General features: G+C 37.2%; 57 protein-coding genes and 1 pseudogene (1 of these 58 running past the window's edge). 5 read left to right on the top strand and 53 right to left on the bottom strand.

Annotated features, from left to right (window positions below):
- The 20 genes from codY to smc form a co-directional block, all read right to left on the bottom strand.
- A protein-coding gene (codY, locus tag ABD814_RS03940) for a GTP-sensing pleiotropic transcriptional regulator CodY (protein ID WP_344910549.1) crosses the window boundary here: on the bottom strand, positions 1–234 show its beginning. Its footprint begins 552 nt before the window's first position; the window shows 234 of its 786 coding nt (coding positions 1–234); it begins with the start codon at positions 232–234; the stop codon falls past the left edge of the window.
- Positions 235–266: 32 nt separating this feature from the next.
- Positions 267–1,664, bottom strand: a complete 1,398-nt coding sequence (gene hslU, locus ABD814_RS03935) for an ATP-dependent protease ATPase subunit HslU (protein WP_344910547.1) — start codon at positions 1,662–1,664, stop codon at positions 267–269.
- Positions 1,665–1,679: 15 nt separating this feature from the next.
- A complete protein-coding gene (gene hslV, locus ABD814_RS03930) occupies positions 1,680–2,231 on the bottom strand; it encodes an ATP-dependent protease subunit HslV (RefSeq protein WP_344910545.1) in 552 nt (183 codons plus the stop codon).
- A 14-nt stretch (positions 2,232–2,245) separates the two neighbouring features.
- The gene (xerC, locus tag ABD814_RS03925; protein ID WP_344910543.1) at positions 2,246–3,151 is read right to left on the bottom strand and encodes a tyrosine recombinase XerC; all 906 of its coding nucleotides are present in this window, start codon (positions 3,149–3,151) and stop codon (positions 2,246–2,248) included.
- Positions 3,152–3,524: 373 nt separating this feature from the next.
- Positions 3,525–5,603 carry a type I DNA topoisomerase gene (gene topA / locus ABD814_RS03920; RefSeq protein ID WP_344910542.1) on the bottom strand — a complete coding sequence of 693 codons (2,079 nt, stop codon included), beginning with the start codon at positions 5,601–5,603 and terminating at the stop codon, positions 3,525–3,527.
- Positions 5,604–5,745: 142 nt separating this feature from the next.
- Entirely contained in the window at positions 5,746–6,642 is an 897-nt protein-coding gene (gene dprA / locus ABD814_RS03915) for a DNA-processing protein DprA (protein WP_425549051.1), read from the bottom strand.
- A 96-nt stretch (positions 6,643–6,738) separates the two neighbouring features.
- Positions 6,739–7,026, bottom strand: coding sequence for an EscU/YscU/HrcU family type III secretion system export apparatus switch protein (locus tag ABD814_RS03910; RefSeq protein ID WP_344910538.1), 288 nt, complete (start codon positions 7,024–7,026; stop codon positions 6,739–6,741).
- Positions 7,023–8,798, bottom strand: a complete 1,776-nt coding sequence (locus ABD814_RS03905) for a hypothetical protein (RefSeq protein WP_344910536.1) — start codon at positions 8,796–8,798, stop codon at positions 7,023–7,025. The genes ABD814_RS03910 and ABD814_RS03905 overlap by 4 nt, the downstream gene beginning before the upstream one ends.
- Entirely contained in the window at positions 8,779–9,579 is an 801-nt protein-coding gene (locus tag ABD814_RS03900) for a ribonuclease HII (protein WP_344910534.1), read from the bottom strand. Before ABD814_RS03900 ends, ABD814_RS03905 begins: the two co-directional genes overlap by 20 nt.
- 104 nt (positions 9,580–9,683) lie before the next feature.
- The gene (gene ylqF / locus ABD814_RS03895) at positions 9,684–10,532 is read right to left on the bottom strand and encodes a ribosome biogenesis GTPase YlqF (RefSeq protein WP_344910532.1); all 849 of its coding nucleotides are present in this window, start codon (positions 10,530–10,532) and stop codon (positions 9,684–9,686) included.
- Between the two features lie 10 nt (positions 10,533–10,542).
- Positions 10,543–11,112 (bottom strand): signal peptidase I, encoded by a 570-nt coding sequence (gene lepB, locus ABD814_RS03890; protein WP_344910530.1) that lies wholly within the window; start codon positions 11,110–11,112, stop codon positions 10,543–10,545.
- A gap of 137 nt (positions 11,113–11,249) precedes the next feature.
- A complete protein-coding gene (gene rplS, locus ABD814_RS03885) occupies positions 11,250–11,597 on the bottom strand; it encodes a 50S ribosomal protein L19 (RefSeq protein WP_344910528.1) in 348 nt (115 codons plus the stop codon).
- Positions 11,598–11,724: 127 nt separating this feature from the next.
- Entirely contained in the window at positions 11,725–12,462 is a 738-nt protein-coding gene (gene trmD, locus ABD814_RS03880) for a tRNA (guanosine(37)-N1)-methyltransferase TrmD (protein WP_344910526.1), read from the bottom strand.
- Positions 12,462–12,974 carry a ribosome maturation factor RimM gene (gene rimM / locus ABD814_RS03875; protein WP_344910523.1) on the bottom strand — a complete coding sequence of 171 codons (513 nt, stop codon included), beginning with the start codon at positions 12,972–12,974 and terminating at the stop codon, positions 12,462–12,464. Before rimM ends, trmD begins: the two co-directional genes overlap by 1 nt.
- Before the next feature lie 337 nt (positions 12,975–13,311).
- Positions 13,312–13,539 (bottom strand): KH domain-containing protein, encoded by a 228-nt coding sequence (locus ABD814_RS03870; protein WP_344910521.1) that lies wholly within the window; start codon positions 13,537–13,539, stop codon positions 13,312–13,314.
- Between the two features lie 14 nt (positions 13,540–13,553).
- Positions 13,554–13,826 (bottom strand): 30S ribosomal protein S16, encoded by a 273-nt coding sequence (rpsP, locus tag ABD814_RS03865; RefSeq protein WP_344910519.1) that lies wholly within the window; start codon positions 13,824–13,826, stop codon positions 13,554–13,556.
- A gap of 80 nt (positions 13,827–13,906) precedes the next feature.
- The gene (ffh, locus tag ABD814_RS03860) at positions 13,907–15,259 is read right to left on the bottom strand and encodes a signal recognition particle protein (protein WP_344910516.1); all 1,353 of its coding nucleotides are present in this window, start codon (positions 15,257–15,259) and stop codon (positions 13,907–13,909) included.
- Positions 15,260–15,272: 13 nt separating this feature from the next.
- Positions 15,273–15,599, bottom strand: a complete 327-nt coding sequence (locus ABD814_RS03855) for a putative DNA-binding protein (protein ID WP_344910514.1) — start codon at positions 15,597–15,599, stop codon at positions 15,273–15,275.
- A gap of 74 nt (positions 15,600–15,673) precedes the next feature.
- Positions 15,674–16,669 (bottom strand): signal recognition particle-docking protein FtsY, encoded by a 996-nt coding sequence (gene ftsY / locus ABD814_RS03850; protein ID WP_344910512.1) that lies wholly within the window; start codon positions 16,667–16,669, stop codon positions 15,674–15,676.
- A 12-nt stretch (positions 16,670–16,681) separates the two neighbouring features.
- Positions 16,682–20,254: a chromosome segregation protein SMC gene (gene smc / locus ABD814_RS03845; protein ID WP_344910510.1), complete on the bottom strand. Its 3,573-nt coding sequence runs from the start codon at positions 20,252–20,254 to the stop codon at positions 16,682–16,684.
- A gap of 111 nt (positions 20,255–20,365) precedes the next feature.
- Here smc and ABD814_RS03840 point away from each other — a divergent pair, with 111 nt between their 5' ends.
- Positions 20,366–20,587 carry a DUF1128 domain-containing protein gene (locus ABD814_RS03840; protein ID WP_344910508.1) on the top strand — a complete coding sequence of 74 codons (222 nt, stop codon included), beginning with the start codon at positions 20,366–20,368 and terminating at the stop codon, positions 20,585–20,587.
- Between the two features lie 135 nt (positions 20,588–20,722).
- Here the strand turns inward: ABD814_RS03840 and rnc are convergent, their stop codons facing one another.
- The 9 genes from rnc to ABD814_RS03795 form a co-directional block, all read right to left on the bottom strand.
- Positions 20,723–21,412, bottom strand: coding sequence for a ribonuclease III (gene rnc, locus ABD814_RS03835; protein ID WP_344910506.1), 690 nt, complete (start codon positions 21,410–21,412; stop codon positions 20,723–20,725).
- Positions 21,413–21,511: 99 nt separating this feature from the next.
- A complete protein-coding gene (acpP, locus tag ABD814_RS03830; RefSeq protein WP_344910504.1) occupies positions 21,512–21,745 on the bottom strand; it encodes an acyl carrier protein in 234 nt (77 codons plus the stop codon).
- A 31-nt stretch (positions 21,746–21,776) separates the two neighbouring features.
- On the bottom strand, positions 21,777–22,514 hold the full coding sequence (gene fabG / locus ABD814_RS03825; RefSeq protein ID WP_344910502.1) for a 3-oxoacyl-[acyl-carrier-protein] reductase: 738 nt from the start codon (positions 22,512–22,514) through the stop codon (positions 21,777–21,779).
- Position 22,515: 1 nt separating this feature from the next.
- Complete coding sequence (gene fabD, locus ABD814_RS03820; RefSeq protein WP_344910500.1) at positions 22,516–23,451, bottom strand: ACP S-malonyltransferase; 936 nt, start codon at positions 23,449–23,451, stop codon at positions 22,516–22,518.
- Positions 23,448–24,458 (bottom strand): phosphate acyltransferase PlsX, encoded by a 1,011-nt coding sequence (gene plsX, locus ABD814_RS03815; RefSeq protein ID WP_344910498.1) that lies wholly within the window; start codon positions 24,456–24,458, stop codon positions 23,448–23,450. The genes fabD and plsX overlap by 4 nt, the downstream gene beginning before the upstream one ends.
- A 19-nt stretch (positions 24,459–24,477) precedes the next feature.
- Positions 24,478–25,035, bottom strand: a complete 558-nt coding sequence (gene fapR, locus ABD814_RS03810; protein ID WP_344910496.1) for a transcription factor FapR — start codon at positions 25,033–25,035, stop codon at positions 24,478–24,480.
- 91 nt (positions 25,036–25,126) lie between these two features.
- The gene (recG, locus tag ABD814_RS03805) at positions 25,127–27,163 is read right to left on the bottom strand and encodes an ATP-dependent DNA helicase RecG (protein WP_344910494.1); all 2,037 of its coding nucleotides are present in this window, start codon (positions 27,161–27,163) and stop codon (positions 25,127–25,129) included.
- A gap of 164 nt (positions 27,164–27,327) precedes the next feature.
- Positions 27,328–28,989 (bottom strand): DAK2 domain-containing protein, encoded by a 1,662-nt coding sequence (locus tag ABD814_RS03800; protein ID WP_344910492.1) that lies wholly within the window; start codon positions 28,987–28,989, stop codon positions 27,328–27,330.
- A gap of 54 nt (positions 28,990–29,043) precedes the next feature.
- Positions 29,044–29,409 (bottom strand): Asp23/Gls24 family envelope stress response protein, encoded by a 366-nt coding sequence (locus tag ABD814_RS03795; protein WP_344910490.1) that lies wholly within the window; start codon positions 29,407–29,409, stop codon positions 29,044–29,046.
- Positions 29,410–29,698: 289 nt separating this feature from the next.
- On the opposite strand from ABD814_RS03795, the gene ABD814_RS03790 reads away from it, so the two are divergent.
- The 3 genes from ABD814_RS03790 (at position 29,699) to rpmB (ending at position 31,799) form a co-directional block, all read left to right on the top strand.
- A complete protein-coding gene (locus ABD814_RS03790) occupies positions 29,699–30,172 on the top strand; it encodes a hypothetical protein (RefSeq protein ID WP_344910488.1) in 474 nt (157 codons plus the stop codon).
- A 265-nt stretch (positions 30,173–30,437) separates the two neighbouring features.
- The gene (locus ABD814_RS03785; RefSeq protein ID WP_344910487.1) at positions 30,438–31,397 is read left to right on the top strand and encodes an IS30 family transposase; all 960 of its coding nucleotides are present in this window, start codon (positions 30,438–30,440) and stop codon (positions 31,395–31,397) included.
- Between the two features lie 213 nt (positions 31,398–31,610).
- Positions 31,611–31,799 (top strand): 50S ribosomal protein L28, encoded by a 189-nt coding sequence (gene rpmB / locus ABD814_RS03780; RefSeq protein ID WP_344910485.1) that lies wholly within the window; start codon positions 31,611–31,613, stop codon positions 31,797–31,799.
- A gap of 1,245 nt (positions 31,800–33,044) precedes the next feature.
- On the opposite strand, the gene spoVM is transcribed toward rpmB, so the two are convergent.
- From spoVM to ABD814_RS03705, 15 genes are all read right to left on the bottom strand, one after another.
- On the bottom strand, positions 33,045–33,134 hold the full coding sequence (spoVM, locus tag ABD814_RS03775) for a stage V sporulation protein SpoVM (protein ID WP_344910483.1): 90 nt from the start codon (positions 33,132–33,134) through the stop codon (positions 33,045–33,047).
- A gap of 45 nt (positions 33,135–33,179) precedes the next feature.
- Positions 33,180–33,848, bottom strand: coding sequence for a thiamine diphosphokinase (locus ABD814_RS03770; protein WP_344910481.1), 669 nt, complete (start codon positions 33,846–33,848; stop codon positions 33,180–33,182).
- Positions 33,832–34,497, bottom strand: coding sequence for a ribulose-phosphate 3-epimerase (gene rpe / locus ABD814_RS03765; protein WP_344910478.1), 666 nt, complete (start codon positions 34,495–34,497; stop codon positions 33,832–33,834). Before rpe ends, ABD814_RS03770 begins: the two co-directional genes overlap by 17 nt.
- Before the next feature lies 1 nt (position 34,498).
- The gene (rsgA, locus tag ABD814_RS03760) at positions 34,499–35,380 is read right to left on the bottom strand and encodes a ribosome small subunit-dependent GTPase A (protein ID WP_344910474.1); all 882 of its coding nucleotides are present in this window, start codon (positions 35,378–35,380) and stop codon (positions 34,499–34,501) included.
- Between the two features lie 3 nt (positions 35,381–35,383).
- Positions 35,384–37,432, bottom strand: a complete 2,049-nt coding sequence (gene pknB / locus ABD814_RS03755) for a Stk1 family PASTA domain-containing Ser/Thr kinase (protein ID WP_344910470.1) — start codon at positions 37,430–37,432, stop codon at positions 35,384–35,386.
- A complete protein-coding gene (locus ABD814_RS03750) occupies positions 37,426–38,181 on the bottom strand; it encodes a Stp1/IreP family PP2C-type Ser/Thr phosphatase (protein ID WP_344910468.1) in 756 nt (251 codons plus the stop codon). Before ABD814_RS03750 ends, pknB begins: the two co-directional genes overlap by 7 nt.
- Positions 38,182–38,230: 49 nt before the next feature.
- Positions 38,231–39,589 (bottom strand): 16S rRNA (cytosine(967)-C(5))-methyltransferase RsmB, encoded by a 1,359-nt coding sequence (gene rsmB / locus ABD814_RS03745; RefSeq protein ID WP_344910465.1) that lies wholly within the window; start codon positions 39,587–39,589, stop codon positions 38,231–38,233.
- A complete protein-coding gene (fmt, locus tag ABD814_RS03740) occupies positions 39,582–40,535 on the bottom strand; it encodes a methionyl-tRNA formyltransferase (RefSeq protein WP_344910462.1) in 954 nt (317 codons plus the stop codon). The genes rsmB and fmt overlap by 8 nt, the downstream gene beginning before the upstream one ends.
- A gap of 14 nt (positions 40,536–40,549) precedes the next feature.
- Positions 40,550–42,958, bottom strand: a complete 2,409-nt coding sequence (priA, locus tag ABD814_RS03735) for a primosomal protein N' (protein ID WP_344910460.1) — start codon at positions 42,956–42,958, stop codon at positions 40,550–40,552.
- Positions 42,955–44,160 carry a bifunctional phosphopantothenoylcysteine decarboxylase/phosphopantothenate--cysteine ligase CoaBC gene (gene coaBC / locus ABD814_RS03730; protein WP_344910458.1) on the bottom strand — a complete coding sequence of 402 codons (1,206 nt, stop codon included), beginning with the start codon at positions 44,158–44,160 and terminating at the stop codon, positions 42,955–42,957. Before coaBC ends, priA begins: the two co-directional genes overlap by 4 nt.
- A gap of 145 nt (positions 44,161–44,305) precedes the next feature.
- The gene (rpoZ, locus tag ABD814_RS03725) at positions 44,306–44,509 is read right to left on the bottom strand and encodes a DNA-directed RNA polymerase subunit omega (RefSeq protein WP_344910456.1); all 204 of its coding nucleotides are present in this window, start codon (positions 44,507–44,509) and stop codon (positions 44,306–44,308) included.
- Positions 44,509–45,129 (bottom strand): guanylate kinase, encoded by a 621-nt coding sequence (gene gmk, locus ABD814_RS03720; protein WP_344910453.1) that lies wholly within the window; start codon positions 45,127–45,129, stop codon positions 44,509–44,511. Before gmk ends, rpoZ begins: the two co-directional genes overlap by 1 nt.
- 42 nt (positions 45,130–45,171) lie before the next feature.
- Complete coding sequence (remA, locus tag ABD814_RS03715) at positions 45,172–45,432, bottom strand: extracellular matrix/biofilm regulator RemA (RefSeq protein ID WP_344910451.1); 261 nt, start codon at positions 45,430–45,432, stop codon at positions 45,172–45,174.
- Between the two features lie 106 nt (positions 45,433–45,538).
- Positions 45,539–46,420: a YicC/YloC family endoribonuclease gene (locus ABD814_RS03710; protein ID WP_344910449.1), complete on the bottom strand. Its 882-nt coding sequence runs from the start codon at positions 46,418–46,420 to the stop codon at positions 45,539–45,541.
- Between the two features lie 97 nt (positions 46,421–46,517).
- Positions 46,518–49,160 carry a cation-translocating P-type ATPase gene (locus ABD814_RS03705; RefSeq protein ID WP_344910447.1) on the bottom strand — a complete coding sequence of 881 codons (2,643 nt, stop codon included), beginning with the start codon at positions 49,158–49,160 and terminating at the stop codon, positions 46,518–46,520.
- A gap of 88 nt (positions 49,161–49,248) precedes the next feature.
- Between ABD814_RS03705 and ABD814_RS03700 the strand changes: the two genes are divergently transcribed.
- Positions 49,249–50,961, top strand: coding sequence for an Rqc2 family fibronectin-binding protein (locus tag ABD814_RS03700; protein ID WP_344910445.1), 1,713 nt, complete (start codon positions 49,249–49,251; stop codon positions 50,959–50,961).
- A 165-nt stretch (positions 50,962–51,126) separates the two neighbouring features.
- Here ABD814_RS03700 and ABD814_RS03695 read toward each other — a convergent pair whose 3' ends face one another.
- The 9 genes and pseudogenes from ABD814_RS03695 to ABD814_RS03655 form a co-directional block, all read right to left on the bottom strand.
- Positions 51,127–52,257: a hypothetical protein gene (locus ABD814_RS03695; protein ID WP_344910443.1), complete on the bottom strand. Its 1,131-nt coding sequence runs from the start codon at positions 52,255–52,257 to the stop codon at positions 51,127–51,129.
- Entirely contained in the window at positions 52,244–53,137 is an 894-nt protein-coding gene (locus tag ABD814_RS03690) for an ABC transporter ATP-binding protein (protein ID WP_425549050.1), read from the bottom strand. Before ABD814_RS03690 ends, ABD814_RS03695 begins: the two co-directional genes overlap by 14 nt.
- The gene (locus ABD814_RS03685) at positions 53,112–53,864 is read right to left on the bottom strand and encodes a hypothetical protein (RefSeq protein WP_344910440.1); all 753 of its coding nucleotides are present in this window, start codon (positions 53,862–53,864) and stop codon (positions 53,112–53,114) included. The genes ABD814_RS03690 and ABD814_RS03685 overlap by 26 nt, the downstream gene beginning before the upstream one ends.
- A 13-nt stretch (positions 53,865–53,877) precedes the next feature.
- Positions 53,878–54,444 carry an RNA polymerase sigma factor gene (locus ABD814_RS03680; RefSeq protein WP_344910438.1) on the bottom strand — a complete coding sequence of 189 codons (567 nt, stop codon included), beginning with the start codon at positions 54,442–54,444 and terminating at the stop codon, positions 53,878–53,880.
- A gap of 209 nt (positions 54,445–54,653) precedes the next feature.
- On the bottom strand, positions 54,654–55,025 hold the full coding sequence (locus tag ABD814_RS03675; RefSeq protein ID WP_344910437.1) for a nucleotide excision repair endonuclease: 372 nt from the start codon (positions 55,023–55,025) through the stop codon (positions 54,654–54,656).
- Between the two features lie 51 nt (positions 55,026–55,076).
- Positions 55,077–56,324, bottom strand: coding sequence for a DEAD/DEAH box helicase (locus ABD814_RS03670; RefSeq protein WP_344910435.1), 1,248 nt, complete (start codon positions 56,322–56,324; stop codon positions 55,077–55,079).
- A 312-nt stretch (positions 56,325–56,636) separates the two neighbouring features.
- A pseudogene (locus ABD814_RS03665) lies at positions 56,637–56,817 on the bottom strand (type II toxin-antitoxin system RelE family toxin).
- 130 nt (positions 56,818–56,947) lie between these two features.
- Positions 56,948–57,232, bottom strand: coding sequence for a hypothetical protein (locus ABD814_RS03660; protein ID WP_344910433.1), 285 nt, complete (start codon positions 57,230–57,232; stop codon positions 56,948–56,950).
- A complete protein-coding gene (locus ABD814_RS03655) occupies positions 57,229–57,486 on the bottom strand; it encodes a hypothetical protein (RefSeq protein ID WP_344910432.1) in 258 nt (85 codons plus the stop codon). The genes ABD814_RS03660 and ABD814_RS03655 overlap by 4 nt, the downstream gene beginning before the upstream one ends.
- Positions 57,487–57,671 lie beyond the last annotated feature (185 nt).

The raw sequence follows: 57,671 nt of genomic DNA, 5'->3' as shown, positions 1-57,671 counted from the left end.
ACTTTCAGTAAATTCGAGCGGGAATTGACGTTCTTCAAGCATTGCGATCATTCTTGGATTTTCAATTTTTTGATTGATTGAAAATCCTAATAGTTTTCCTTTATTACTCACAACAAAAACATTTGCTCCGATAATTTCTTGCAATGTTACTGCCATCTCATTGTAATTAACAGACTTCGCTTTTGCGCCTTGTAAAATTGAATTAATTTTTCTAGTACGTGTTAGTAGTTCCATACTATTCCTCCGTTTCCTTGATCAAAAAATACTTATAAAATGTATTGACGTAAATCTCTGTTTTTAACGACTGCTTTCAACTTCTCATCTACATACTGTGGTGTGATTTCAATTGATGGCATTGTGATGTCATCAGCCTCAAATAATAGGTCTTCAAGTAGCTTTTCTAAAATTGTGTGCAGACGACGTGCGCCAATATTATCTGTTTCCTGGTTCACTTCATATGCGATCTCAGCAATCCGTGTAATTGCAGCATCAGTAAATATGACGTCAATCTCTTCTGTTTTTAATAATGCTTGATATTGTTTCAGTAATGCATTGGAGGGTTCTGATAATATGCGCTTAAAGTCATCTACCGATAACTTCTCTAGCTCAACCCTAATTGGGAATCGTCCCTGTAGTTCTGGAATTAAATCAGATGGTTTTGCCATATGGAAGGCTCCAGCTGCAATAAATAAAATGTGATCTGTCTTAACAGGTCCATACTTTGTCACAACTGTTGAACCTTCAATAATTGGCAAAATATCACGTTGGACACCTTCCCGCGACACATCGACTTGCCCTTCACTTTTACCGGCAACTTTATCAATTTCATCAATAAAAACCATGCCAGCTTGTTCAACACGCTCTAGAGCAAGTTGAGTAACTTCTTCCATATCAATTAACTTTTGTGCTTCTTGTTGGGTGAGAATTTTGCGTGCTTCACTAACAGTTAATTTTCGTTTTTTCATTTTTTTCGGCATCAGCTGACCAAACATGTCTTGCATATTAACACCCATTTGTTCCATACCTGTTCCTTGCATCATATCAAACATTGAATGCTGACTCTCTTCAACCTCGATCGTCACAAATGTATCTTCTAATTCACCAAGTGCTAATTTATGTTCAACTTGCTTACGCTTTTTAATTTTTTCTTCATTGAGTTGTGGCTGATCGTCTGTTTCTGGTTGATCTTGCGCTTGTTGAAAAAATACTTCAAATGGATTTTTAATTTGATTCTGTTGTTTCTTCGCTATTGGCACAAGTAAATTAACTAACGCTTTATTTGCTAACTCTTCTGCTTTAGCTTCAACCTCAGTCATCTTTTCTTGTTTAACCATCCGAATTGCCATTTCAACTAAGTCACGGATCATCGATTCGACGTCACGACCAACATAACCAACTTCAGTAAACTTTGTTGCCTCTACTTTGACAAAAGGTGCACCAACTAGTTTGGCTAAACGTCTAGCAATCTCCGTTTTTCCTACTCCTGTCGGCCCAATCATAAGGATATTTTTTGGAATGATTTCTTCACGAAAATCGTCTGCAATTTTCATCCGGCGGTACCGGTTCCTTAAGGCAATTGCCACAGATCGTTTTGCTTGATTCTGACCGACAATGTACCGATTTAATTCCTTAACAATTTCTTTAGGTGTAAGATCTAAACTCAACAAATCACCTCCTAGTTATTCATTTTCGAGTGTTTCAAGGATTATTTGATCATTTGTATAAACACATATTTCACTTGCAATCTCTAAAGCTGCACGGGCGATTTCACTCGCACTCTTTTCTGGGCTATAACGTTTTAATGCTCTTCCTGCTGCCAGAGCAAAATTACCTCCAGAGCCGATCGCTAAGATACCATCATCCGGTTCAATCACTTCTCCTGTCCCCGATACGAGCAAAATTGTTTCTTTATTCATGACAATTAATAATGCTTCTAATTGTCGTAACGCTTTATCACTACGCCATTCTTTAGCTAATTCAACAGCAGAACGCTCTAAATTACCATTATAAGTTTCCAGTTTTGCCTCAAACTTCTCATACAATGTGAAAGCATCAGCAACTGAACCAGCAAATCCAGCTAAAACTTGTCCGTTAAATAATTTTCGAACTTTTCTCGCTTTATGCTTCATAACGACAGCATTCCCCATCGTCACTTGTCCATCACCACTCATTGCGCATTGACCTTTATGATGAACAGCAAATATCGTTGTTGCATGGAATTCTGTTTCCATATTTTCACCTCGTTTTATAACTTCGCTCTTGGATGCGCTTTCATATACACATCCTTCAAACGATCCTTTGATACGTGTGTATAAACTTGTGTTGAGGATAGATGATCATGCCCCAATAATTCTTGTACACTCCGTAAGTCTGCACCTGCATTTAGCATATGCGTAGCAAATGTGTGGCGTAAAGCGTGGGGATGGATGTGGATCGTAGTTGCAGCTTCTTCAACAATTTTATTGAGAATGTAGCTAACACCACGTGTCGTTAATTGTTTTCCATTTGAGTTTAAAAAAAGAGCATCTGTACCAGCTGAATTTTTCTTTAGCAATACTTCTCTTCCTTCACTAATGTATAAACGTAATGCATCTCTAGCATATGAACCAAATGGAACATAACGTTCCTTTCTCCCCTTTCCCAACACTAAAATTGTTGCTAACGAAAAATCAATCGCATCTATCGTCAAGTTGACAAGCTCACTGACACGGATACCAGTTGCATACATTAACTCAATTAATGCTTGGTTCCGTTGACCAAGTGGTGTCGTTAAGTCACTAATTGTAAATAGTTCTTTAATCTCTTCTTCATACAAAAAATGCGGCAAAGTTTGTTCAGTTTTTGGTAATGAGACTGTTAAAAAAGGGTTGCTAGTCGTTATTTTTTCTCGCTCGAGATACTTATAAAATGTTCTTAAGCTAGAAATTTTTCGGGCAACACTTTTTCGACTTAATTTTCTTTGGTAAAGATAAGTTAGAAAAAAGCGTACGACTCGATCATCAATATCAGTAAAACTGAAAATTTGTTCTTGATTTAAAAAAACTTTAAAATCATCAATATCTTGGTTATAATACTTTAATGTATATGGTGAGACATCTTTCTCGATTTTTAAATATAAACTAAACTGCTCTTGAAGCTGATTGTTATCCATAATAGCCCCTCTTTAATATAAGCGATTAAACCGTATCATAATGTCTTCTTGAATGCAACTCATTCTCCGAATAATATTAAAGTTCTGAATCTTTACTTCCATTTCATCATACCATAGTTATTTATCTTCTAGCAAATATTTCAACTAGTAAATAAATTGGCCAATACAGCTGATTTAATCATCTTTTTCTGCATTCAATCAACGTTATTCGTTTGTTAGTTTACTACACAGTGCGATCGATAATCAATTAAAGAGTGTTCTACTTCACATAGTAAAACACGTTTGATTTCAGACAAATAGAACCGCGTGAAGCAAGCTTAGCTTGAACTTCACACGGTTTTTGCTGAATAGCTTTAATGATTGTAATCAAAAACTATTTCTGAGTAGCTTCTTTATAATCACATGCAATACATTGTACGGTTACACCTTGTTTTGATTTCTTCTCGACTAATTGCTCAGTACAGTTTGGACAGTTACGAGCAACTGGCTTATCCCAAGAGATAAAATCACATTCGGGATATTGGTCACATCCATAGAATATCCGTCTTTTCTTCGATTTACGCTCAACGACTTGGCCCTGCTTACATTTCGGACAAGTCACACCAATTTCCTTTAAGATCGCCTTTGTATTTCGACAGTCAGGGAAGTTTGAACAGGCCATAAATTTACCGTAGCGGCCCATTTTAATCACCATTGGGTTACCACATTTCTCACAGTCCTCACCCGCTGGTTCATCTTTAATCTCGACATTTTCCATTTCTTTTTCTGCAATTTTTAATTTCTTCTCAAAATCTTGATAGAAATGATCGATGACTGTGACCCAGTTACTTTCACCAGCTTCAATTTGGTCAAGATCAGTTTCCATTTTAGCTGTAAAGTCAATATCAATAATTTTAGGGAAAAATTCGATAATCATGTTGATCACAATTTCGCCAAGCTCTGTTGGTACAAAACGTTTATTATCTAACGTCACGTAACCACGTCGTTGAATTGTATCTAACGTTGGTGCATAAGTCGACGGGCGCCCGATGCCGTTTTCCTCCATCGTCTTGACTAATCGTGCTTCTGTATATCTTGGAGGCGGTTGCGTAAAATGCTGATTAGGAACAATTTTATCAACATCAACGACCATTCCTTCTTCAAGCGCAGGAAGAAGTTTGTGTTCTTCTTTGACGTTGTCATCATTACCTTCAATATAAATCTTCATAAACCCTTTGAACTTTATTTTAGAGCCTGTTGCACGGAATTGGACATCATTTTGCTCTAATTGGACGGTCATCGTATCCATAATTGCTGGCGCCATCAGGCTAGCAATAAACCGATCCCAAATTAGTTTATAAAGACGGTATTGATCTCTTGATAGTTTATCTTTTACCTTACTCGGTTCACGGAAAGCAGACGTTGGGCGAACCGCTTCGTGTGCATCTTGAGCTTGTTGTTGGTTTTTGGTCTTTTGCTTGATGCCAAGGTATTCGGAACCATATTGTTCAGTGATAAAGTCTCGTCCTTCTACACGTGCAGTTTCTGAAATTCGAGTTGAATCTGTACGCATATACGTTATCAGACCCGTAATACCGCCTTCTTTTCTGCCTAGGTCAATTCCTTCATATAATTGCTGTGCAATCATCATCGTTTTTCGTGCTCTAAAGTTTAACTTCCGAGCAGCTTCTTGCTGTAATGAAGATGTTGTAAACGGCACAGCTGGATTTCTTTTGCGTTCCTTTTTCGTAACATTAGTTACAGTAAATTGTTTCTCTGGAATACGCTTCAAAATTTGATCAACGGCCTCCTGATTTGGTAAGTCGTATTTCTTACCATTTAAGCGATAAAAATAACCTTCAAATGGTTCATCATTGGATAAGAAGTTTCCGATAATTGACCAGTACTCTTCTGGTTTAAATTTTTTAATTTCATTTTCACGATCAATAATCATCTTGACTGCAACGGATTGAACACGACCAGCGCTTAAACCCTTTTTAACCTTTTTCCACAATAATGGACTAATGTTATAACCTACTAGGCGGTCTAAAATACGACGCCCTTGTTGTGCATCAACAAGATCCATATTAATCGATCTTGGTGATTTAAATGAATCCTTGACTGCTTCTTTAGTAATTTCATTAAACACAACCCGACACTCAGAATTTGGATCAACATTTAAGTTGTGAGCTAAATGCCAAGCAATCGCTTCACCTTCGCGATCGGGGTCAGCTGCTAAATATATTTTCTTAGCTTTTTTTGCTGCAGTTTTTAACTCTTTTAATACAGGGCCTTTACCCCTAATTGTTATATAATTCGGCTGATAGTCATTTTCAAAATCGATACCCATTTTACTTTTTGGTAAGTCACGCACATGTCCCATCGAAGCTTTAACGGTATATTTTTTTCCGAGGTAGCGTTCAATTGTTTTGGCTTTTGCAGGCGACTCAACGATCACTAAATAATCTGACATGATTTTCCCTCCCAAGGGATCAACTATAATTTATCCAAAATGAATTAAATAAACTTTCACTATTATTAAATACTTTCTATTGTTTTGTCAAATTTTCTATAATTACACCGGTTGTTTTTTATCAATTTCCATGCAATATTGCTCATATTTGTTGCCAATTCAGTTTTGATTCTTCCCATTCTTGTAAAATATCATAGGTATTTTGTACTAATTTAGCGCCATTTTGGATCAAAGAATGACAACCTTTTGCTTGTTCGAGACTAATTGAATGGGGTACTGCCATCACTTCTCGGCCTTGTTCTAGTGCTTGATCGGCAGTAATTAATGAACCACTTCTTTCTTGCGCTTCAAAAACGAGGGTTGCAAAAGCCAACCCGCTGATGATCCGATTACGTTCAGGAAAATGATAACGCTCAGGTCTTACGTGTGGTGGATATTCAGAAATAACGAGATGTTTATCAGTTAATCGCTGGAATAAATCGAGGTGCTCAGGTGGATAAGGGTGGCTTAAACCGCCTGCGATGACGGCAATTGTTTTTCCACCATAATAATCGGCTATACGATGGGCATAACCATCAATTCCATTAGCCATGCCACTCACGAATAACCAGTCACGATCAACTAGTGTTTTTAACAATTGATACATATGCTTTTTAGCATCTTTTGATGGCCTTCTCGTTCCAACAACAGCAAGTGCTGGCGAATGCGTTAAGTAATCAGACCGTCCTAGTCCATATAAAATGATTGGTGGATCTGGAATGTATTTTAAATATGGAGGAAAGTCCTGATCGTGGATTGTCCAGATTTTAAACTGTCGTAGTTTTTTTAAGATCGGGTGGTTTGAATCGAATTGTTGGATGTAATGATAGAGTTGCTCAGCTTTTTTATTACTGAACTGATAATGATCGACTAGCTCTTTTGATGAACAATCATAAATTTTAGAGCAATCAGGGTCTTCGTTGGTGAGTTTTTGTAAAAAGGATCTTGTAACTAGAGGGGATTGGGCTAAATAAATTAGACGTAGTCGTGACAAATTCAAGTGATACACTCCTTTTAAATGATTAGTAATGGACGTACAGTCGTAAGCTAAACCTGTACGTCTATTACTATTTCTACAGAGAAGTGCAAAATTCCTTTATTTTTTTATGATTTTCTTTTGCTCTAAATCAATTTGATAGATATATGCGAATACCTCGGCAACAGCTTGATAGAGTTCTTCTGGAATTCGATCATTGATGTTTAGTTGCGCTAACATCTCAACAAGACTTTTATCTTCTTGAATTGGCACATCTGCAGCTTTTGCCCGGTTTAAAATCTCTTCAGCGATGTATCCTTGTCCTTTAGCAGTGACAACTGGTGCTTGATTTTTTTCTTGATCATATTGAAGGGCAATTGCCTTTTTAAGTTCCTTATCTTGACTCATATTCTCACATCCAAACGACTTGACTGGATCGATGTTGCTTGTGATTCAGGTTTAATTGCAAAATCCGTTCGTTTATCAGGGAATGGTTTGTAACTCGTTGTCGATAAGTGATAGTTAAATCGTGCTAATCCCTGCTTAAGTAGTGGTTTAAATTGATTGAGTAGATCTGATAAATCTTGATCGTTATAGACAGTTAAATGGACAACTCGATTTTGAACATTCATATCAATCATCGTCGTCTTTAATTGATCTAATTCAAGGTAAAAGGCAATCCGGCAATAATCAGAGTCAATTTTTTCACTTTCATCTTTACGACTATAAAACTCAATTTCAATGTCTTCTTGGCCAAATAATCCAGGTATCGATGTCGATAAATGAAGAAAGTTAGCCGTTTCATTAATTAGTGTTAATTGTTGCCCAGTTAAATGGTTTAACAGTTGCTCCGCCTCTCTGCCACCAACAGATTGATCAGTAAATGATTGTAAAATCAACTGTTTCAGTGATCCAGTTTGATTAGTTCCTTGTTGATCTTCATTTGCGATCTGATATTCATAGTCTAGTCCAGCGTTCAATAAATAGTTTTTTACATGAATGATAAATTGATCTTTAATCGGAAACAATTCTGGATTTGCTCGATCCAGTCGGGTTAATAAATTATAGATCTGGTCTTTGTTTTCACTAGGTAGCTGCAGATTAATTAAGTTTGTTAATGGTTCAATCCATTCAGTTAAATTAGCTTGATTCGGTTGGCTAATAAAATTTTCTAATGATTCAACAGCTTGACTCGGTAGATGTTGAATCAATTTATGAGTGACAGTCGTATTTTTTAATAACATTTCGAGTTGCTCGATTGATCTAGGTGATGGAAATTGAGCTTGATGCTGAATTTGTGTTAAGACTTTTTTAAATTGAAACAATTGTTTATCTGTTAGAGCGAGTTGTGCCTCCATCCGTTGAACGACTTCATTGGTAATGTTTAATTCAGTTGTCTGATTCCCTGATGCCGAAGATTCAATTGATTGATTCGCTTGTAGTACTCTACCCTCATCAGCTCCTGAAATATTTGCTTGTTGTAGCAATGAGCTGAGCGTCAAAATTTGTTGATTTGTCAGTGGCGTCGGTTGCCCTGAGATCGCTTCATCATTGATCAATTGTGCTAACACATCGATCAATTGATTTGCTGACACGCTTGAACTAGGCTGTTGTTCAAGCACTTGATAAAGATCAATCATTTGGCTATTGATCGATTGGTTTGATTGAACAGCTTTAACGGCGTTTAAGGTCATCTCCGTTATAGGGAGTTGTCTTTTTAATAAATGAATTAATAATTCTTTTGTTTCCGGTGTTTGATTGTTTTTAAATATTTCTAGCGCCTGTTTTAAATCTGCTTGTCGCACTGGAATCTCATTTGTCAACAATTCTTGAACAAATTGGCGATTTTCTAGCGTAGGACTTAGATTTAATTTTGCTAAAATAAGCTGGATTTGTTCAGCTATTGACACATTTGACATTGATTGTGATACAACACTTAATTGAGGAAGTTCACCTGTTGAGAGCACCTCAAATAAATAGGCTTGATCTACTGATATTGGCACTTCCAATTTCGCTGTGATTTGATGATGACCAAATTGAACTACAGCAACATTATTCGGTAAAAGCTCTTTAATTTTACCTAGCATAACTTGGCCCTGTCTTAAAGTTAACGGCTGTGCTTGTTGATCTTGCAGAATTGCTCGAATTTGTGGAGATACGTTAGAAAAGAGTGGTCCCATCACCACCGCCTCCTTTTAGTTTATCTTTGACCGGCGCAAATGACTTACGATGAAATGGTGTAATTCCATGTTCTTCAAGACCTTGTAAATGCCCTTTCGTACCATAGCCTTGATTTTGATCAAACTGATAGTAAGGATACGTTCGATGTAATTCAGCCATCATTTGATCACGATGCACTTTTGCAATCACGCTTGCGGCCGCAATCGAAATACTTTTTTGGTCACCTTTAATAATCACATCACTTGAATAAGCTAAATTAGGTAACTCTACAGCATCAATTAATAAATGATCTGGTTGAACTGTCAGTTGATCCACAGCTCGTTCCATCGCTAAGATTGAGGCTTGATAAATATTTAATTCGTCAATTAATTGTGGGCTGATCTCACCAATTCCAATCGCAACAGCTTGTTGTTTAATGATTTCAGCATATGCTTCTCTTTGCTTAACCGTTAGCTTTTTAGAATCAGTCAAACCAATTAACGTAAAGTTTTCTGGTAAAATGACAGCGGCCGCGACTACAGGCCCAGCTAAAGGTCCTCTGCCAACTTCATCAATACCAGCGATAAATTGTTTACCATTCAGGTAATTTTTTTCTTCATACTTTCTCATTGCTTGAAATTGCTTAATCAAAAGAGCTTGTTTTGCTTGTTTATTCTGGTAGCTCCGCACTGCTTGTTGAACACCTTTTCGTGAATCTAATTTTAATTGTTCGATCGTTTCATCTGAGAGTATACCTTGATCTAACATCTGTTTAATTTCTGTAATTGATTGATTTTTCAACGTGAATAAACCCCTTTTTACTGTTATTGATAATATCGACATTTTCAAAGGATCTTTTAGTCAGCAAAAAAGCGCAAACCAAATCTATTTGCGCTTTAAGTTGATTAATTATCTGGTTGTTCTAAAGTGATCGGTCCCACTTTACCTGTTCTAAAATCACGAATAAATAATTCAGCCGTCTTTGCAAGATCAACGGTACCACCAGGTGCTAATGCCCCTCTTTGCCGTCCAATCTGCTCGATGATCTGCTCATAATCAGCTTCAATATCAGTTAGCTGATATCTTTCTAATAGCAGTTGTGGGTATGATTCTTGAATATACTTCAAAGTAAATCGAGTAATTGCTTCAATGGACAAAATTTGATCTTTAATTGTTCCTATCGCAGCTAAACGATAACCAATTTGTTGATCTTCAAACTTTGGCCACAAAATACCCGGTGTATCTAACAATTCAAAGTCTTTTTTTACTTTAATCCATTGCTGAGCAGTCGTGATCCCTGGACGATCACCAGTTTTCGCAATTTTTCTATTTGCTAGACGATTGATCAATGTTGATTTACCGACATTTGGTATTCCGATAATCATCGCTCGACCGGCTCGTGGTCGGACACCTCTTTTTTTCAAGTTTGCCATTTTTTCAGCAGTCATTTTTTTAGCAGTTTCAATTACTTTTTGAATATCTTGACGATTTTGAACATCAACTGCAACTGCTTCAACATCGTCTGCTTGCAACTTTTCAAGCCATTTTTTTGTCGCTTCAGGGTCAGCCAAATCTTTCTTCATCAATATTTGCATTTTAGGTTTTTGTTGGAGAATTTCTTGAAGCATCGGATTTTGTGATGCTAGTGGGGCACGAGCATCAACGAGTTCAATTACAAAATCTACGAGCTTTAATTTCTCTTGTACTTCCCTTCTTGCTTTGGCCATATGGCCAGGAAACCATTGTATTGTCATATTCTCACCTCTAGTTTACTAAACGGATTCGCTTAAATGGCCAATAAATAAATCTTGCTTGACCGATAATATCATCTTCAGAAACTAAGCCGACTAAATCACTTCTGCTATCGGTAGAATTCGATCGATTATCCCCTAAAACTAAATAATAGCCTTCTGGAATTGTTTGATGTCGACCGATAATATCTTCAGTTAAGTTAAAATCAACAGTATAGATTGTGTCAGACTGCAGTTGAGCGATATGGTCACTTAAATAAGGCTCTTCGATAAACTGATCGTTTATGTATAGTTTATCATCTTTATATTCGACGACTTCCCCTGGCAAGCCAATGATCCGTTTAATATAGTCTTTATCTGCCGTTGCATGAAAAATGACAATATCAAATCGTTTAGGACTTGAGAATCGATAAGACACTTTTTCAGCAATCAAGTAATCACCATTGTGTAAGGTCGGTTCCATTGAGGGGCCATCCACTTCAATTGGAATAACTAAAAAAGTTCTGATTAACCAGACTAAAAAAAGGGCGATAATTAACGCTTTTAACCAACTGAGCCATTCACTTTGTTCTTTTTCTTTCATTATGACACCACCATCATCTAACGTTAATGTTATCGAATTATTAATTAAATAAATGTGTTCAAGTCAAGCTTTCTTATTTATTTTACCATAGATTGAAAAAAGGAGCTTGATTTTTATCAAGCTCCTTTGTTTTCTTTTTATAGACGTTTTTCTTTAATACGTGCTGCTTTACCACGACGATCGCGTAAGTAATATAGTTTGGCACGACGAACTTTACCGTGGCGAGTAACTTCAATTTGAGCTACGCGTGGTGAATGTACTGGAAAAGTACGTTCTACCCCAACACCATAAGAAATCTTACGTACAGTAAATGTCTCACTAATACCACCGTTTTGGCGTTTAATGACTACACCTTCAAATAACTGAATACGCTCACGCTCACCTTCAACAACTTTAACGTGAACTTTTACCGTATCTCCTGGGCGAAACTCAGGATGATCTGTACGAAGTTGGTCTTTTGTAATGTCTGCAATTAATTGTTGCATGTGTATACACTCCTTCTCAACTAATGCTCTTGACTCATTTAATCATGTCAGCGGAACATCGTTTTATCCAAAAGGCATTCCTTTTGTCCGAAAGTAAATATATCATATAACATGATCATTTACAAGCTTAATCTCGATTTAATTCACTTTCTTTTAACCATTGTTTTTCTTGATCTGTCAGTGGGTAATTTTCTAATAAATCTGGTCGGCGTTGCTTCGTTCTCAATAAGGATTGTTTTTTCCGCCAGTCGGTGATCTTTTGATGATGACCTGAACGTAAAACTTCTGGCACCTCATATCCATTAAATTCAGCGGGTCTCGTATAATGAGGATGTTCTAACAAGCCTGTTGAAAATGAGTCCTCGACAGCTGACGCTTCATTCCCTAATACATCTGGCAAAAGTCGAACAACGCTATCAATTACCGCTAAAGCCCCAATTTCGCCACCTGTTAAAATAAAATCACCAATCGATATTTCATCTGTTACTAAATGTTCTCGAATCCGTTCATCATAACCTTCATAATGACCACAAATGAAAATTAAATGCTCTTCTTTCGCTAGACTTTCCGCCTTTTTCTGGTCAAAACGCTCACCTTGTGGACACATTAAAATGATTCGTGGAGGTTGCTCCGGATTCTTATCAATTGCCTCGACAGCAGAAAAAATTGGTTGTGGCATGAGTACCATACCTGCGCCCCCACCATATGGATAATCATCCACTTTTTGATGTTTATTATCTGCATGGCTTCTAATGTCAACTGCTTGATAGTCTACTGCACCTTGTTCTTGTGCTTTTTTCATAATCGATGAACCCATCACACCTGCTAACATGTCAGGGAATAAGGTTAAAACATCAATTTTCATTACGATAACAGCCCTTCCATTGGTTCAATAATCACTTGTTTTTGTTCAATATCAACTACTTTAACGATATCGTCAATATAAGGTATCAACAAGTCTTTTTTCGATTTCTGCTTGACGACCCAAACATCATTTGCACCTGGCGCAAGAATTTCTTTGATTGTGCCGAGTGATTCACCAGCTGTTGTTTTTACTTCACAGCCGATAATTTCATGGTAATAATAACTGCCTTCTTCTAATTGATGTTGGTCATCTGCAGTTATTTTGAGAATACCTTGTTTAAAGTGTTCAACCTCATTAATTGAGTGAAGACCTTTAAATAAGAGCATATCAAACTGTTTATGCTTTCTATGTTTTTCAATCGTTAATTTGATCGGTTCAGTTTGATTTGGCATGAATAAGTAGAGTTCGTTTCCTGGTTGGAACCGCTGATCAAAATCGGTAATACGCACAACCTTAACCTCTCCTTTAATGCCATGTGTATTAACAATTTTACCTACATTAAAAAATTCCATTACGATTCACCTACTTTGTTTATTGATATTTAATTGCTTTAGTTTCAAAATAGCATTAGTTGTTGAAATCTTAATAGACGGAATTAATAAATTAATTATTGTTTAAAATTTAAACTCAAACTAGGTGATTGTAACGGAAGGTGGTGACTCCAGCGGGAATAGCACGAGTCCGAAGATCCACTTTTGTAGCGGTTTTTGCTACAAAAGTTAGCTGAGGCCGTGCCCGCGGAAAGCATCCACCTGCAGTGAAAATCACCGGCAAAGCTTGCTTTACTCATTAACTACAATAATTACCCTTCAATAGATTAAAAACAGGGAAAGACATGCTCTCCCTGTTTTACATGATATCTAGATAAATACGTTTTTTTTCATCAGAACCGATCGCATAAACAACTGTACGAATCGACTTAGCAATTCGACCATTTTTTCCAATCACTTTTCCAACATCATCAGGATGGACTGTTAAATGATAAATGATTTTGTTCGACTCTTCATTTTCAGTAACAATCACATCTTCAGGATGATCGACTAATGGTTGAATAATTGTTGTTATTAAGGCTTCCATGTTATCACACTACCTTATTTTTGATTTTTCTGATCGTGGAATTTCTGCATGATGCCTTGGTTAGAGAATAAGTTACGAACTGTATCACTTGGTTGTGCACCCTTAGTCATCCAGTCTAATGCTTTTTCTTCATCTAATTTAACTTCAACCGGATCAACAACCGGATTGTATGTTCCAATTTGCTCAATGATACGTCCATCACGTGGTGAACGTGAATCAGCTACAACTACACGATAGAAAGGGTTACGTTTTGACCCCATACGCTTCAAACGAATTTTAACTGCCATATTTCGCACCTCCATTACCTATTAATCTTCACAATTTAAGATTGTATCAGAAAACTTTTAGTCTGTAAAGTGTTTTTACATTACATCATCGGAAAATTAAAACCTTTTCTTCGTTTACCCTTTTTACCACCTTGCATACCAGACATTTGCTTCATCATTTTTCGCATTTCATTAAACTGCTTGATCAGGCGATTAACCTCAGCAATTGGCCGACCTGAGCCTTTGGCGATCCGTCTTTTTCGACTCGGATTCATTAGGTTTGGATCTTGTCGCTCTTGTTTTGTCATCGATTTAATAATCGCTTCTACATGAACCAATTGTTTGTCATCAAGCTGAACATTTTTAAGGCCTTTCATTTTGTTTGCACCTGGGAGCATGCCGAGTAACTCATCTAAAGGTCCCATGCTTTTCACTTGTTCCATTTGTTCAAGAAAGTCATCAAAATCAAAGCTAGCTGAACGCATTTTTTCTTCGAGCTCTTTGGCTTTTTTCTCATCAATCGTTGCTTCAGCTTTTTCGATTAATGTGAGAACATCACCCATACCGAGAATTCGAGAAGCCATTCGCTCTGGATGAAAGTCTTCTAATTGATCAAGCTTTTCACCCATACCAATAAATTTAATCGGCTTATTCGTTACAGCCTTAATTGATAAGGCCGCCCCACCACGAGTGTCGCCGTCCAATTTAGTTAAGACGACACCCGTGACATTTAATTGCTGATCAAAATTTTCAGCGACATTAACTGCATCTTGACCCGTCATCGCGTCGACAACTAAAAAAATCTCATCAGGTGTCACACTTGTTTTAATTTGATTGAGCTCATCCATTAGATCCGTGTCGACGTGCAGACGACCTGCTGTATCAATAATCACATAATCTAAATGCTCAGCTTTGGCATATTCAATTGCTTCATTTGCAATATCTACTGGATTTGCCTCGGTTCCTTTTTCAAAAACAGGAATATTTAATTGCTTACCAACCGTTTTTAATTGGTCAATTGCAGCCGGGCGATAAATATCTGCAGCAACTAATAGCGGTTTGCGATTATGTTTTTTACGCAATAAGTTTGCAAGCTTTCCTGTCGTTGTCGTTTTACCTGCACCTTGAAGACCAATCATCATAATCACTGTCGGTGGTCGATCGGCAACTGCAATTTTACTTTGCTCACCACCCATTAGTGCGGTCAACTCTTCTTTAACAATTTTGATCACTTGTTGCCCAGGTGTTAAGCTTTCCATCACTTCTGAACCAACAGCTCGTTCACGAATTTTATTGACAAATTCTTTAACAACTTTAAAATTTACGTCCGCTTCAAGTAGCGCAAGACGCACTTCACGAGCCATGACTTTAACATCTTGTTCAGATACTTTTCCCTTGCCAGTCATTTTTTTAATCGTACTTTGGAGTCGATCTGCTAAACCTTCAAAAGCCATTAAGGGGTACCTCCTAATCTAATTCTTTAATTCTATTGATCATCTGTAGTGTCTTCGTTTGTTCGTGATTGTGGACATGCTCAGTTAATTGACTGAGCATGTCTTGTCGTTCAACAAATTTTTCATATAATTTAAGCTTCTCTTCATAACTCTTTAACATTGCTTCCGTTCGGCGGATATTATCGTAAACCGCTTGTCTTGAAACATCAAATTGTTCAGCTATTTCACCTAATGAATGATCCTCTAAATAATAAAGTTCCATGTAATCGCGTTGTTTAGGTGTTAATAATGCTTGATAAAAATCAAATAAAAAATTCACTTGCGTTGTTTTCTCTAACATTTAAAACACCCCTCGTTAAGTAAAACCCCTTCACATTTTGCATAGTAGATGAAATCAAAAGCATTTGTCAAGTTTTAGTCTGCCTCTGCATCGATCAGATCTGAAAATAAGCCATAGACAAACGCATTAGGATCAAAGACTTGTAAATCAGTCATCTGCTCACCTAAGCCAACTAATTTAACTGGAATATTTAATTCTTTGCGAATCGCTAAAACGATTCCACCTTTGGCTGTCCCATCTAGCTTTGTTAAAACAATTCCAGATACATTTGTTGCTTCTGAAAATACTTTTGCTTGGCTGAGTGCATTTTGACCTGTAGTTGCATCTAAAACGAGCAATACCTCATGTGGTGCACCCGGTATTTCTCTCTCAATCACTCGATTAACTTTGCTTAATTCATTCATCAAATTCACTTTATTTTGCAAACGTCCAGCTGTATCACAAATCAATACATCTGCACCACGTGATTTGGCTGCTTGAATGCCATCATAAACAACTGCTGCCGGATCACTGCCAGAGCTTTGTTTAATCACTTCAACTCCAACACGCTCGCCCCAAACGTCTAACTGTTCGATTGCACCAGCACGGAATGTATCGCCAGCAACTAACATGACTTTTTTTCCTTCTTGTTTTAATTTATGGGCTAACTTACCAATTGTTGTTGTTTTACCAACACCATTAACGCCAACAAATAAAATCACAGACAACTCATTTTCTTGGATATTTAACGTTGGAATCGACTCGTTTTCATCCATATAAATGGCAACCAGTTTTTCAGAAATCACTTCTTTTAACTGATCAGTTTCCTTAATGTTTTGACGTTTCACTTCCATTTCTAGCTCTTCAACGAGTTCCATCACTGTGTTAACCCCAACATCGGCTGAAATTAATACTTCTTCTAGTTCTTCAAAGAAGTCCTCGTCTACTTTTCGGTACCGAGCCATCAAATCATTGAGCTTTGACGAGAATGATTGTCTCGTTTTTTCTAATCCTGATTGATACTTTTCTGATGATTGCTTATTTTCACTTGTGGCAGAAAATTTTTCTTTTAACTTTTTAAAAAAACTCATCTGTTTCACCCTTTATAATTTCGCTTCTAATAATTGTTCAGTTTCTTCTAGCTTAACAGACACAAAACGAGATACACCAGATTCCTGCATCGTGACACCATATAAGACGTCTGCACCTTCCATCGTCCCTTTTCGGTGGGTAATGACGATAAATTGCGTATCTTGACTATACGTCTTCAAGTAGCGGCTAAACCGCTCAACATTCGCTTCATCTAAAGCAGCTTCGACCTCATCTAAAACACAGAATGGTACTGGTCTGACGCGAAGAATTGCAAATAATAGTGCAATTGCAGTTAATGCACGCTCTCCACCAGATAATAGTGCGAGTTGTTGTGCTTTTTTTCCTGGAGGTTGTGCTTTAATTTCAACACCTGTTGTTAAGAGTTGGTCAGGATCCGTTAATGAGAGTTCTGCATGTCCTCCACCAAATAATTGACTAAAAACTTCGGTGAATTCCGCTTTAATCTTAGTAAAGGATGCTTCAAAACGTTCTTCCATTTCCTGATCCATTTCATAAATGACGGTGTATAATGTTTCTTTTGCATCTTCTAGGTCGGCTTGCTGTGTCGTTAAGAACTGATAACGTTCTGAAATCCGTTCATATTCATCGATCGCACCGATGTTAACGGTCCCTAACTCATCGATCGTTCGCTTTATCAGTTTAACTTTTCGCTTCAGCGACTTCAAATCATCTGACTTTTCGTAGTCTTGTTGTGCTTTTTCAAAACTAATTTGATAGTCTTCTTGAAGTTGCAGTAAACGATTTTCCAGCTCAACATCAAGGCGATTTGACTTGACTTCTAACTGTTGTCTTTGATCAGTTAGCGCCTGTTTTTTTGCTTGTAATGTACGATGTTTAGCCTCACGTTCAGATACTTGTTGCGTTAGAGTCAGCCGTGCTTGACGGTTGACTTGGATGTCACGTGTCACTTCCTGTTTATCATTTTCATTGCGCTCAATTTTTTGATCCAACTCAGTAATAAACTCCAGACTCGCTTCCGCTTCTTTAATGACTGTCAATTCTTGATTCACTTCCGTCATTGAAGTCGCTAATTCGGTTAACTTATTTTGCTGTTGTTCAACCTTTTCTGTTTGGTACAACAGTTCTTTCTTTTCTTCAGCACTTTTTACTTGTAGCGTCTGAAGCTCAGCTTGTAACAATGCTTTATTTTCTTCAAAGTTAGCCTGTTCTTGTGTCAGTTCAGTAATTTTTGCTTGAATCGCTTCAATTTGGCTTTGCAATTCGTTCAACTGAATTTCATTTGTCTGTTTTTCTGACTGAAGACGGTTGAGTTCTGAGGTTCTTTGCTCACGATCTTGTTCAGCAATTTTTAATTGTTTCTCAAGATGTGATCGTTGAATTTGATTCGCTTGTTGTTCTCCTAAGTTTTGATGAAGCTGTTGTTGAACCTGTTCTCTCTGTTCATTTAAATCAATCAAATTCTGTTTCAATTGATCAACATCTTTTGATTGCTGGACAATTTCTAACTCAAATTGACTCGCACGTTCAGTAAATTCAGCTACTTTTTTCGTTAACTTTTCAAGTTCTTTGTCACGCGTGAAAAAATTCTGGTTTGTTGATTTGCGCGCACCACCTGTCATTGATCCTCCAGGATTGACAATATCTCCATCTAAGGTGACAATCCGGAATCGTCGATCTGTTAAACGAGCAATTTCATTAGCTGCTTTTAAATTTTCAGCAATGATCGTGTGACCTAACAAATAATCAACGACTAATTGATAAGCTGAAGCTGTTTTAGGCGCTTGATTGGCGACTGTCACAAATCCCGGATGTGCAGATACATTATTTAAATAATGTCCGGGGATGTTTTTCGGTTTGATCACATCGAGTGGTAAAAAAGTTGCCCGACCATTATTTTTTCGTTTCAAATATTCAATCGCATTACGACCAGCTTGCTCATCACCCACAACGATGTGTTGCGCTTGTGTTGCTAAAGCCGTTTCTAAAGCAATTAAGTAACGTTCTGGAATATCAAGTAATTCGATTACAGCACCATGAATTTGATCGAGTTCTCCTTCTTCTCTCGCTTTAAGCACCGTTTTTACACCAGCGTAAAATCCTTGGAAATCTTGCTTCATTTCTTCAAGCATTTCTTTTCTTGATTGGAGACGATCAATTTGCCGCTGGCCTTGTTCTAGCTTATCCCTCATGTCTTGCAGAGTCATTGTTGCTTGTTGTTGATTAGACTCTGTTTCTTTAAGCTGGTCTTGAATGGTGGTTAATTTCTGTTTTAAACTATTGTTCTCATCAGTTAATTTTTCTTTTACCGCTAATAACTGCTGATAATCATCATGCTCAGTCGTTTGTTGTGACTGATTGCGTTCTTTTTGTGCAGTGATCTGTGTCAATTGTTGCTCAATTGTTTTAATCGAGTGACGTGTCGTTGCTTGATGGTTAAGACTTTCAATGTAATCTGCTTTCAATGAGTCAATTTCTTGTTCTAACTCATCTTCGTTATGCATTAACCGTTGCTCAAGTTTTTTTAGCTTCGCAGTTGTCTGTTGACGATTGTTTGTAATTAACGTTAATTGAGCCTGTTCAACTGTTAATTGTTGATTAGTAGCTTCGATTTGTTCCTTAATCAAATGAAGCTGACGTATGAGCTTATCTTTATTTTCAGTTGTATATTTCGCTCTTTCTAAAATAACGTTTTTTTCACCTGTTAATTTTTCAAATGATTCGGTTAGTGATAACAGCTTTTGTTGTAAACTTTCGACAACTTGATCAATTTGTTCAATCTCCGTTTGAACTTTTTCAACTTCAGCTGCTTCAATTTGAATTTCAACTGAATAATCATTCTCAGTTTCTTTTAATTGCTTTATTTTCGTTAAAAACTCTTGCCAGTCATTATGTAAGAGCTCAATTTCTGTCCTTAATAACGTTATTTCAGCGCCTTTGAGTTGGTCTTTTTGCGCTAAATATTCCTTAGCTCGTGATGATTGTTCTTTTAATGGCTCCAATTGCCCATCGATTTCATGAATAATATCTTCAACTCGATTTAAATTTTCTTGTGTTTCAGCAAGTTTATACTCTGCCTTCTTCTTTCGGTTTTTGTATTTTAAGACACCAGCAGCTTCTTCAAAAATTGTCCGTCTTTCCTCTGCCTTCGAACTTAAAATCTCCTCAATTTTCCCTTGACCAATAATCGAGAACGCTTCTCTCCCAAGACCAGAATCCATAAATAAATCAACAATGTCTTTTAGACGACACGATTGTTTGTTTAGGAAGAAATCACTTTCTCCAGAACGAGATACCCGTCGTGTAACACTCACTTCCTGATAATCAATTGGTAATGTACCGTCTTGATTATCTAAAATTAAGGTAACTTCGGCAAAGTTAAGAGGTTTACGTGTATCACTTCCTTGAAAGATGATATCTTCCATCTTAGTACCACGCAATGATTTCGCGGATTGTTCACCTAGTACCCAACGGATCGCATCGGTAATATTACTCTTACCACTTCCATTCGGACCAACAACAGCAGTCACACCTGGAACAAAATCAACCGTAATCGGTTCAGCAAATGATTTAAACCCGACTGATTCTAATCTTTTTAAGAACATATTTTTTCACCTATTTCATTAAAAATAACAATCATCTCTTTCTATTTCAACCTATATATTTTATCATAAAGAGAGCTTTGATAGTAGGGCAGATTAAAAAGGAGGCAAAGAATGGACTTATCTGAAGCAAATCAAACAAATTTAGCTTATCTTTTAGAAAAAATCGGTGAGAAACTGGATGTAGCCAATACCAGTTTACTTGATCCTGAAGACTATAATATTAATAAGTATGATGATTTAAAGTGGTTGTATGATTATGTGTCTGACAAATCAGTCATAAGTATCTCTGAGAAAGAGGCTTTTGTTGAAGAATTAGCAGCGATCCGCAAATAATCGCTTGAGGACGTTTTTTGACAGCTGTTGACTCAAGATCGTCTAATGATGATCATTCAGGCTTGATTTCAATCGTCAAATATTACCGTTGGCTCGTTTTTACGAATCCTTTCATAAAAACAAGCCAACGTTCAACTAAATTGAAGTTTGATGTTTGTCTAACGCTTTTTTAGCAGCACGTTGCTCAGACTCTTTTTTAGTTCGACCATGGCCAACCCCAACCACTTGATCATTTATTCTGACTTGAGCAACAAATTCTCGATCATGTGCAGGACCTTTCTCTGAAATAATCTCATAATTGATCTCACTCTGTTTATCTTGCTGAATCAGCTCTTGTAATTGACTCTTATAATCAAGTGCATCAAGAAGAATCCCGTTTTTAATTTCTGGATAAACGTGATTATGTAGAAAGTCGACAACAGCATTAAAATCTTGATCTAAATATAATGCACCAATAAAGGCTTCAAAGACATCTGCTAGTAATGCGGGTCGCTTTCTTCCACCTGTACGTTCCTCACCTTTTCCTAGTAATACATATCGATCAAAATTAAGATTTAGTGCAAACTTAACTAAGGCTGGTTCGCAGACAATCATCGCGCGCAACTTCGTTAACTCTCCTTCAGGCTTATTCGGGTACGTTCGATATAAGTATTGAGAAATACCTAATTCTAATACCGCATCACCTAAAAACTCTAAACGTTCGTTATCCCGATGAATTTTATTTCTATTCTCATTCACATATGAGGAATGTGTAAAGGCCTGAATTAATAGGTTTTGATTTTTAAATGTAATCGCTAACTCTTTTTCCAATGCAGTGAAATTCATTGCATAAAATACCTCCTATTCACTTTAATATATTTTAGCTTGTCTTTTTAAATAATGCAAAGGTCTCGTTAAAAATTAACGAGACCTTGTTAGTATTTTTTACGACTGGCTGTCTATGTATTCAACAGCATCGCCTACTGTTTCAATTTTTTCAGCTTCTTCATCAGCAATCTCCATATCGAACTCATCTTCTAATTCCATAACAAGTTCAACAACATCAAGTGAATCAGCTTCTAAATCTTCTTGAAATGAAGCGTCTAAAGTAACTTTGTCTTCCTCAACGTCTAGTCGATCAATGACAATTTGTTTAACTCTTTCAAATGTATTTGACATTCTTTTCACCTCCTTTAAAGGATTTATTTTTTTACATAACCATCCCACCATCAACTTGAATCGTCTGACCAGTTATGTAACTCGCATCATCCGATGCTAAAAAGGCGACTGTCTTGGCAACATCTTCGACAGCTCCAAGCCTTTGCAATGGGATCAGTTTAAATAATTCGGCTTTAATTGACTCACCTAACTGCTCAGTCATGTCCGTATCAATAAAACCTGGTGCAACCGCATTAACAGTAATGTTTCGCGATGCTAACTCTTTAGCCGCTGTTTTTGTCATACCAATGACACCAGATTTTGCAGCAACATAATTAATTTGCCCCGGATTACCACTCAAACCAACAACAGATGAAAGATTAATCATTTTACCTGAGCGTTGTTTCATCATTTGGCGACTCACCGTCTTCATACAGAAGAAAACACCTTTTAAATTCGTATCTATCACTTGGTCAAACTCTGTTTCTTTCATGCGCATCATCAAGTTATCACGTGTAATCCCTGCATTGTTAACGAGCACATCAAGCGAACCTAACTCCTGAATGACCAATTTAACCATCTCTTTAACTTCAGTTTCATTTGCAACATTAGCTTTTACAACGAGTGCCTTTTGACCAAGTTCTCGAACTGCCTCAGCGACTTCATTTGCTTTTGCTTCGTTACCAGCATAATTAATCGCGACTGCATGGCCTTTTCTCGCTAATTCCAGGGCAATTTCTCGCCCAATTCCACGCGAGGCACCCGTTACTAGTGCTACTTTATTTGCCATCTTATTCACCCTCCCGATACCATTCAGTTAATTGATCGAGTGATACTTGATCATATACTGAAAAAACTTGGGCACGTCTTGATACTTTTTTCACTAAGCCTGCTAATACTTTACCATTACCAACTTCAACAATCGCATCTAAATTTTGCTCAAGTAAATCCTCAATAATTTCCTCGAACCTAACTGGTGAATATAGCTGTTTAACAAGTAATTCTTTACTTTGATCTGCATTTTCAACTTGCTTAGCTGTCACATTTGAATATACGGGAATCGTTGGTTGTGAAAAACTCACCCGACTTAAAACAGCTTTGAAGTTTTCCGCTACTTCTCGCATTAATCGCGAATGAAATGGTCCACTCACATTAAGCGGAATCACTCGTTTAGCTCCAGCATTTTTTAACAACGGAATTGCTTGATCTATACCTGCTTTTGTACCTGAAATAACGATCTGACCCGGACAGTTAATATTTGCCAGGTCAACAATTTCATCTAAATCTGCTAACTGTTGTTCGATGGTTTGTTGATCTAACCCAAGAACAGCTGCCATCGCACCAGCACCTTCTGGGTATGCTTGCTCCATTAACTTGCCACGTTCGTGAACAAGTGGAATCGCGTCTTCAAAGTCTAACACGCCCGAAGCAACTAGCGCACTGTATTCCCCTAAACTATGTCCAGCCACTACAGATGGTTTGATCTCACGGTTTAATAATTCACGATAAACCATTGTGCTCATCAATAAGAGTGCTGGTTGTGCATGAGCTGTTTTCGTTAACTCACTTTCTGGACCTGCTTGGATCATCTTTGTTAATGAAAAATCTAGTAATTGGTCTGCCTGATCAAACAAAGCTTGATTGGCTGGATTTGAATCTAATAATGACTGCCCCATGCCTACTTTTTGTGAGCCTTGGCCTGGAAAAACAAAAGCTAATTTTTTCATTCCTGTCCTCCATTTGCTTCGCTCGATTCTTTGACTGTTATTTCAATAATATCCGTAACTTTATTTTCAACCATATGACAGGCCTGTTTAACTGCGTTATAAATTGCTCGGCCATTTGATGAACCGTGTGCTTTAATAACTGGTGCTGCCAAGCCAAATAACCCAGCCCCACCATACTCAGAATAGTCGAGTTTGTTTTTTAACTGTTTAAGATCTTTTTTCAAAACTGCAGCTGCCAATTTTGTCTTCAGTGATGACATAAATGTCTCCTTAATTAAGCCAAACATCATTGCAGCGGTTCCTTCAATCGTTTTTAAAGCAATATTTCCACTGTAACCATCCGTTACAACGACATCAGCGACTCCTTCAAATAAGTCTCTTGCCTCCACATTGCCGATAAAATTGATTGGAGCATCTGTTAATAATTCATATGCTTGTCTCGTTAAATCATTCCCTTTACCCGCTTCTGTACCGACATTTAATAATCCAACTCGAGGTTGACTAATGCCTCTCACTTTTTCACTATAAATCGATCCCATAATCCCATATTGCAAGAGGTGCTTAGGTTTCGCATCAACGTTTGCTCCGACATCCATAAAAACGAATCCTTGACCATCCATTGTTGGTAATGTTGGACTTAGTGCTGGACGTTCAATCCCTTTAATCCGTCCAACTTGAAAAAGACCAGCGCTCATTAAAGCACCTGTATTTCCCGCTGAGAGACAGGCATCTGCTCGACCTTCTTTAACTTCTTTAGCCATCAGCACGAGCGATGCGTTCTTTTTCCGTCTCACTGCACGTACTGGTTCATCCTCACCTGTAATGACTTCTGTTGTATGTATAATCGATATTTTCTGATCATTTGTTAAAAATGGTTTAATTTTAGTTTCGTCACCAACTAAAGTAATTGATTCAATTTGATCAAGTGACTCAACCGCGAGCATTGCTCCTTCGACAACCGATTGAGGTGCATGATCCCCACCCATTGCATCTATAACAATCTTCATGATTTTAACCCTCTTTCTATTATGTTGATCGATACATCGTGAACTGGCCTGAAAAAACAAGCTCTTGTTCAACAAAACTATCAACTGTCACAAGTGTGCGATGTCGTTTTTCAACTGGCTTGACGTGTGCCTTAGCAATAACTCGCTCTCCTTGTTTAACTTGACGTTTAAAACGGATTTCTGCTTTTTCGGTCAGGGCAAGTTCATCATCAATGACCGCAACAGCCAATGAATTCGCTTGAGCGAATAAATGGTGCCCACGAGTGATATCATTTCTAGTGAAAACATGCTCTTTCTTAATATCTAAAATCGAAATCGCACGTTGATCAAGTTCAAGATCGATAATCTCACCAATCACGTCATCAATTGGCAAAGATTTAACCGTTTCATTCCATTGATCTTTTGCGACTGACTTAATCCGTTCCCTTAGTTCCGGAATGGCTAACTCCATTCGGTCTAATCGAATCGTCTGGATACTAACAGAAAAAGCTTTAGCTAGCTCTTCATCTGTTATAAATGGCGTCTCATCAATTTTTTCTTTGAGACGCTCCTGTCTGACTCTTTTTGGTACTCTCATTTTTGCACCACCCAACTTCTAATCTTTATTTAATGTTAAGACTAGGTACTAATAGTAATATAGCGAAAAAATATTTCTTTTGCAACCCTTTTTAATCAAAGCCTTCATTAAACTCAACTAAAATCCGATTGAGATACTCCTTCAACTCGCGATATTCTTGATTTTTTTCAATCAAATCATTAAAAATAATTTCGACCGCATCTTTTCGTGCTGTTTCAAGTGTTCGATAATCGTGAATCGGATCGGCGATTTTAAATTCAGGAAGACCACTTTGCTTTTTACCGAAAAACTCACCAGGTCCTCTTAATTTTAAATCATGTTCAGCTAAGACAAATCCATTTGTCGTTTCCGTCATAATCTGCATTCGCTCTTTACCTGTTTCTCCTTTTGGATCAGCAATCAAGATACAGTAACTCTGTTTCTTACCACGCCCAACACGCCCTCTTAATTGATGCAATTGGGAGAGGCCAAATCGTTCAGCATCATAAATCACCATAATTGTTGCATTCGGTACGTTCACACCAACTTCAACAACAGTTGTTGAGACGAGAAGATTAATTTTATTTGTTGCGAAGTCCTGCATTACCTTATCTTTTTCTGCATTTGTTAACCGACCATGTAAAAGACCAATTTCAACCGGGATTGAAAAAGCTGATGAAAGTTGATGATACAAATCGACCGCATTTTGAATATCTATTTTATCCGATTCTTCAATTAATGGTGCAATCACGTAAGCTTGACCACCATTTTTTATTTCTTTTTCAATAAACTTGATAATCCTCGGCATCAGCGTTTCTTTGACCCAAAATGTCTCAACTTCCTTACGACCAACAGGCATTTGATTAATAATTGACATATCCATATCACCAAAGCTCGTAATTGCAAGTGTTCTCGGGATTGGAGTTGCCGTCATAAATAATACATCTGGATCGATTCCTTTTTCTCTTAAAACCTTTCGTTGATTGACACCAAATCGATGTTGCTCATCAACAATAACAAGACCAAGATTTGAAAAATAAACGTCATCTTGAATTAAAGCGTGCGTACCAACAATTAAATTAACTTCTCCAGATTGAATCGCTGCCAATCTTTGTTTACGTTCTTTTCCTTTGACTGAACCTGTTAATAACTCAATCCGTAATCGGTCTTGGAATAGCTCGGTCAAAGATTGGTAGTGCTGTTCGGCTAGAATCTCTGTCGGCACCATGATCGCCCCTTGATAACCTGCAAGTATCGTTGCATATAAGGCGATCGCAGCAACAATAGTTTTTCCTGACCCAACATCTCCTTGAAGCAATCGATGCATTCGATATGACGATTTAATGTCTGTCAAAATTTCTTGATTCGCCTGTTTTTGTGCTTCAGTTAGTTCGAATGGTAGTTGGGCAATAAATTCAGTTAACTGATCTTCTGAGTAAGTTTTAACGTTCCCGCTAGTTCGCTGTCGATTAAATTTTCGGAGCGCTTGCATTTTTAACTGAAAAATTAAAAATTCATCGTAAATTAATCGCCTTCTTGCTTGTTTTAAATGCTCCACATCATGTGGAAAATGCATCTGTTCAATTGCAAACCCACGATTGATTAACTGATAACCTTCTAGATAGCGTGTCGGTAAAATTTCATTTATTTGCTCACGAAATTGATCAAATGCTTGTTTAATAATTTTTTTAAATTGGAATGGTGTGATGATTTGTCGCAACAAATAAACTGGTTCAATCTCTCCTGTCGACTTTTCACCAACCTTGTAATGACTGATTGTGATTTGTTGTCGATGTTGATCCCACTTACCAGTGACGGTCACTTTTTCACCGACAGCTAACTGTTTTTTCGCAAAAGCACGGTTAAACATCACACCTTTAACGACAACCTGATCAACTTGAATCGGCACAACTAATCGTGATTTTTTTCGACCAAAAAATGATACAACTGGCTCACTTAAAACAATGCCTTCGATCGTTGCTTTCTGTTCATGGACAAGTTCAGTAATTGGTAAGACTTCAAAGTTTTCATAACGTGAAGGATAGGTAGTCATCAAATCTTCAACGGTCTCAATCCCTAATTCGGCAAACTTCTCTTTTAGAGCCGGTCCGACTCCCTTTACTTCACTAACTAATCGATTATGTACCATCACCCTCACCCCTTTAGATAAAATATATAAATTCAGCTAATAATCGTTCATTCAACTGTTTTTATTATACACATTTTTAATGATTGATCCTATCGATTTTAGTAAATAAAAAAGTGCTTCGAAGCAGTTCTCCGAAGCACTCTTGTTGGATTATTTGTTAAAATTTATTCAACCGAGAATATGAAAGAATAAATCGGTTGGTTTCCTTGATGTGTTTCAACCTCAAGCTCTGGGTATTGCTCCTCAATATAAGTAACTAATGCTTCAACTTCTTCATCAGTTGAATCTTCACCCTGTAAAATCGTCAAAATTTCATCATCTTCATCAACTAAGTCAGCGATTAACTTCTTCGTAGCCGTAACTTTATCGGGATCTGTCGCTTTAATTGAGCCATCAATAATCCCCATAAAATTATCCTTTTCAATTGTTAAACCATCAATTTGTGTATCTCTAACTGCATAAGTAATTTGTCCAGTTTTCACATAGTTACAAGCTTCAGACATATTTTTTTGGTTATCTTCTAAGCTTGCATCTGGATTATATGCGAGTAGTGCACTCATCCCTTGAGGAATAGTTTTCGTTGGAACAACAATCACATCTGATTCTGATAATTCTGCAGCTTGTTCTGCTGCCATAATAATATTTTTATTATTAGGTAAAATAATGACTTTTTCAGCATTTGCTTGTTCAATTGCTTCACTAATATCTTGAGTACTTGGATTCATCGTTTGTCCACCAGTTAAAACAACAGTCGCACCTAGACTAGTTAATAACTCTTCAATCCCTGCACCCATTGCTACCGAAACAATCCCGTAGGCTTCTTTTGGTTTTGCTGTCTGCTTTGGTTGATCGCCAACGATTTCACTGTGCTGTTCACGCATGTTTTCAACTTTTACTTGAACAAAGCTTCCATATTGTTGAGCGATATTCATTGCTTCACCTGGATGCTCAACGTGAACGTGAACGCGTACATAATCTTCATCAGAAACGACTAATAAAGAGTCACCTAATTCACCTAATTGATTTCGAAAGTCTTCTTCATTGTATGGATGATCTTTTGTTTTTTCTTGTTCAAATTTCACCATGAATTCTGTACAGTAGCCAAATTCAATATCAGCCGTATCCATAAAATCTTGATGCGATTTATGATGTTCTGCATTGACTAAATCATCCATTGACCCGAGATCAATATCGACCTCAGGTAAAGCTTCACCTTTTAAAGAAGCCAAAAATGCTTCATATATAACAACTAAACCTTGACCACCACTATCAACTACACCAACTTCTTTTAATACAGGCAAAAGTTCAGGCGTATGCTCAAGTGATTTCTTCGAGGCTTCTAAAACACGCTCCATAAATTCAACAAGATCATCTGTTTCTTGTGCAATTTGCTCTGCTGCATTTGCTGTATCTTTAGCAACCGTTAAAATTGTACCTTCTACTGGTTTAATCACAGCCTTATATGCAGTTCGAACACCACTTTGTAATCCTTTTGCCATCGTTTCTGAAGTTAATTCATCAAGCGTCTCTACACCTTTTGAAAAACCACGAAATAATTGTGAAAGAATCACACCTGAATTACCTCTCGCTCCCATCAATAGACCTTTTGCTAAGGCATTAGCTACTTCTGAAACAGTGCCACTTGATACTTTCTTAACTTCATTAGCTCCTGATGTCATCGATAAATTCATATTGGTACCCGTATCTCCATCGGGGACCGGAAACACATTTAATGCATCAATCATATCTGCATTATTAGATAGGTGACTCGCGCCTAGTAAAACCATTTCAGCTAGTTTTGCACCTTCTATTTTTGTTAATCCCACAACTGCTTCCTCCCTTATTCCTCACGAAAAAGACCTGTAATTGATCTTTAATTCTTAATTGTCATTTTGGACGCGGACGCCTTGAATATAAATATTAACTGCATCAATAGCTAATCCTAGTGTTTTGTCTAAGTTATATTTAACTTGTGATTGAACATTATGCGCAATCTCGGAGATTTTCGTTCCGTAGCTCACGATAATATACATATCAATTGTTATTTGATTATTTTCTTGCTGAACAACGACACCTTTTGAAAAGTTTTCCCGACGAAGTATTTCAGAAATGCCATCTTTTATTTGATTTTTTGAAGCCATACCAATAATTCCATAGCACTCAATTGCTGCACCACCTGCAACAGTTGCAATAACTTCATTCGTAATCGTTACCCGACCATCTTTAGTCGTCAGCTCAATTGCCATTTTTATATCCTCCTCGATAAATTACAAACTGATTCTAGAGCTAATCTAACACTAACAATAATTAATCTCTAAACATTTTACAATACTTTTCGTAAATATAAAAGGTTTTTAACAAATTAGCCTTATTTGTAGTATTGTTTGCATTAATCTACTCCTTATTACTTTGGCCTAAAACAACTTTGGTGTCAAGTGATAATCCTTGCTGTAAAACTACTTTTAGTAATGAACAAAGTCATCCCTATTGTGAATTGATTCTAAGTATAGTATTATTTATTCGAGGAGGGAAATTATGAGAAAAACATTTGTTATAGGTTCAGTTTTATTATTAATGTGCATATTAAGTGGATGTAATAAAACAAATGAAAATACTGTTTTACTTGGTGATAAGCCGCCAAAGATGACTATCGAGGTCAATCGTGAAGAATTTAATTCTCAGTTAGGCTCTTATTGCTGGAATTTACCCGACTCCGAGTCAGAATGTTTAGAAATCATGGTTCCTTTAGAAAATGGCCAACGAATTGCAGCAAGCCTTGGCGAAGAAATCTCGTTAACATTCAAGAGCGCACCAGCTCCGGATCAAGCATATCTCATTCAAAATCCAGGCGATGACCTTACAGAAGTAAAACTAAACGAAAACCAGTTTACTGCTCCAGATGAAAAAGGTGTTTATTATTACGTGTATAGTGTAGCGTGGTTAAATAAAGATGAGGAAAAGGTTTCGAATGGTAGTGTAGACTACGGTTTTATTTTAGATATAAAATAACAACATTTTTCATCACTCCTGGTAAACTACCTTGATCTCGGTTACAAATCTCTAGGCTGTACAGATAAAACAACAAAGACGATTCTCCTTATTGTAATGTTTAGTAAATTTTAATAGCGTCTTTATATTTGAAATAGATTACAATTACCTACTCTACGTGTGCGTGTTTTAAATTTCGCCGATTGTATAATTAAGCGAGACAAAAAAATGACATGTTGTGATACACTCAATTTAACCTACCAAAGCTAAGGAGAGTGCATTAAACATGTCATACACCCATCTTACCAAAACAGAACTTATTTTCATAGAGGAATATTTCTCAATCGGTCTCAAAGGTCGGCAGATCGCCGAGAAACTTAATCGAGGTCATGAAGCCATTTATCGAGTAATCAGACAGCTTAAAGATGGAAAAACAGCAATTGAGATTTACCTAAATTACAAGACAAACAAGCAAAAATGTGGACGTAAATCGATTAAACTTTCTCAACATGAAATGGATTACATCAATAAGAAAACAAATGATGGCTGGACACCAGATGTCATCATTGGTAGAGAAGAAAGGCAGATATCTTGTAGTATGAAAACACTCTATCGTCTGTTTGAAAAAGGTGTCTTCAATCAAGACAAACTACCAATGAAGGGCAAAAGAAAACCCAATGGTCATCAAGAAAAAAGGGGTAAGCAAGCTTTAAAGCGTAGCATCGATGACCGAAATCAAGAACACCCAAATTATCAAAAAGAATTTGGGCATCTAGAAGGAGACACCATTGTTGGTAGGCATCATAAGAGTGCTGTCATCACTTTGGTCGAACGCATGAGCAAATGTATTATAGCAATTAAGCCTAAAGGCAGAAAGGCTCGTGATATTGAAAGAGCCTTAAACGATTGGTTTCTAGGCATACCGAAACACTTGTTTAAATCGATTATCTTTGACTGTGGAAAAGAATTTTCAAACTGGAAAAGTATCAGCAATGATCAGGATATTGATATTTATTTTGCAGATCCAGGAACCCCTTCACAAAGGGCTTTGAATGAAAACTCAAACGGTCTACTCCGAAAAGATGGACTACCAAAGGAAATGGACTTTAACTCAGTGACACAAACATTTATTTCAAGCGTCGCTTCTAGAAGAAACAATATTCCTAGAAAATCATTAAATTATCAAACACCAATTGAGTGTTTTATGAAACATGTGAACAATGAAACTTTGTCTCGCTTAATTTGACAAATGAAATTTTTTAAAAGTTGATGCTTTTTTGATTAAACAGTACAAAACTTAACTTTATACACAAGAATCTCCCTTATTTTTTTGTTCACAAAACCTAAAACAGGGACATCGCAAAAAGCTCAATACTAAAAAAATAATTGCTTTTGCGTTCTAATTATGATAAATTGTATAAGTATGTGTAGTAGATAGTCGTATTTGGGAGGGATTACTATGAGTCGTAAATGTGTAGTGACTGGACGAAAAACAGGTGTTGGTAACAATCGTTCACACGCTTTAAATGCAAATAAACGTAAATGGAAAGCTAATGTACAACGTGTACGTATTATGGTTGACGGGAAACCTCAACGTGTTTATGTTTCTGCTCGTGCGTTAAAATCAGGTAAAGTTGAACGTGTTTAACTTAAACACCTAAAAGCTCGAATTCACCTAGCAATATGTGAATTCGAGCTTTTTTGTTGATTCAATGCATCGCATGCCAGTCAACTTAGCAGAGATTCTACTGAATTAGTTTTTTGAAAAATTAAACATAATAACTCAACTTTCTCAGACTAAAATGTGCATATAAACCGTGATGTGGTGGGGCAGACAAGTTGTTCATTGTCCACGTTGACTTTACTTGTACACACGGGAAATTTAATTGCAGATTCTTAGTTAGAGCATCTATTCGTTCCGAAAAGCAATGCCACCATTAATAATCTAAATACAGGCTAAAAAATATCACTGCAAAGTTTAGATAATAAATAAAAAATTGCGGTAGATGTAACAAATAGAGCTAATCGTACCCTGTATCGCTGGAAAGTCATCAGAGATCCCCTCAAAATCGTAACGATATCTAACGAATAAGGCCTAATCGTCAGAAATCAACCTCTGAATCAAGTCGATATCTAACGAATAGAGGCTAATCATCAGAAATCAACCTCTGAATCAAGCCGATATCTAACGAATAAGGCCTAATCGTCAGAAATCAACCTCTGAATCAAGCCGATATCTAACGAATAGAGGCTAATCATCAGAAATCAACCTCTGAATCAAGCCGATATCTAACGAATAGAGGCTAATCATCAGAAATCAACCTCTGAATCAAGCCGATATCTAACGAATAAGGCCTAATCGTCAGAAATCAACCTCTGAATCAAGCCGATATCTAACGAATAAGGCCTAATCGTCAGAAATCTACCTCTGAATCAAGCCGATATCTAACGAATAAGGCCTAATCATCAGAAATCAACCTCTGAATCAAGCCGATATCTAACGAATAAGGCCTAATCGTCAGAAATCTACCTCTGAATCAAGCCGATATCTAACGAATAAGGCCTAATCGTCAGAAATCAACCTCTGAATCAAGCCGATATCTAACGAATAGAGCCTAATCGTCAGAGATCAACCCCTGAATCGATCCAATGTCTAACGAATAGGAGCTTATCATCAGGTATCTCACTTAAAATACCTTTGATATACAATGAAAAGCGGCAAAGTGCCAGACATTACTCGTAAAGGTCCTTAGACATATGAGAAGCACAAAGTAATCCAAAACGAACGGATTTTATAATTTCCTAAACAACAAAAAAACTGTACGTCCAATTGTTAGTTATTGTTAACAATTGGTGTACAGTTCAAGTTCATTTGCTTTTACCGCTATTATTTCTAATCTTGCTCTTTACCTTGCCAGAGATTGACGAAGAAACGGACAATACCTCCAAGAAACTTAGGGAGTTTTATCGTATAAAAACGCATGAGAACCCCTCCTAACGATATCTAACAGGACAGCGAACAAAATAATTAGTCAGATTGTTCACTACTCTTTATCACTATTAATATGCCCGAGTCAAATGAAAAATGACCCGTTTGATCAATCAAGTGATTCGATATTGTTAGCGATTCACCACGATTAATGGTTTGATTCGTTAAAGGGTAATAAAAATGCATTAAACTTAATCCCGAAACTTGTTTCGTTAATGGTATAAATGAAACTTTAGGGTAGAGCTCTGAGTGAATGATTTGATATTGACCAGGGTGATACATAGAAATCATATTCTGTTGGTCAACAATTTTAACCTTTAGATCCAAATCAATTAGACGTTCAAGTAAAAAAATTGAATTTAATTCGTGGTCTTTTCGTCCACCCGTCACACCAAATAAAAATAAGTTTTCAGCATTCAGCTCTAATGCTGCATTGATTGCCAGTTCTAGATCGGTTAAATCTTTTTCAACCGGGTGAATTTGAATGTTTTCTGTTGCTGACTTAATCACTTTAAATTCCTCTTCATCAACTGAATCAAAATCGCCGATTGCTAAATTAGGATTAATGTTATTGTTTAACAAATAAAGTGCACCACGATCACAGCCGATCCAATAGTCGATTTCATAATCAGCTAAGTTAACAAGTCGTTCAATCGGACCTCCTGCAACAATCCCAATTCTTTTTAACTGCTTATTTGTCTGCCCCATTAATGGCCTCTCTAATGACATCCATTGCTTGTTTTCGATTTGTTTGACCAAAGATTGCATTCCCGGCAACAAATACATCAACACCTGCTTTCGCACATTGTTCAGCTGTATCTGAATTAATTCCACCGTCAACTTCAAATTCAATGTCTAGCTTTAATTCTTTTCGCCACTTGTCAGCAAGTTTTATTTTTTCTAAAACAGCAGGAATAAATGATTGTCCACCAAATCCAGGATTAACAGTCATGAACAATAAGAGATCAATCTCTGGTAAAATCGGTTTAATCATTTCCACAGGTGTGGCTGGGTTGATAACGACACCAGCTTTTTTACCGTGCTCTTTAATAGACGTGATTGTCCGATGCAGATGAGTGCATGCCTCTGCATGAACTGAAATGATGTCCGCTCCTGCTAAAGCAAAGGCAGGAATGTATTGATCTGGATTTTCAATCATTAAATGAACATCAAGGATTAAATCTGTCGTTGGCCGAATAGCATTGACAACTAAAGGACCAATCGTGATGTTCGGTACAAAGTGACCATCCATCACATCAATGTGAATGTAGTCAGCACCAGCCTCTTCTACCTCTTTAATTTCGTCTGCTAGTTTTGAAAAATCTGCTGATAAAATAGAAGGAGCAATTTTTTTCATATTAATACCTCGGCTTTCTTGATTTAATTTCTTGATAAAACTCTAAATAATGCTCGTATCGATATTGCGTGATTTCACGATCTGCTATCGCTGCTTTAACTGCACAATTTGGTTCGTTAACGTGCATACAACCTCTAAATTTACAATTATCTCGATATTGCTCAAAATCTCGGAAGCAAAATGGCAATTGTTCTAATTCAATTTGTTCAAAGTCTAGTGAGCTAAATCCCGGTGTGTCAGCAATCATGCCACCAAATACTTCAATTAACTCTGTATGCCTTGTTGTATGTTTACCTCGACCCAGGTGTTTTGAAATTTCGGCTGTTTCGATCGAAAGTTCGGGATTTAATAAATTTAAAAATGAAGATTTCCCAACACCAGATTGACCAGCAATTACCGTTGATTTGTCCTTTAGCAAATTAGTAAAAGAAGTTTGATCAACTGACCACTCAGTTGAAATTTCCACAACTTGATAACCTATTTTCTGATAGTCCGCAATATATTGCATAAGTGGGATTTTTTCCTCATCATTGACTAAATCCATTTTCGTCACTAAGATAATTGCTTCAATTCGATTGAACTCAGTAAGCACTAAAAATCGATCAAGTAACTTTGGACTAAATAAAGGATTTTTAGCTGATACAGCGACCAATGCTTGATCAATATTAGCAACTGGCGGGCGGACTAATTCATTTTTACGTGGTAATAGTTCGGTTACGTAACCATCAGTTAAATTATCCGCTTCAAACTTCACATAGTCTCCGACGAGAGGAGTTTGTTTCGTATTTCTAAATAACCCTCTCGCTCGACATTGATAGATAACATCATCACTTAGTACATAGTAAAATCCACTTAACGCTTTAATAATTTGACCTTTTCTCATTCATCAGCCTCCATCCACTTCATCATAAGCAATCGTTTTTTGGACAATCACTTGGTCATCTCGTTCAATTTTATATGTTGCTGTTGAATTTGGTGCTATCACAAGTCGAATCGTAAATTCAGTATCACTATTAATTGAGCTTTGTTCATAAAGATCAGTCAATTCATTGTTCATATCAGAAATATAAATTCGGACCTGTTGACTAACTGGAGCAGGTGCTTCACCTTCATCATCTTCACCTTCGTCAGGTTCTGGTAGATTTGCATCCCCTGTGTATGGAACCGTAACCTTTAATGTATGTGTAACAGGTGAAAGCTCTTCTTCTCCTAATGAAACGATCAGATTAACAATTGAACCCGACTCAAGTTCCTCGCCTGCCTGTGGTGAATGACGAATCACGCGCCCCTCACTATACGTACTTGAATGCTCTTCAGTTACATTAGCTATTAAACCACGATCTTCTAAGTACTGTGTAGCCGCTTGAATCGTCATATCCTCAAGATCCTCAAGTACGACTTTTCGTTCGCCAATGCTCACTTCAAAGACAATCACAGTATCAGTAGGATTAACTTGACTACCTGCTTCCGGCTGCTGACTTATAATCTGACCTTCTGTAAATTCAGACGAGTATGAATCAACGCGTTGAATGTTTTCAGGAGCAAACCCTTTTTGGATCAATAATCGCTCAACTTGACTGTATGATTGACCAACATAGTCTGAAAGTGGAACCGGTTCAATCCCTTGACTGACGAAAAGTGTAATAACTGTACCTTCCTTCACGATTGATCCTGCTTCTGGATCCGTACTCTCAACATGCTCTGCCTCAACATCTTCTGAAAATATTTCTTCAATTTCATAGTCAAGATTTAATTCCTCAAGTCGTTCAATTACATCATCAACATGCATTTCTGTGAAGTCCTCAAGTTCGACATCATCCGGTTGTGTTAGGGCAGGCAGAACAAATAAGGCAACTAAGATTGCACCAACAATAACAATAAAGATACTCGATAACCAAATGGCTACTTTCTTCTTTTTCGACATTTTTTTCTTTTTAGGTCGGGGTTGTTTTGTTTGAGAATCTTTCACGCCTATCGGACGAGTCGTATCTTGACTCATTTGCTGATTGACGATTGTTTGTTCATTTGTTAATTGACTATCCATTATTATCGGGATTGCTTTCGTCTGATCACCTGGTTCACTTGGTGGAATAAATGGTTGCTCATTGACTCGATCTGGATCTAACGCTGTCTCAAGGTCTTTTTCAAAATCGGTTACTCGTTGATAGCGCTGGAACGGATCTTTAGTTGTTGCTTTTAAAACAATATTTTCTAAGCTTTGTGGAATTAATGGATCCCACTCTCGCATTGATGGTAGTGGTGATTCTAAATGTTTTAGAGCAATCGATACGGCTGATTGACCCGTAAAAGGAATCCGACCCGTCAATAATTCATACATCACGATACCTAATGAATAAATATCAGACTTTCGATTCGCTGTGCCACCACGTGCTTGTTCTGGTGATAAATAGTGTACAGACCCTAAAACTGAGTTGGTTTGCGTGAGTGATGTTGCCGTTAAGGCTAAGGCGATGCCAAAATCTGTTACCTTTACTGTCCGGTCAGCATTAATTAAAATATTTTGTGGTTTGATATCTCGATGGACGATATGGTTTTCATGCGCATGTTCAATCGCCGACGTGATTTGCATCATAATATCAACTGCATCATCGATTGAAATCGGACCAAAACGTTGAATATATTCTTTCAACGTCAGCCCATCGACATACTCCATCACCATATAATAAATATCATCTTCTTCACCAACATCATAAATATTAACAATGTTTGGATGTGACAAACTCGTAGCTGACTGTGCTTCACGATGAAAACGAGTAATAAACTCATCATCATTTGAATATTCAAGTCTTAAGACTTTAATTGCGACTTCGCGTTCAAGAATGTTATCAAACCCAAGATAAACATTCGCCATCCCACCGCCGCCAATTAATTTTTTTACGACATATCTTTCATTTAACAGACGTCCTTCTAACAAGAGGAATCACCCGCCTCTCTTTTAATATACTCAACTAGTACAACCGTTATATTATCTTCGCCACCGAGTTCATTTGCTCGATCAACTAAATTTCCAGCAATCTCTTCAACCGTTAAATCTTCTGTTAAAAAGTTAAATAACTCATTGTTTGATAATTTATCAGATAAACCATCACTACAGATCAAAAAGCGATTCCCTTCTTGCCACTCAATTGTAAACACATCTGGCGCAATTGAATTGTCTGTACCTAGCGCCTTCATCAAAACATTTTTTCGTGGATGAACGATTGCTTCCTTTTTAGTAATTTCACCTGCGCGAACCAATTCATTCACAAGTGAATGGTCTTCAGTTACTTGTTTCAATTCATCAGTAAGTAAATAACAGCGACTATCCCCGATGTGTGCAATTGAAATCTCGTCTTCTAAAAAGATCGCAGCAATGACAGTTGTCCCCATTCCTTGACAGTCAGGATTCTCTTTCGCATAGCGATAAACTTTTTGGTTAGCTAGACGAATTCGATCATCTAACCATTCTTCTGCCTCTTCAGCTGATGTTAATTTATCTGTTGCTTGCCATTGATCAGAAAAATATGAACGAGCAATTTCACTCGCCACATCACCAGCTTTGTGGCCGCCCATCCCGTCTGCGACAACTGCTAAGGTTTGATTGGCTCGATTTTCAAACAAGCCGACAGCATCCTCATTTTGCTTGCGTACTTTGCCACAATCGGTTATAAAAAACTGTTTCATATGATGACTCACCTCTTCGCATGATCTAAAGTTAATTCATCCAACAAAACTATTCCTCGTCTGATTTTCTTCTTAATCGAGTCAGGAAGAATCCATCAGAATTAAATTCATCTGGGAAAATTTGAATGCCAACCTGCAAGTACTCAATTTCTTTATTTAAAAACTCTGGTAGTTCTTGAAAGAAATCAGGGTCAACTTCATATTTTTGGTTGTTAATTAAAAATTCCGTTACGACAACTTCATTCTCTGTTGGATCAACTGTACACGTACTATATAAAAGTTTACCACTCTTTTTAAGTAATGGGGCAATTTTTTCTAATAACTCATATTGAACATGAGCTAATTGATCGACATCATCAGCAGTTTTTGAATATTTAATATCCGGCTTACCACGAATGACACCAAAACCAGAACAAGGTGCATCAATTAAGATTCGATCGAAAGTTTCTCGTTCATATTTTTGATTCAAGTTTCGGCCATCAAGAGCTGCTGTCCGTAAATTAATTAAGCCAAGTTGTTCGGCTTTCTTTTTCACGAGTTTCACTTTCTTATCATGAAGATCATAAGCATGGACGTGACCTGTATTATTTAGCTTTTCACCAATATGTGTCGCCTTACCTCCAGGAGCACTACACGCATCTAAGACGAGTTGTTCTGGCTGGATACCCATCATCTCGACGACGAGCATTGAACTTTGATCCTGAATTGTCAGTGCACCCGTCTTAAACAAGTCGTGATCAAGGATATTACCTTTTTCAATAATTAAACCTTGCTCTGAAAACTGTGATTGCTCAACCTGGTATCCCGATGCTGTTAATTGTTCAATGGCTTCCTCTCTCGTCAGTTTGAGTGGATTGATTCGTACACTGATTGGCTTTGTCTCCAAATTAGCAAAACAAATCGCTCGTGCTTGGTCTTCGCCATATGAATCAATCCAACGTTCAACGAGCCAGCTTGGGTGGCTCGTCTCGATGGCAAGCCGCTCAATCGGATCCTCAATTTGCTCAAACGATGGGAAGCCTTGACGTTGTGCTTCTCTCAAGATCCCATTAACAAACTTCCCAATCCCTTGATGTCCTTTTTGCTTTGCAATTTCGACAGCCTCATGAATAATTGCATGATCGGGTACTTTATCTAAGTAATGCATTTGATAAAATGATACGTATAATAACCATTTTACCCACTGCTCAACTTTTTTAGGTTGTTTGATAAAATGATTTAAAAAATAATCTAACGTAAGCTTACGCTGCAGTGTACCGTAAATAAGTTCGGTAAATAATGCTTGATCTTTTCTCGACCAGTTCATCTTCTCAATCGTCTGATCGACGAGAAGGTGACTAAACCCACCGCTGTCACCCACCTGAACTAAAACTTCTAATGTTTTTGTACGTAATTGATATTTATTCATTTGTTAACCCCAATCTTTGGCCGACTTTAAATACATCTGGATTTCCATTTAAAAAATCTCTCACAAGCATCCGTTTATTGCCGGCAAGTTGAATATCGGTAAATTTTAATACATTGCCATCTCCACAAGCGACATTGATCGAGTCGTGAGTGAGTTCAACAATTTCACCAGGCTGAACCGCCTCAGACGCAGTTGCTTGTCCACGTTCAGCCCACCAAACTTTTAAGTTCTTTCCTTCAATTGTTGTGCTTGCAACTGGCCAAGGATGGAGTCCGCGCACATGATTGTAAAGCTCTTGAGCTGTCCTTGTCCAATCAAGCATCTCCTCTTCACGCTTAATATTTGGTGCATAGGTTGCTTTTTGATCATCCTGCTCTTCAGCGGTAATCGTCTGAGCAAATAGCTGAGGCAATGTCTCAATTAACAAATCTGATCCAGCTTCTGAGAGCTTATCATGCAAGCTACCAACATGGTCTGCCTCATCGATCGGCACCGTCACTTGTGATAACACTGCCCCCGCATCTAAAGCTTCAACCATATACATAATTGAAATACCCGTTTCCTTTTTCCCCTGCATAATTGCATAGTGAATTGGAGCGCCCCCTCTTAATTCAGGCAATAACGATGCATGAACATTAATACAACCATATTTAGGCGCCTCTAACAACTCATTCGGCAAAATCTGACCAAAAGCCGCTGTTACAATTAGATCTGGTTCATATGTTAGTATTTCCTGATATGAATCACGGATTTTTTCCGGTTGATAAACAGGAATATTATGTTTAATTGCTGTTTCTTTCACTGGTGGTGCTGATAAAACACGCTTTCTCCCCTTCGGTCGATCCGGCTGAGTAACAACTAAAACGACCTGATAGCCTTCGCTAATTATCTTCTCTAAGATGGGAACAGAAAAATCAGGTGTCCCCATAAACACAATTTTCTTCATCAAAAAACCTCTTTCTACATTAATTGATACGGTTGCAGATCAATCTGAATTAATAAATCTTCCTTACGCATCATATCCTCATAATATTGCAAAATTCTTGCGAGCACATTGTGTTGATTCGGTTCATATTTATATTTTATCATGCATTGAAATCGATAGCGATTCTTAATCCGTTCAATTGGCGAAGGTGTCGGTCCAAGAATTTTTGTTTCATTTGATAAATGTTTATTTAATAGCTGACTAATCACACGAGTGACTTCTTGGGCACGATTTGGATTTGGATGTGAAACAGTGATTAGCGTTAAATAATAATATGGCGGGTATTGAAACGCTTTTCGTAAAGCCATTTCTTTAGCGAAAAATCCTTGATAATCATAGTTTCTAGCATAATCAATACTATAATGATCTGGTGTATATGACTGGACAATCACTTCTCCAGTGAGATGGTGGCGTCCAGCCCGTCCACTCACTTGAGTGATCAATTGGAATGTTCGTTCAGCCGCCCTGAAATCTGGTAAATTAAATAGACTATCAGCAGCCAGAACACCGACTAATGTAACATCAGGGAAGTCTAAACCCTTCGCGATCATCTGCGTCCCTAATAATATATCTGCTTGTTTCTTAGCAAATTGCTTCAAAAGCCGTTCGTGTGAGCCCTTTCTTTGAGTTGTATCAACATCCATTCGAATGATTCGCGCTTCGGGGATCAGTTGACTCAGAGATTCTTCAACCTTTTGTGTACCCGTACCAAAATAACGAATCGTCTCACTCTCACAGCTCGGGCACTTGTTCGGAACCGCTTCATGGTAATCACAATAATGACATTTCAAGCGATTCTGCTTTCGATGGTAAGTGAGCGATATGTCACAATCCGGACATTCAATCACATCACCACAGTCACGACACATAACAAATGTTGAATATCCTCGACGATTTAAAAATAAAACAATTTGCTCTTGTTTTTCTAAACGGATTTTAATTGCCTCAATTAATTTTCGTGAAAACATCGTCCGATTGCCTGCATGAAGTTCATCACGCATATCGACGAGATCAATTTCAGGCATCTCACTTAAGTTACTTCGATCTGGCATCTCTAATAATTGATAGACACCTTTTTTGGCACGTGCATACGTTTCTAAAGTAGGTGTCGCACTACCTAAAATAACCGGACACTTATGATGCTTCGCTCTTTGTATCGCAACATCTTTAGCATGGTAACGTGGGTGATCTTCTTGTTTATAACTTGCTTCATGTTCTTCATCAATAATAATTAGACCAAGATTCTCAAATGGTGCAAATACAGCTGAACGTGCACCGACAACGACCTTCACTTCTTTACGCTGAACTTTACGCCATTCATCAAACCGTTCTCCCTTTGATAATGCACTGTGCATCACGGCAACATCTGAACCAAATCGTCCTTTAAATCGGTTAACCATTTGCGGAGTCAATGAGATTTCTGGAACAAGTACGATTGCCTCTTTGCCCTCATTCATTACGTGAGCAATAGCTTGCAAATAAACCTCGGTCTTTCCACTACCAGTTACCCCATGCAGAACAAAAACATCATCTTTTTGTTGATCAAACGATTGATTAATTGCGGTTAGAGCCTCTGCTTGTTGGTCTTTTAATTTAAGTGGAGCCGTTCTATCAATCGCTTGGTCATCATACGGTTCACGGTAAACTTCTTCTTCGATAAGAGTAATTAAATTATGATCAATTAACGGCTTAATTGTTTGTCGCGTTGTTTTCATTTTTGTTAGAAATGTTTTTAGTAAAATCGGTTCATTTAAATCAACTAAAAACTCAACCATTAGTTTTTGCTTTTTTGCTTGATTTGTTAAATGAGCTGTATACTCATCTAATTGAGCAGTTGAGCTAATTTTTTTAACAAATGTTTGTTTCTTAATATTGTCTTTCCGTTTGACTTGATAAATAACTTCTAGGTCACCATCATCAAGTGATTGTTTGAACTGTGATAATGGAACGTCACTTGCTTCTAATTCATCAAAATCAAGGTAATCTCGACCGGCAAAAGCACGTTCGAGTGATTCAGGCAATTGGTCGATTGTCAGGCGATGAATCAACTTATGGTAATCTGCCTTTAATGCTTGGGGTAACATCGCTTGGAATGTTGAAATGTAAAAGCTCATCGTATGGTTAGCAAGCCATTTACCAACTTCAATTAATTCTTCTGTTAAAATCGGGACAATATCCATCAAGCTCTTGATTGGTTTTAACCCCTCGACCTCGGAATGATCAGTTAATGCTAAGACGTACCCCATAATTGTTCGCGGACCAAACGGCACGATCACACGCATGCCAACTTCGATCGTATCTGTCAAATGGTCGGGAATTAAATAATCAAAAACTCGATTGATTTGTGAAGCGGGTACATCAACGACTACTTTAGCAATGTTCACTGCTCTTTGTCCTCTAAACGCCGTGAAATTTCAGTTAATAGCTGATTGGCAATCGCGAGTTTACTTGTCTGATCAATTTTTATTTCAGTCCCATCATTGACCAAGATCAATACTTCATTATCGTCAGAGCCAAAGCCAATCCCTGCTTTTGACACATCATTAATTACAATCGCATTTAAGTTTTTGTCAATCAACTTCTGTTTGCCGTAATTTTCAACATTTGTTGTTTCAGCTGCAAAACCAACTAAAAATTGTGTTGTTTTTTGCTCACCTAAAGTTTTTAATATGTCCTGTGTCCGTTCTAATTCGATCGCCATTTGTTCGGACTGTTTTTTGATTTTTTCATTTGCTTGCTTTGCTGGGCGATAATCCGAAACTGCTGCAGACTTGATCACAATATCCTGATCTGAATAATGCTTAATGACCGCTTGGTACATATCGTCTGTTGACACGACATCAATTCGATTGACGCCTTTTGGTGTCGGTAAATTGACTGGACCAGCTACTAAGGTAACCTCTGCTCCCATTTGCGCCCCAGCCTCAGCAATTGAAAAGCCCATTTTGCCAGACGAATAGTTCGTTAAATATCTGACTGGATCAATTTGTTCTTGAGTGGGTCCAGCAGTTACTAAGAGTTTTTTCCCCGCTAGTGGTCGCTTAGTTGATAATGCCCTTTGTAAGTAAGCAACGATTTCCTCAGGTTCAGCAAGTCTACCTTTACCAGTATAGCCACATGCTAAATAACCTTCATTTGGATCAATAAAATGTGTGCCTCTTTTAGCTAAAAGCGCAAGATTATCCTGAACAGCAGGGTGTTGATACATGTCAACATTCATAGCCGGTGCAATATAGACAGGTGCTGTCGTAGCTAGTAATGTCGTTGATAGCATATCATCGGCAATGCCATTTGCATATTTGCCGATTAGATTAGCTGTCGCTGGTGCAACAATAAATAAATCAGCCCAATCTGCTAAATCAATGTGTTGTATTTTTCCCGCATCAAGTTCATCAAAAGTGTCAAGATAAACGGGTTGTCTTGAAATCGCTTGAAATGATAATGGTGTAACAAATTTTTGAGCACCTTCAGTTAGAATTACCTGAACAGTTGCTCCTGCTTGCGATAATTTACTCGTTAAAGCAATCGCTTTATAAGCGGCAATACCACCCGTTACACCAAGAACAATTTTTTTATTTGCTAACATCTAATCGCATCCTTTGCTAGAATTAATATCTGATTTACTGTACTCTAAATCGGTTGGTGAAGTTTTAATAAAAAAGATAAATATACCCCTCGTCTGTCAAATGGCAAACGAGGGGTTCATTTTTAGACGAGTCTCTCACTGTCTCTTATTTTTCTTCAGCTGGAGTGTATGTTAATTTGTCTGCGTAGATTTCTTCTAGTGCAATTCCAACTGGTTTTTTTGATTTTGGTTCTTCAATTTGTAAAATATTGTGGTCTTTTAATTGACGCGCTCTTTTTGCCGATAGCGTCACTAATGTATATTTAGAATTAATTTTTGTTTGTAGTTGATCAATTGATGGTTCTAACATTATACTTGGGTCACCTCCAACAATTTTTTATACTGACTTGCCACTCGCTCACGCTTGCAATGCTCACTTTCAACGATGGCTTGAATTTTGTCAACAGCTTGATCGATATAATCGTTCACAACAACATAATCATATGCATCCATCAGTTCAATTTCATCTTTCGCTGCTCTTAAACGATTCATTACCGATTTTTCTGTTTCAGTCCCACGATTAATAATCCGGTTCTTAAGTTCATCTAAGCTCGGTGGACATAAGAAGATAAAGACACCTTCAGGGAAGTTTTCTCTAACTTGTAGCGCACCTTGAACTTCAATTTCTAAAAAAACATCCTGCCCTTTCTCAAGCGTCTCTTCTACGTATTGACGAGGTGTGCCATAATAATTATTAACATACTTAGCATGTTCTATCAATTGCTTATTTTTAATCATTTCCTCAAACTCTTCCTTTGAGCGATAAAAATAATCAACGCCTTCTTGTTCACCTGATCGCTTATCTCGGGTTGTCATCGAAATTGAATACTGTAAACTCGTATCTTTTTCAAATAGTACTTTTCTAACAGTTCCTTTGCCAACACCCGAAGGCCCTGACAAAATAAATAAAATTCCTTTCTGTTCAATCAACGCACATATCCTCCTACATCCTATAATCCTTAGTTAGCCTCTTTAATCGTACAGTTCTTCTTCATATGTTAAGACGCGTTGCCCAACTGTTTCTGGTTGAACTGCAGATAAAATAATGTGATCGCTATCAGTTAAGATAACTGCACGTGTTCGTCTACCGTATGTCGCATCAATGAGTTTATTGTTGTCTCTTGCTACTGAGATAATTCGTTTAATCGGTGCGGATTCTGGTGAAACAATCGTAATAATCCGACTTGCAGATACAACATTACCGAAACCGACATTGATTAATTTTAAATTCAATTGAGCTTCCCCCTCGGTTAAGATCAGTTTTGTTCTGTTTATGTAACATCTCGCAGTTTTATCTCATTTTTCTTATTATAGTATAAACAAGCAGATTTTTAAACGTTTATTCGATATTTTGAACTTGTTCTTTAATTTTTTCTACTGTTGACTTCAATTCGATCACATATCCGCTAATGAGTGGATCATTTGCTTTGGAGCTAATTGTATTTGCTTCTCGAATTAATTCTTGAGTAATAAAATCCATCTTCCGGCCAACTTCTCCTGATTGCTCTAATAATAGCTTGATTTGAATCAAATGGCTATTGATACGAGTCAATTCTTCAGAAATATCTCCCTTTTCCGCTAAAATCGCTAGTTCACGGTAAAAACGTTCATCCTGCGTCAAGTTATTTTTCGCCAATAGCTCATTAAGTCGAGTGACCATTCTGGCGTAATGCTGGTCTTTTGCGACATCTCGTTGATCAGTTAATTGTTTAACTAATTGATCAATCTTCTCCACACGTTGACTAATATCTTGAGCTAATTTCTCACCCTCTGCCAAGCGCATTGATTGAACCGATTGACAGGTTGTCTTAAGCATCTCAATGATTTGTTCATAAAAAGAGTCATCCTGATCTGTTTTTTCGATCACTTGAAGAACATCGGTGAATTCGGGCAAGCCTCGAATCAACTGATTTGCTGTCTTTGGATAAGTTGTTTGAATCGCGGTTAAAGCGTGTTGATATTGCTCGAGCAGTGGCCAATTGACTGTAATTGTTTGTTGATTAAAGTCATTCCCTTCAATCGTTAAAAATAACTCAATTCGTCCTCGTATAAAAAATGAACGAAGCACGGATTTGATTTGGTCTTCGTAAGGATTAAGCATTTGCGGCATCTTTAAAGACAAATCTAAAAAGCGATGATTAACTGTTTTTATTTCGAGCTGAATTTTCGTCTCACCATACCACTTTTCAGTCTGACCATACCCCGTCATACTATAGACCATTTTTCCACATCCTCATTTTTAAATATCAATTATTAAGAGATGACTTAAAAAAGGATAGTTAGCAACTATCCTCGCTATTACTAGTATACACAATCGTTTAGCGCTTTGTAAAACCAAAGACAATCGTCGGAATCGAACTTAGCAATATAATTGTCAACCAATCTCTTAAAGACAAGGCAACTGTCTGAAAAATCGCCTGAAATGTGGCAACATAAGTGACTGGTATCATTAAAGCAAACGAAGATAAAACAGCGACAATTAAATAGCGATTACCAAATGGATGACGATCAAAAATGGATCGCTCATTTCGACAATCAAAAACATGAATTAATTGCGCCGTCACTAACGTGATAAATGCAATCGTCCGAGCATATTGAATTGATTGTGCCCCATTTTGATATGCAAGCAGAAAAGCGATGAAACTGACAATCCCAATTAAAAAGCCCCTTGAAATGATTTTAAAGCCAAGTCCACGCGCAAAAATCCCTTCCTTTATTGGTCGAGGTGGCTGTTCCATTAAATTATTTTCTGCCCCATCCATCCCAAGCGCTAATGCTGGTAAACCGTCCGTAACTAGATTAATCCATAAAATTTGCACAGGTAACAATGGCAGTGGAAAACCTAGTACCATTGCAAACAACATCACTAAAATTTCACCAACATTTGATGCGAGTAAATAGCGAATAAACTTGCGAATATTTTCATAAATATGCCGACCTTCTTCGACAGCACTGACCACAGTCGCAAAATTATCATCTAATAAGATTAAATCAGATGCCTCTTTAGCAACATCCGTCCCTGTCCGTCCCATACTGACACCGATATCACTTGTTTTTAATGCAGGAGCATCGTTAACTCCATCACCCGTCATCGCAACAACATGTCCATTTGCTTGCAAAGCTTGGACAATCCGTAATTTATCTTTCGGCGTCACACGAGCAAAAACATAGGTTTGTTCAACTTGTTCGATTAACTGTTGATCGGTCATTTGCTCTAATTGACTACCAGTAATGACCTGCCCTTGATTGGGGAGTATTTCTAATTCTGTTGCGATCGCACGTGCCGTTCCAGCATGATCACCAGTAATCATAACCGTCTTTATCCCAGCTATCTTACACTGTTTGATCGCTTGTTTCGCTTCAGGTCTTGGTGGATCAATCATCGCAAACAAGCCAATAAAGACTAATCCTGTTTCGACATCTTCTGCTTTAACTCGATTCGGGTGTTGAAGTGGGTTAATACAAAGTGCAATCGTCCGATAAGCTTTACTAGCCATCTGATTAATCATCAGTTCAATTTTTTTACGCTGCTGTTGATCAAGTCTAATGATTCTTCCATTTTCCTCAATTCGGTCAGCACGTTTTAATAAGATATCTGGCGCTCCCTTTACAATTGCATAATGCTGTTGATGATCTTTAATCACAACAGACATTCTTTTTCGGGTTGAATCAAAAGGAAATTCAGTGATTTTTTTTATTTGTAAGTTCTCTGTTAGTTGTAAAGATTTCTTTGCTGCAGCCATCATAATCGCAACATCGGTTGGATCTCCTTGGATTACTGACTCCCCATTATGATTGACAAATTCAGCTGCTCCACAGATTGAGCCATATTGCAAAAAACGTGCTAACATTTTTTCTTCGGCTTGATTACTTGTTGCAGTGATATCTCCAGTTAAACGATAGCCACCACCCACATTAAATAACCGCCCATTTAAATAGAGTTCAACAACCGTCATTCTGTTCTCAGTTAGCGTCCCTGTTTTATCCGAACAAATCACGGACGTGCTTCCTAAAGTTTCAACCGCACTTAATTTCCGGACAATCGCTTTTTTCTTAATCATCCTTTGCACACCGAGTGATAACACAACTGTAACAATTGCTGGTAAGCCCTCAGGGATAACCGCAACAGCTAATGAAATACCCGACAGAAACATTTGATACACGGGTTGTCCTTGCCAGATCCCAGCACCAACGACTAAAGACGTCAGCATGATTGAAACAAAAATCAGCACTTTCCCTAAGTTCTGAAGACGCTTTTCGAGTGGAGTGGTTTGTTTTGGAGCTTGGACAATTAAATCCGCAATTTGTCCAACCATTGTTTCCATCCCTGTTGCTACCACGACACCAATTCCATGACCTGATGTGACCAACGAACTCATAAATGCCATATTTGTTTGGTCACCAAGGTTTAATTGTTCTCCATGAATCACTTGACTTGTTTTTGCAATTGGTAAGGTTTCTCCTGTCATCGCGGACTCTTCAATTGATAAATGTGTACTTGTCATGATCCTTAAATCCGCAACTACTCGATCACCGCTTTTTAACCGAACAATATCACCAACAACGACATCACTGGAAGGGATCGTTAACCAAGCACCGTCACGACGGACATGGGCAACCGGATTGGCCATCTGTTTAAGCTTAGCAAGTGATTTCTCAGCCCGGTGCTCTTGAGAATAGCCAAGGATACTATTGATAAAAACGATAATTACTATTACGATCGCATCAACGACTTCACCTAAATATGCAGCAATAAATGTCGCTATTAATAAAACAATCACCATAAAATCTTTAAATTGTTTGAAAAATAGCGCTAATCCTAGCGGTGCTTTACCTTCAGTTAGTTGGTTTTTTCCAAATTTCTTCAATCGTTTTGTTGCTGTCAAAGTTGATAATCCAGATTCAGCTTGACTTCCTAGTTTAGCGAGTGTTTCATCAACAGTCATTTCATACCACTTCACATAACACCCCTCCAATACGTTTTGCTCGTATGATCTTATGCATGTCCACCCCAAAACATGCTATAATGTGAGAAATGAGGTGATGGCAATGGCATTTGACGGAATCGTTACAAATGCGATAACAAGACAATTAAACGAACAGTTATTAGCTGGTCGGATTTTAAAAATATATCAGCCAACAAGTACTGAATTAGTTTTTCAAATTAGAAATAATCGAAAAAACAAACACTTATTATTATTATCTGCTCATTCGAGCTATTCTCGGATTCATTTGACAGAAACGAAACAACAAAATCCAGCCCAACCACCAATGTTCTGTATGGTGTTAAGAAAACATCTAATCGGTAGCTTTATTGAAGACATTGTCCAATATAAAAATGAGCGAATCATTGAAATTTCATTTAGAGGTGTCAATGAAATCGGTGATCAACTGAGCCGTAAACTAATTATCGAGATCATGGGGAAACATAGCAATATCATTTTGATCGACCAAGAAAAGGGACATATTATTGATAGCATCAAACATATTTCCCCTAACCAAAGTCGCTATCGAACCGTTTTACCTGGACAGCCCTATATTTATCCACCGAATCAAGAAAAGCTCGATCCATTTACTACTGATCAGGCAAAAGTTGAAATGATTTTGAATCAATCTGAAGAAATTTTTTCAAAAACATTCGTCCAAAATTTCATGGGCATTTCGCCATTAATTGCGAACGAAGTAGTACTTCAAACTGAAAATGAAACGGTTCAAAAGACTGCTGAGCAATTTATTGCTTTGATTGATCGAGCGAAAGATGGGCAATTTTCGCCTGTGATTCATTTGGGTGATAAGGAAGATTTTCATGTGTTTGATTTAGTCCAATTTTCAGGTGAGAAAGAAAGTTTTGAAGACGTTAGTGGACTACTCGATCACTTTTATGCTGATAAAGCAGACCGCGATCGGGTTAAACAACAAGTTAGTGATTTAAGCCGACTGATGAAAAATGAACTCGACAAAAATAAGCGTAAAATCAAGAAACAACAACAGTCGCTGAAAAAGGCAGAGCGCGCTGATTTTTATCAAAAGCAAGGCGAATTACTAACTGCTCACTTACATTTAGTTAAAAAAGGTGATCAGCAGGTTACTGTGATTGATTACTATGATCCGAATCAATCGGAAATGATCATTAAATTAAATCCTAACAAAACACCGAGTGAAAATGCACAGAATTTCTTTAAAACCTATCAAAAGTTAAAAACATCAAAAGTAAAATTAGCTCGTGAAATTCAGAAAGCCAAACTGGAAATCGATTATTTTGAACGGTTACTGCAACAATTAGAAACTGCTCGACTCGATGATATTGAAGAAATTAGAAGTGAATTACGTGAAGAAGGTTATTTAAAAGAGAAGCGCAAAAATAATCAACAAAAAAGAAAACAAGCAAAACCTAGCCCTGAGAAATTCGTGGCAACGGATGGTACGGTTATTTACGTTGGACGTAATAATAAGCAGAATGACTATTTAACAACAAAAATGGCACACTCTAGAGATATTTGGTTGCATACTAAAGACATTCCTGGATCACACGTCTTAATTCGATCAGATGATCCAACTGAACAAACATTGATCGAAGCTGCTCAGTTAGCAGCTCTTTTCTCAAAAGCAAGCGCATCATCAAGCGTTCCTGTCGACTACACTGAAGTACGCCATGTCCGAAAACCTAACGGCGCAAAACCCGGCTATGTCATCTATGAGCAACAGAAAACATTATTTGTTACACCAGACCGGTCGATGATTGCATTGTTGAAAAAGTCATAATATTTTTATCAAAATAAACGCCTGAAGCAGATTTTATCCGCTTCAGGCTTTTTAACTGAGTAATCGTAGAGCTTAGCAATCATTTATGGTTGTAAAATCTACAATTAGCTCTTATCCCCAACATTTCTAGCACACTTCTTAATTAATTTACCGCACTTAAAATAATTAAGTCGTTACCTGTTGATGTTTGGATCGATAATAAAGCACACCCAGTAGTAATATCGTTACCAAGCCAAATACCCCGATTAAATAAGTTGGGTACAAGATGGGCTGACCGAAAAAGCTAAACGTTCTAAATTGATCAAATAGCCGTTCGATTCTGATAAACTCTAAATAGCTAAATAAATTAAACGTTTTAAAGAAACCGTGATCTAATCCAATTTGACGTAAAATAAATGGAAGTCCTAATATTGATCCACTAACGAAAAACGTCATCAAATAATTTTTTGTTAAGTTAGACAAACACAAAACTAAAACACCAAATGCTACACCAGCTATAAATTGTACCATTAGCATGATGAAGTAAAATTGCCGCACATTCAAATTAAATGGTGACATTGAATAATCGCTTGGGTAATTAACTAGGCTTTGCATCGGTGCATTCCAACCATGCAAACCACCATAACCATTAAGTTGAATAAGGAAATTTGTGAAGTGAAGCGAGATAAAGACAACACCGATATAAGTGATACTTGCTAATATTTTGGATGTTACAAGACTCTTTTTACCGTGTTTTGTCGCAAGAACAAGTCCAATTGTTTTTTGCGCGTGATCTTCTGCAAAAACCGGTGATAAACCTAACAAAATCATGATCGCAATTAACACAACACTGAAGAATGGCTCAATTAAATCCATCATTCCCGTCCATGCTTGGATAAGGTAAAACCCATAGGGATTGCCCAATTCCTTTAACATCTCTAATTCTTTAGTAGCTTCCAGGTATTGGTGAGTTGTTTGATCAAGAGTTTCTATTTTACTAGCGAGGAATTCTTTGCGCTCCTCAAGTTGCTCAAGATTTAAGCCTGACATAGCAACAAGAAACTGAACATCACCAGTTGCTTGATCGACACTTACTTCCCCTGCATCTGATGCACGCATTTGTTCTCGCACCATTAATTCCAACTCTTCAGTCACTGGTCCACCATGTGTTTGATAGAGTTCATCATAAATCTCATCTTTCATAACCCAATCAAGTATTGACTCTCTATTGGCGAAAACTAACAAGAGCACAATTAGAAAAAAGGTAATGTAAAGACTTTTCTTTGTGAAAATTTTATACAATTCATGCTTGTACATTTTGAACAGCCTCCTCACCAAAGTAATAGAGATAGACATCCTCAAGTGTGGCAAGTACTTCTACTGCTTGAGCGTGAGGTTTTTCATCACTAATTAGGCGCAGTTTAACCCCGTCCTCATTACGCTGAATATTACCTATCTTATATTGCCCTTGTAGAGAAGCAAACTCCGTTTCTGTCATACTAGCCTCCCAAACTTTACCCTTCATTCCCGACAATAAACCGGCTAAATCCGAACGCTCTTTTAAAACCCCTTGATCCATAATCAAAATGTCCTTCGCAATAAATTCAATATCTGAAACAATATGTGTCGATAAAATCACAATTCTCTCACGTGATATATTAGAAATTAAATTACGAAAATGAATCCGTTCCTTAGGATCTAATCCAGCAGTCGGTTCATCGACGATTAATATTTTCGGATCATTTAGCAAAGCTTGGGCAATCCCTAATCGGCGTTTCATTCCCCCGGAAAATGTCTTCGTTTTTTTCCTTTTATGTTCTGTCAAATTTACAAGCGCTAAAACTTCCGCTATCTTTTCCTTCGCTATATTTTTATCCAAGCCTTTTAAACTAGCGAAGTAAGCTAAAAATCTTTCTGCAGTGAAGTTTTGATAAAGACCGAACTCCTGTGGTAAATAGCCTAAAACATCACGATATGTTTCATCTAGTGTGCGAATGTCTTGATCATCAAGTAAAATTCGACCTGATGTAGGCTTCAAAATAGATGCAAGCATTCGCATCAAAGTGGTTTTTCCCGAACCATTTGGACCAAGTAAACCGTAAACACCATCAGTCATTTCTGCATTGAACTCTCTGACTGCCCACTTGTCGTTATATTTCTTCGATACATTTTCAATAACTAGTTTCAAAAATTTCACCCTCCTGATAACGAACAAATTTATTGATTACACTTCTTACTTGTAAGCTAACTAAAACAATGCCGATCATGAGCAAAGTTAGATGAAAAGATAAATCAAATGTGATTAATTTTTCTTGCCAACTAATGTCGCTTACTAATAACAGAGTGAACATTACCCAAATCGATAGAAAGATCGGTACAAATTGAACACCTCTAAATCGAGTACTCAAAAATAGCGCAAGTGTGATAAATAACGTTAATGGTCCGAGCCAAATGAGTAACATTTTAAACAGATTGTTTTGAGTCGTTGATGTTGACATAACGAATGTAAGCATTAACGTTAATCCGAAGTTAAACACACTGATAATCAGTAATCGTGTCAAAATAACTTCAAAAGCAGAAAATTTACATGTCAGTTCCATTTCAATAAGATGACTATCCCTACCTCGAAAAACTTCTACCAATCCAAAGATAAATGGTAGTGGTGCTATGATGATGAGCGTTAATGTTGGATCGGATTCAAGCTGATTTGTGATTAGATAGCCTAGCGCAAACAAAACGATGCTCACGATCCAATACATTGGATGAATAAATTGTATTTGCGGTTTTGCTTGCTTTAAAAATATGGTGAAGCGGTCGTATTTAATCATCGATTTCCTTCTTTTCTCCGGTACATATTGACGTAACGTAGAAATCGTTGCATCAATCATCTCGTTATCTGGATATTTCACTATATATTGTTCCAACTCTTTGAGTTCCTTATTTTCCTTGTTGAGCGTCATCACTTATCACCTCACCTAACAATTGTTTTAATTTCGCTTGCCCTTGTCGCAATCTCGATTTAACTGTTGCTTCTTTGCTATCTGTTACCTCAGCAATTTCTTTAATTTTTAAATCGTGATAATACCTTAAGATGATCGTTTCTTTTTGATATTCAGGTAACTGCTCAAGAGCAGCCTTTACTTCCTCGCTATTAATCTTCTTACTAATCAAATCCCAAACATTACTTTTTTGATCGATCAGTTTCGGAGTAAGTTCCCCCTCTTTTTCTTTATGTTTAAAGGCACGACTCCGAAAATAATCTCGACAATGATTAACGGCAATTTTTAAAAGCCAATGTTTGAATTTGTTTTTCCCACGGTATCGCTTGAGTGCCTTCATCATTTTCACAAAAACTTCTTGCGTTAGATCATAGGCAAGATGATAGTCACCGACTTTACGATAAACATAGGCAAATATGTATTGATAGTGCCTTTTCACAAGCACTTCCATCGCCGCTTGACTTCCGAGCTGGATTTCATCAATTAATTCTTCATCCGTAGGCATCTGAACTCCCCCCTCTACTCATATTAACGAAATCAATTTAAAAAAGATTTAAATAATCAAATGTTTTTTTGTGCATTACTAATTTCTGATCAAAAAAATAGAACAACCGAGTTTATTTCTACATTAAAAGGCAGCAGAACAATTAAGTTCTACCGCCTTTTTAGCTGAAACCAACAGATCTAAAACAATGTTGTTTACGAAACAATTTTTTAATAAAATACTTTATCTACATTGTATTTGGACTTGAGCTGATTAATAATATATGTCTCGTAAATTTCCCGTTCCATTGGGTCTTCTACTAAACAAATATCGATTTTATATACTTCGTCTCTATGATTTTTAATCGGTGAAACATGATCCTCAAAATGTTTTTTAATTCGTCGGCGTAACTTTCGTGCTTTTCCAACAAAAAGAAGCTCATCTTCTTCATTAAAAAACAAGAAAATGCCACCCTTATCTCTTGGTATTAAATGAAAATCAATAAATCCATAGATAGGGGTTATGGCTGGCTCATTATCTTTAAAAATTTGCTTGCGCTCTGTAATCGTGATATCTGGAGTAGGTATAGTAATATTTATCATCTTTAAACACGTCCTTTTATTGTTTTCGTTTTGCTACACATGACTCATTCATCAACGAGTACGTTTTCTACCTCTTGTTCTATCTGGATTGCTTTTTGAACGATGATTGGACTTTCTACTTGTAGTACTCCTGTCATTTCTCTTGTGGCTTACTCGCTCGTAATCCTCTCGATCAGGAATGCTTACTCCTGTGATCACTTGAATTTCAAATGTCTGTTGAATTCCTTTTTCAATTATTCGGAGGAACTCGATATCCTTTGGAGCCACTAATGTAATGGCAACTCCATCCCCTCCCGCACGACCAGTTCGGCCAATCCGATGAAGATAGCTGTCAACATCATGTGGAATGTCATAATTATAGACATGTGTTACCCCCTCCACATCAAGTCCCCGTGCAGCAACATCTGTGGCGACTAAGAATTGAGTTTTTGCATCACGAAATCGTTTCAACGCTCTTTCTCGTTTCGATTGTGATAAATCCCCATGCAATTCATCTGACTCGAATCCGCCAGCAATCAAAGCTTCATGAAGATTTTTGGCACGAACTTTTGTCCGACAAAATATAATCGCTAAAAAAGGGCGATGCTCCTGAATTAAATGGATTAACGTTTCTTGCTTTCTTCGATCCGTCGTTTCGATTACAACTTGTTTAACCTCTTCTACGGTTACTTTTTTTGCTTTGACTTCAATGAATTCCGGTTCAACCATGTATTTCTTTGTTAAAGAGCGAATTTCGTCAGGCATTGTTGCTGAGAATAGCATCGTTTGCCTTGTTGAAAGGGTTTCATAAATAATCTCATCTACTTGTGGCAGAAAACCCATCAGTAACATTTCATCTGCCTCATCGATCACAAGCATCTGAACCGTTGATAGATCAAGGCTTTGTCGATCAATATGATCCAATAACCGACCTGGTGTTGCAACGACTATTTGTGTAGCGCCTTTTAACTTTTTCATTTGACGCTGAACATCCTGCCCACCATAGACAGCTAACACACGGATACCTTCTAAATTTTCAAGCATGATCTGTATTTCTTTTGAAATTTGCTGTGCTAATTCTCTAGTAGGAGTTAATATAAGCGCTTGAATATCTGGATTTTGTGGATCAATTTTTTCTAATATAGGCAGCACAAATGCCAACGTCTTCCCTGTTCCCGTCTGTGCTTTTGCAATAACATCCTTTCCTTCAAGAATTGATGGAATTGTCCGTTCTTGGATAGGAGTGGGAGTTACGAATCCTAATGACTTTAATGTATGATTAACTTCTTTTCGAACACCAAGTTCTAGAAAGTTAGGCAAAACGAATCACATCTCTTTTCATCTAGTAATAGCAGTTTTTTTAATAAGTATCTTTACTATAGCATATTGGTTAGTATTTACAGAGTGAATTGAACGATTAATTTTTTGTTTATATTAAGCCGATCGTTTGATTTCTAATCATGCACTTACCGCCTAATGCCGAGTTCTTAACTGCATGATTAGTCTCACCTAATCCTTCACATGCGGATGTTTTGAGTTATAGTAGATACCACATGCATTAAAGAAATATATTAAAAATAGAACTTCCGCCCTTTCTGGAAGTTCTAATTGAAAATTATTATATCAAAAACATTATTTGTAAATGTCTCCACGGTTTCCAACCGCTTCAATATAGATAACTTTTTTGGTGATCATTATTGAAAATAACACGCAGACTTCCAATCCTAAGTCTATACAAATCTGCGTATCCTTTAATTCTTCTTATGTCACCTTTTGGTGGTAAAGATAAAAGTCCCTTTAACCCGTTTGCAATTCTTTTTTAAGAGGTTTTATCCAATTTAGCTATGAATTTAACTGCTGACTTATGGTAAATCAATAACCAGTCCCACTTCTTTCATGAAATCAAAGCCAATAATCCTAGCTATATCGAATCCGTAATCCATTTATCCTAGCTCAATGAGAAAATTATTCGTCTTTATTTCATTTGATATGACGATCTGATCGATATTTTTAGTATAAACAAACTCAAGCCCACCAATACCTTGAATGGTCCGTGTAACATCATTATTTTCTTGCTTAACACCTATTACGTCTAGCTTATTCACATTAAATATTGTGCCAGCAGAGCCAGTGTCAATTAATACATTATTTAATTTGATTTGTTTACAACGAAAGTTCACGACGACTTCTACAAATGGCAGTTCATATATTTCTTTGATATTTATCATATTTTACTTAATCCTGTCCATTTTATTTCTTCAACATCAAGCTTTTTTCTTGATGTATGAAAAAAGTATAATTCACGATTTGGATTTTGCTTGTGTAATTCAGAGTGTCTATGAAAAGCTTCCATTGAGTCATCAAAGTAATCTATAACAGCAATATCGTGGATAATTCGGTAATTATTATCTGAATACGCATCAATCGCTTCGATCACAACCCATTTATTTAGGTGAGTTTCTCTAACTTCCTCCCACAGCATAGCAGCACTCCTTTGTTAATTAATTTGTTTACATTTAATACATCAAATTTTTGTCTATATCCATACCCTAGATTATTCACAGCCCGACCATAAGCCACTAAGAAACTGCGTTAAATCAATTAAAAATAACCAATCAATCTTTCACTAATTAAGTGAAAAGGAGCCCGATCTTTGATATTGTATAA

The organism is Amphibacillus indicireducens (genome assembly GCF_039539605.1).
GTDB classification, from domain to species: domain Bacteria; phylum Bacillota; class Bacilli; order Bacillales; family Amphibacillaceae; genus Amphibacillus; species Amphibacillus indicireducens.
The sequence above is the reverse complement of the archived record's forward strand: the minus strand, read 5'-3'. Positions and strand labels throughout refer to the sequence as shown.

Bases quoted from the DNA above. Each gene is read 5' to 3' on its own strand.
- fapR (WP_344910496.1), bottom strand. From the start codon at position 25,035: ATGAGAGTACCAAAAAGAGTCAGACAGGAGCGTCTCAAAGAAAAAATT.
- ABD814_RS03680 (WP_344910438.1), bottom strand. From the start codon at position 54,444: ATGCCTACGGATGAAGAATTAATTGATGAAATCCAGCTCGGAAGTCAA.
- ABD814_RS03855 (WP_344910514.1), bottom strand. From the start codon at position 15,599: ATGTTAGAGAAAACAACGCAAGTGAATTTTTTATTTGATTTTTATCAA.
- rpmB (WP_344910485.1), top strand. From the start codon at position 31,611: ATGAGTCGTAAATGTGTAGTGACTGGACGAAAAACAGGTGTTGGTAAC.
- ABD814_RS03795 (WP_344910490.1), bottom strand. From the start codon at position 29,409: ATGGCAATTGAGCTGACGACTAAAGATGGTCGGGTAACGATTACGAAT.
- ylqF (WP_344910532.1), bottom strand. From the start codon at position 10,532: ATGACAATACAATGGTTTCCTGGCCATATGGCCAAAGCAAGAAGGGAA.
- acpP (WP_344910504.1), bottom strand. From the start codon at position 21,745: ATGTCAAATACATTTGAAAGAGTTAAACAAATTGTCATTGATCGACTA.
- coaBC (WP_344910458.1), bottom strand. From the start codon at position 44,160: ATGTTAGCAAATAAAAAAATTGTTCTTGGTGTAACGGGTGGTATTGCC.
- ABD814_RS03910 (WP_344910538.1), bottom strand. From the start codon at position 7,026: ATGAGTCAAGATAAGGAACTTAAAAAGGCAATTGCCCTTCAATATGAT.
- fabD (WP_344910500.1), bottom strand. From the start codon at position 23,451: ATGAAAAAATTAGCTTTTGTTTTTCCAGGCCAAGGCTCACAAAAAGTA.
- ffh (WP_344910516.1), bottom strand. From the start codon at position 15,259: ATGGCTTTTGAAGGTTTAGCAGATCGACTCCAAAGTACGATTAAAAAA.
- rsgA (WP_344910474.1), bottom strand. From the start codon at position 35,380: ATGAGAAAAGGTCAAATTATTAAAGCGTTAAGTGGATTTTACTATGTA.
- ABD814_RS03700 (WP_344910445.1), top strand. From the start codon at position 49,249: ATGGCATTTGACGGAATCGTTACAAATGCGATAACAAGACAATTAAAC.
- ABD814_RS03790 (WP_344910488.1), top strand. From the start codon at position 29,699: ATGAGAAAAACATTTGTTATAGGTTCAGTTTTATTATTAATGTGCATA.
- ABD814_RS03675 (WP_344910437.1), bottom strand. From the start codon at position 55,025: ATGATAAATATTACTATACCTACTCCAGATATCACGATTACAGAGCGC.
- ABD814_RS03660 (WP_344910433.1), bottom strand. From the start codon at position 57,232: ATGATAAATATCAAAGAAATATATGAACTGCCATTTGTAGAAGTCGTC.
- ABD814_RS03840 (WP_344910508.1), top strand. From the start codon at position 20,366: ATGGACTTATCTGAAGCAAATCAAACAAATTTAGCTTATCTTTTAGAA.
- rnc (WP_344910506.1), bottom strand. From the start codon at position 21,412: ATGAATTTCACTGCATTGGAAAAAGAGTTAGCGATTACATTTAAAAAT.
- ABD814_RS03770 (WP_344910481.1), bottom strand. From the start codon at position 33,848: ATGGGGCAGACAAATAAGCAGTTAAAAAGAATTGGGATTGTTGCAGGA.
- rsmB (WP_344910465.1), bottom strand. From the start codon at position 39,589: ATGAATAAATATCAATTACGTACAAAAACATTAGAAGTTTTAGTTCAG.
- lepB (WP_344910530.1), bottom strand. From the start codon at position 11,112: ATGAAAGAAAAAGAACAAAGTGAATGGCTCAGTTGGTTAAAAGCGTTA.
- rpe (WP_344910478.1), bottom strand. From the start codon at position 34,497: ATGAAAAAAATTGCTCCTTCTATTTTATCAGCAGATTTTTCAAAACTA.
- rpsP (WP_344910519.1), bottom strand. From the start codon at position 13,826: ATGGCAGTTAAAATTCGTTTGAAGCGTATGGGGTCAAAACGTAACCCT.
- recG (WP_344910494.1), bottom strand. From the start codon at position 27,163: ATGGTACATAATCGATTAGTTAGTGAAGTAAAGGGAGTCGGACCGGCT.
- hslV (WP_344910545.1), bottom strand. From the start codon at position 2,231: ATGGAAACAGAATTCCATGCAACAACGATATTTGCTGTTCATCATAAA.
- ABD814_RS03750 (WP_344910468.1), bottom strand. From the start codon at position 38,181: ATGAAACAGTTTTTTATAACCGATTGTGGCAAAGTACGCAAGCAAAAT.
- rpoZ (WP_344910456.1), bottom strand. From the start codon at position 44,509: ATGTTAGAACCATCAATTGATCAACTACAAACAAAAATTAATTCTAAA.
- trmD (WP_344910526.1), bottom strand. From the start codon at position 12,462: ATGAAAATTGATGTTTTAACCTTATTCCCTGACATGTTAGCAGGTGTG.
- ABD814_RS03905 (WP_344910536.1), bottom strand. From the start codon at position 8,798: ATGGGACCACTCTTTTCTAACGTATCTCCACAAATTCGAGCAATTCTG.
- ABD814_RS03655 (WP_344910432.1), bottom strand. From the start codon at position 57,486: ATGCTGTGGGAGGAAGTTAGAGAAACTCACCTAAATAAATGGGTTGTG.
- fmt (WP_344910462.1), bottom strand. From the start codon at position 40,535: ATGAAGAAAATTGTGTTTATGGGGACACCTGATTTTTCTGTTCCCATC.
- ABD814_RS03695 (WP_344910443.1), bottom strand. From the start codon at position 52,257: ATGTACAAGCATGAATTGTATAAAATTTTCACAAAGAAAAGTCTTTAC.
- smc (WP_344910510.1), bottom strand. From the start codon at position 20,254: ATGTTCTTAAAAAGATTAGAATCAGTCGGGTTTAAATCATTTGCTGAA.
- xerC (WP_344910543.1), bottom strand. From the start codon at position 3,151: ATGGATAACAATCAGCTTCAAGAGCAGTTTAGTTTATATTTAAAAATC.
- ABD814_RS03785 (WP_344910487.1), top strand. From the start codon at position 30,438: ATGTCATACACCCATCTTACCAAAACAGAACTTATTTTCATAGAGGAA.
- plsX (WP_344910498.1), bottom strand. From the start codon at position 24,458: ATGAAGATTGTTATAGATGCAATGGGTGGGGATCATGCACCTCAATCG.
- fabG (WP_344910502.1), bottom strand. From the start codon at position 22,514: ATGGCAAATAAAGTAGCACTAGTAACGGGTGCCTCGCGTGGAATTGGG.
- rimM (WP_344910523.1), bottom strand. From the start codon at position 12,974: ATGGAATTTTTTAATGTAGGTAAAATTGTTAATACACATGGCATTAAA.
- ftsY (WP_344910512.1), bottom strand. From the start codon at position 16,669: ATGAGTTTTTTTAAAAAGTTAAAAGAAAAATTTTCTGCCACAAGTGAA.
- topA (WP_344910542.1), bottom strand. From the start codon at position 5,603: ATGTCAGATTATTTAGTGATCGTTGAGTCGCCTGCAAAAGCCAAAACA.
- rplS (WP_344910528.1), bottom strand. From the start codon at position 11,597: ATGCAACAATTAATTGCAGACATTACAAAAGACCAACTTCGTACAGAT.
- ABD814_RS03870 (WP_344910521.1), bottom strand. From the start codon at position 13,539: ATGGAAGCCTTAATAACAACAATTATTCAACCATTAGTCGATCATCCT.
- spoVM (WP_344910483.1), bottom strand. From the start codon at position 33,134: ATGCGTTTTTATACGATAAAACTCCCTAAGTTTCTTGGAGGTATTGTC.
- ABD814_RS03710 (WP_344910449.1), bottom strand. From the start codon at position 46,420: ATGGTCTATAGTATGACGGGGTATGGTCAGACTGAAAAGTGGTATGGT.